This window comes from Bradyrhizobium sp. MI1.3 (assembly GCF_055811695.1).
The window spans coordinates 1-57671 of sequence record NZ_JBVVPQ010000040.1; the positions used below are offsets into that span (position 1 = coordinate 1).

The 57671-nt window shown below is 64.1% G+C and carries 48 protein-coding genes (1 of these 48 running past the window's edge); 29 read left to right on the plus strand and 19 right to left on the minus strand.

Translation table 11 applies throughout. The features are described 5' to 3' along the window. Positions 1–335: 335 nt before the first annotated feature. Positions 336–719 (minus strand): hypothetical protein, encoded by a 384-nt coding sequence (locus AC0L3A_RS25775; RefSeq protein ID WP_219681618.1) that lies wholly within the window; start codon positions 717–719, stop codon positions 336–338. 303 nt (positions 720–1022) lie between these two features. Beyond that, positions 1023–1271, minus strand: a complete 249-nt coding sequence (locus AC0L3A_RS25780) for a hypothetical protein (RefSeq protein WP_219681617.1) — start codon at positions 1269–1271, stop codon at positions 1023–1025. 489 nt (positions 1272–1760) lie between these two features. Here AC0L3A_RS25780 and AC0L3A_RS25785 point away from each other — a divergent pair, with 489 nt between their 5' ends. The 6 genes from AC0L3A_RS25785 (at position 1761) to AC0L3A_RS25810 (ending at position 10099) form a co-directional block, all read left to right on the plus strand. Continuing rightward, complete coding sequence (locus tag AC0L3A_RS25785) at positions 1761–2441, plus strand: response regulator transcription factor (RefSeq protein WP_035993491.1); 681 nt, start codon at positions 1761–1763, stop codon at positions 2439–2441. 9 nt (positions 2442–2450) lie between these two features. Further along, a complete protein-coding gene (locus AC0L3A_RS25790) occupies positions 2451–3875 on the plus strand; it encodes a sensor histidine kinase (RefSeq protein ID WP_473255416.1) in 1425 nt (474 codons plus the stop codon). A 57-nt stretch (positions 3876–3932) separates the two neighbouring features. Next, positions 3933–4856 (plus strand): RNA polymerase sigma factor RpoH, encoded by a 924-nt coding sequence (gene rpoH / locus AC0L3A_RS25795; protein WP_473255417.1) that lies wholly within the window; start codon positions 3933–3935, stop codon positions 4854–4856. Between the two features lie 79 nt (positions 4857–4935). Then, positions 4936–8118 (plus strand): efflux RND transporter permease subunit, encoded by a 3183-nt coding sequence (locus tag AC0L3A_RS25800; protein ID WP_473255418.1) that lies wholly within the window; start codon positions 4936–4938, stop codon positions 8116–8118. Continuing rightward, positions 8115–9386: an efflux RND transporter periplasmic adaptor subunit gene (locus AC0L3A_RS25805; RefSeq protein WP_354127191.1), complete on the plus strand. Its 1272-nt coding sequence runs from the start codon at positions 8115–8117 to the stop codon at positions 9384–9386. The genes AC0L3A_RS25800 and AC0L3A_RS25805 overlap by 4 nt, the downstream gene beginning before the upstream one ends. An 11-nt stretch (positions 9387–9397) precedes the next feature. After that, positions 9398–10099, plus strand: a complete 702-nt coding sequence (locus AC0L3A_RS25810; protein WP_354127192.1) for a hypothetical protein — start codon at positions 9398–9400, stop codon at positions 10097–10099. Positions 10100–10148: 49 nt separating this feature from the next. Here AC0L3A_RS25810 and AC0L3A_RS25815 read toward each other — a convergent pair whose 3' ends face one another. From AC0L3A_RS25815 to AC0L3A_RS25830, 4 genes are all read right to left on the minus strand, one after another. Beyond that, the gene (locus tag AC0L3A_RS25815; RefSeq protein ID WP_354127193.1) at positions 10149–11357 is read right to left on the minus strand and encodes an ABC transporter substrate-binding protein; all 1209 of its coding nucleotides are present in this window, start codon (positions 11355–11357) and stop codon (positions 10149–10151) included. A 56-nt stretch (positions 11358–11413) separates the two neighbouring features. Beyond that, the gene (locus AC0L3A_RS25820; protein ID WP_354127194.1) at positions 11414–14245 is read right to left on the minus strand and encodes an ATP-binding protein; all 2832 of its coding nucleotides are present in this window, start codon (positions 14243–14245) and stop codon (positions 11414–11416) included. A 548-nt stretch (positions 14246–14793) separates the two neighbouring features. Further along, positions 14794–15021: a hypothetical protein gene (locus AC0L3A_RS25825; RefSeq protein WP_219681611.1), complete on the minus strand. Its 228-nt coding sequence runs from the start codon at positions 15019–15021 to the stop codon at positions 14794–14796. A 174-nt stretch (positions 15022–15195) separates the two neighbouring features. Then, the gene (locus AC0L3A_RS25830; protein WP_007596093.1) at positions 15196–16461 is read right to left on the minus strand and encodes an ABC transporter substrate-binding protein; all 1266 of its coding nucleotides are present in this window, start codon (positions 16459–16461) and stop codon (positions 15196–15198) included. An 811-nt stretch (positions 16462–17272) separates the two neighbouring features. Between AC0L3A_RS25830 and AC0L3A_RS25835 the strand changes: the two genes are divergently transcribed. Together AC0L3A_RS25835 and AC0L3A_RS25840 are read left to right on the plus strand one after the other, a co-directional pair. After that, a complete protein-coding gene (locus tag AC0L3A_RS25835) occupies positions 17273–17554 on the plus strand; it encodes a hypothetical protein (protein ID WP_007596089.1) in 282 nt (93 codons plus the stop codon). A gap of 115 nt (positions 17555–17669) precedes the next feature. Then, on the plus strand, positions 17670–20522 hold the full coding sequence (locus tag AC0L3A_RS25840) for an ATP-binding protein (protein WP_354127195.1): 2853 nt from the start codon (positions 17670–17672) through the stop codon (positions 20520–20522). A gap of 109 nt (positions 20523–20631) precedes the next feature. Here the strand turns inward: AC0L3A_RS25840 and AC0L3A_RS25845 are convergent, their stop codons facing one another. Both AC0L3A_RS25845 and AC0L3A_RS25850 read right to left on the minus strand, forming a co-directional pair. Next, positions 20632–23505, minus strand: coding sequence for an ATP-binding protein (locus AC0L3A_RS25845; protein ID WP_246648721.1), 2874 nt, complete (start codon positions 23503–23505; stop codon positions 20632–20634). A 197-nt stretch (positions 23506–23702) separates the two neighbouring features. Then, positions 23703–24587 carry an SDR family NAD(P)-dependent oxidoreductase gene (locus AC0L3A_RS25850; protein ID WP_007596085.1) on the minus strand — a complete coding sequence of 295 codons (885 nt, stop codon included), beginning with the start codon at positions 24585–24587 and terminating at the stop codon, positions 23703–23705. Positions 24588–24938: 351 nt separating this feature from the next. Here AC0L3A_RS25850 and AC0L3A_RS25855 point away from each other — a divergent pair, with 351 nt between their 5' ends. The 8 genes from AC0L3A_RS25855 to cydB all read left to right on the plus strand — a co-directional run bounded on the left by AC0L3A_RS25855 (position 24939) and on the right by cydB (position 32128). Beyond that, positions 24939–25994, plus strand: coding sequence for a catalase family peroxidase (locus AC0L3A_RS25855; RefSeq protein ID WP_354127287.1), 1056 nt, complete (start codon positions 24939–24941; stop codon positions 25992–25994). Next, the gene (locus AC0L3A_RS25860; RefSeq protein ID WP_473255419.1) at positions 25991–26554 is read left to right on the plus strand and encodes a cytochrome b; all 564 of its coding nucleotides are present in this window, start codon (positions 25991–25993) and stop codon (positions 26552–26554) included. The genes AC0L3A_RS25855 and AC0L3A_RS25860 overlap by 4 nt, the downstream gene beginning before the upstream one ends. A 63-nt stretch (positions 26555–26617) precedes the next feature. Further along, positions 26618–27118: a Dps family protein gene (locus AC0L3A_RS25865; protein WP_473255420.1), complete on the plus strand. Its 501-nt coding sequence runs from the start codon at positions 26618–26620 to the stop codon at positions 27116–27118. Between the two features lie 284 nt (positions 27119–27402). Further along, positions 27403–28002 (plus strand): HdeD family acid-resistance protein, encoded by a 600-nt coding sequence (locus AC0L3A_RS25870; protein WP_219681605.1) that lies wholly within the window; start codon positions 27403–27405, stop codon positions 28000–28002. A gap of 3 nt (positions 28003–28005) precedes the next feature. Continuing rightward, complete coding sequence (gene fdhD / locus AC0L3A_RS25875) at positions 28006–28842, plus strand: formate dehydrogenase accessory sulfurtransferase FdhD (protein ID WP_035993483.1); 837 nt, start codon at positions 28006–28008, stop codon at positions 28840–28842. A gap of 19 nt (positions 28843–28861) precedes the next feature. After that, positions 28862–29530, plus strand: a complete 669-nt coding sequence (locus AC0L3A_RS25880; protein WP_354127200.1) for a YoaK family protein — start codon at positions 28862–28864, stop codon at positions 29528–29530. 199 nt (positions 29531–29729) lie between these two features. Next, the gene (locus AC0L3A_RS25885) at positions 29730–31139 is read left to right on the plus strand and encodes a cytochrome ubiquinol oxidase subunit I (RefSeq protein ID WP_007596071.1); all 1410 of its coding nucleotides are present in this window, start codon (positions 29730–29732) and stop codon (positions 31137–31139) included. Between the two features lie 2 nt (positions 31140–31141). After that, positions 31142–32128, plus strand: a complete 987-nt coding sequence (cydB, locus tag AC0L3A_RS25890; RefSeq protein ID WP_219681600.1) for a cytochrome d ubiquinol oxidase subunit II — start codon at positions 31142–31144, stop codon at positions 32126–32128. A gap of 83 nt (positions 32129–32211) precedes the next feature. Here the strand turns inward: cydB and AC0L3A_RS25895 are convergent, their stop codons facing one another. Then, the gene (locus AC0L3A_RS25895; RefSeq protein ID WP_219681598.1) at positions 32212–33459 is read right to left on the minus strand and encodes an oxalate decarboxylase family bicupin; all 1248 of its coding nucleotides are present in this window, start codon (positions 33457–33459) and stop codon (positions 32212–32214) included. Between the two features lie 249 nt (positions 33460–33708). On the opposite strand from AC0L3A_RS25895, the gene AC0L3A_RS25900 reads away from it, so the two are divergent. After that, positions 33709–36000: an FdhF/YdeP family oxidoreductase gene (locus AC0L3A_RS25900; protein ID WP_007596060.1), complete on the plus strand. Its 2292-nt coding sequence runs from the start codon at positions 33709–33711 to the stop codon at positions 35998–36000. A 14-nt stretch (positions 36001–36014) separates the two neighbouring features. On the opposite strand, the gene AC0L3A_RS25905 is transcribed toward AC0L3A_RS25900, so the two are convergent. Beyond that, the gene (locus AC0L3A_RS25905) at positions 36015–36728 is read right to left on the minus strand and encodes a sensor histidine kinase (protein ID WP_245285929.1); all 714 of its coding nucleotides are present in this window, start codon (positions 36726–36728) and stop codon (positions 36015–36017) included. 15 nt (positions 36729–36743) lie between these two features. Here AC0L3A_RS25905 and AC0L3A_RS25910 point away from each other — a divergent pair, with 15 nt between their 5' ends. Next, the gene (locus AC0L3A_RS25910; protein WP_245285928.1) at positions 36744–37574 is read left to right on the plus strand and encodes a hypothetical protein; all 831 of its coding nucleotides are present in this window, start codon (positions 36744–36746) and stop codon (positions 37572–37574) included. Between the two features lie 31 nt (positions 37575–37605). On the opposite strand, the gene AC0L3A_RS25915 is transcribed toward AC0L3A_RS25910, so the two are convergent. After that, positions 37606–40749 carry an efflux RND transporter permease subunit gene (locus tag AC0L3A_RS25915; RefSeq protein ID WP_473255421.1) on the minus strand — a complete coding sequence of 1048 codons (3144 nt, stop codon included), beginning with the start codon at positions 40747–40749 and terminating at the stop codon, positions 37606–37608. Then, positions 40746–41918 carry an efflux RND transporter periplasmic adaptor subunit gene (locus AC0L3A_RS25920; RefSeq protein ID WP_473255422.1) on the minus strand — a complete coding sequence of 391 codons (1173 nt, stop codon included), beginning with the start codon at positions 41916–41918 and terminating at the stop codon, positions 40746–40748. Before AC0L3A_RS25920 ends, AC0L3A_RS25915 begins: the two co-directional genes overlap by 4 nt. A gap of 27 nt (positions 41919–41945) precedes the next feature. On the opposite strand from AC0L3A_RS25920, the gene AC0L3A_RS25925 reads away from it, so the two are divergent. Beyond that, entirely contained in the window at positions 41946–42368 is a 423-nt protein-coding gene (locus AC0L3A_RS25925) for a hypothetical protein (protein ID WP_473255423.1), read from the plus strand. Between the two features lie 266 nt (positions 42369–42634). Here AC0L3A_RS25925 and AC0L3A_RS25930 read toward each other — a convergent pair whose 3' ends face one another. Next, the gene (locus AC0L3A_RS25930; RefSeq protein WP_007596049.1) at positions 42635–42976 is read right to left on the minus strand and encodes a hypothetical protein; all 342 of its coding nucleotides are present in this window, start codon (positions 42974–42976) and stop codon (positions 42635–42637) included. Between the two features lie 315 nt (positions 42977–43291). On the opposite strand from AC0L3A_RS25930, the gene AC0L3A_RS25935 reads away from it, so the two are divergent. The 10 genes from AC0L3A_RS25935 to AC0L3A_RS25980 all read left to right on the plus strand — a co-directional run bounded on the left by AC0L3A_RS25935 (position 43292) and on the right by AC0L3A_RS25980 (position 52094). After that, positions 43292–44077 (plus strand): alpha/beta hydrolase, encoded by a 786-nt coding sequence (locus AC0L3A_RS25935; RefSeq protein ID WP_007596047.1) that lies wholly within the window; start codon positions 43292–43294, stop codon positions 44075–44077. 98 nt (positions 44078–44175) lie between these two features. Then, positions 44176–45042, plus strand: a complete 867-nt coding sequence (locus AC0L3A_RS25940) for an MBL fold metallo-hydrolase (protein WP_219681589.1) — start codon at positions 44176–44178, stop codon at positions 45040–45042. After that, complete coding sequence (gene mdcA / locus AC0L3A_RS25945; RefSeq protein ID WP_007596043.1) at positions 45039–46685, plus strand: malonate decarboxylase subunit alpha; 1647 nt, start codon at positions 45039–45041, stop codon at positions 46683–46685. Before AC0L3A_RS25940 ends, mdcA begins: the two co-directional genes overlap by 4 nt. Before the next feature lie 10 nt (positions 46686–46695). Next, a complete protein-coding gene (mdcC, locus tag AC0L3A_RS25950; RefSeq protein ID WP_007596039.1) occupies positions 46696–47013 on the plus strand; it encodes a malonate decarboxylase acyl carrier protein in 318 nt (105 codons plus the stop codon). Next, positions 47010–47948, plus strand: coding sequence for a biotin-independent malonate decarboxylase subunit beta (locus AC0L3A_RS25955; RefSeq protein ID WP_473255424.1), 939 nt, complete (start codon positions 47010–47012; stop codon positions 47946–47948). Before mdcC ends, AC0L3A_RS25955 begins: the two co-directional genes overlap by 4 nt. Next, positions 47935–48657 carry a biotin-independent malonate decarboxylase subunit gamma gene (mdcE, locus tag AC0L3A_RS25960; RefSeq protein WP_007596036.1) on the plus strand — a complete coding sequence of 241 codons (723 nt, stop codon included), beginning with the start codon at positions 47935–47937 and terminating at the stop codon, positions 48655–48657. Before AC0L3A_RS25955 ends, mdcE begins: the two co-directional genes overlap by 14 nt. Continuing rightward, a complete protein-coding gene (gene mdcG, locus AC0L3A_RS25965; RefSeq protein ID WP_354127209.1) occupies positions 48632–49312 on the plus strand; it encodes a malonate decarboxylase holo-[acyl-carrier-protein] synthase in 681 nt (226 codons plus the stop codon). The genes mdcE and mdcG overlap by 26 nt, the downstream gene beginning before the upstream one ends. Next, entirely contained in the window at positions 49309–50190 is an 882-nt protein-coding gene (gene mdcB, locus AC0L3A_RS25970; RefSeq protein ID WP_473255425.1) for a triphosphoribosyl-dephospho-CoA synthase MdcB, read from the plus strand. Before mdcG ends, mdcB begins: the two co-directional genes overlap by 4 nt. After that, entirely contained in the window at positions 50187–51137 is a 951-nt protein-coding gene (locus tag AC0L3A_RS25975) for an AEC family transporter (RefSeq protein ID WP_473255426.1), read from the plus strand. Before mdcB ends, AC0L3A_RS25975 begins: the two co-directional genes overlap by 4 nt. 9 nt (positions 51138–51146) lie before the next feature. Further along, positions 51147–52094, plus strand: coding sequence for an ACP S-malonyltransferase (locus AC0L3A_RS25980; protein WP_473255427.1), 948 nt, complete (start codon positions 51147–51149; stop codon positions 52092–52094). Between the two features lie 203 nt (positions 52095–52297). Here the strand turns inward: AC0L3A_RS25980 and AC0L3A_RS25985 are convergent, their stop codons facing one another. The 6 genes from AC0L3A_RS25985 to AC0L3A_RS26010 form a co-directional block, all read right to left on the minus strand. Next, positions 52298–53308: a helix-turn-helix domain-containing protein gene (locus tag AC0L3A_RS25985; RefSeq protein ID WP_007596031.1), complete on the minus strand. Its 1011-nt coding sequence runs from the start codon at positions 53306–53308 to the stop codon at positions 52298–52300. Positions 53309–53573: 265 nt separating this feature from the next. Further along, the gene (locus AC0L3A_RS25990; RefSeq protein WP_473255428.1) at positions 53574–54866 is read right to left on the minus strand and encodes an HlyD family secretion protein; all 1293 of its coding nucleotides are present in this window, start codon (positions 54864–54866) and stop codon (positions 53574–53576) included. 11 nt (positions 54867–54877) lie between these two features. Then, on the minus strand, positions 54878–55081 hold the full coding sequence (locus AC0L3A_RS25995) for a DUF1656 domain-containing protein (protein WP_007596028.1): 204 nt from the start codon (positions 55079–55081) through the stop codon (positions 54878–54880). Then, entirely contained in the window at positions 55078–56982 is a 1905-nt protein-coding gene (locus AC0L3A_RS26000) for an FUSC family protein (RefSeq protein ID WP_473255429.1), read from the minus strand. Before AC0L3A_RS26000 ends, AC0L3A_RS25995 begins: the two co-directional genes overlap by 4 nt. A gap of 174 nt (positions 56983–57156) precedes the next feature. Next, complete coding sequence (locus AC0L3A_RS26005) at positions 57157–57537, minus strand: response regulator transcription factor (protein WP_007596023.1); 381 nt, start codon at positions 57535–57537, stop codon at positions 57157–57159. Between the two features lie 103 nt (positions 57538–57640). Next, a protein-coding gene (locus AC0L3A_RS26010; RefSeq protein WP_007596020.1) for a response regulator transcription factor crosses the window boundary here: on the minus strand, positions 57641–57671 show its 3' end. The gene runs 641 nt beyond the window's last position; 31 of the gene's 672 nt are visible here — the last part of the coding sequence; its start codon lies beyond the right edge, outside the window; it ends in the stop codon at positions 57641–57643.

Here is a 57671-nt window from a genome sequence, read left to right on the forward strand (position 1 = left end):
GAGCACGGCATAAGCCGTCCAACCATCGCGCAGGGAAGGCCGAGTGATTGGCTACACCTGTATGCTGCTGTGCGGTTCTTTTGCGCACCATCTTCGCGCAGCGGACCGCGGGTGCCAGCCGGCACCCGGCCTTCCCTGCACCCTCTTGGACAAGAGGGTGGAATGACGAAGCAAAGCTCGGGCGAAATGCGCCGCGAGGATGCGAAGCTGTGCCTGTTAGGTCGTAGGATGGGTAGAGCACTTGCGAAACCCATCATGCTTCCGCGCGGATGAAACAGGATGGGTTTCGCTTCGCTCTACCCATCCTACCAGCGCTGCTAAAAGTGCGCGACTGGCTAGCTGCAGCTCAGCGGCACCGGCTGGCCGGGATGCAGCTCGTACCAATCATAGCAATCCGGACCGGCGCCGTAGAATCCATATCCGGCGCGGAAGCGGCCGTCGCGGTGAAACGCGTGCTGGCCGAAGCCGCGGGTTGCGGCATGATCGCCGAAGCCTAGGTGCTCGCCGCCGAACCGGGCGCCGCCGCCGAAGCCGCCCTCGTGCCCCATGCCGCCGAAATGCGCGCCGCCGCCAAAGCCCGCATGTCCGCCGCCGAATCCGCCACCGCCAAATCCGCCGTGGCCGCCGCCACCACCACCGCCGCCGTGCGCGTCGGCCGTGCCGATGGCGAGCGTCGAGGCGAGCGCCGCTGTTGCCAGAATCATGATCACTCGTTTCATGGAAAACTCCTCTCGTGTTGAGCCCGGCCATCCCTGAAGCCCGCTTCCGCGCCGCGCGGTACGCGCGAGGCTGCTTGATGGCCGGGTGTGTGACGCTGGAGAGGTAGGAGCGCTGCGCGGCAATCCAACTGAATTCGACGTCAGACATTGGGGTCAGACATCGGGCTCGCCGCGCACGAAGGTGATCGCGCCGCGCCTGGTCGCGACGCAACGCAAGGGAGCGGGCTGACGAGATCAGTCCGCTCCCTGTCATTCGATATGCGTCCGGGCGGCGAAGTCACTCGGCCGGATGCGTTGGCGCGATCAGAAGAAGCTGCCGGTGCCGGGCTCGCAAGGCACGTTGTTGCCGGTCCACGGCGCAGTGGCGAAGGCGCCGACGCGCGGCGCCGGCACGCAGCCACGTTCGCCCTGATAGACCGGCGCGCTCGTCGCGATCGTGTCGGCCGCCGTCGCGGGTTGCCGCACGAGGCGGTGATGCTCGCGCGCCATGGCGGGGCCGCCGAGCATGGCGGCCGCAATCAGTCCCATCGACAACAGTCTGGACGTGGTCATTCGCTCTCTCCTTTGATGACATCAGGCCGACCAAGCCGGCTGGTCGTCGAGGTGTGCGCGACCGGGCACGATTCAAATGCACGAATTGCTCACCGCAATTCAACGGCCCGTGAGCCGATGTGACGTCGCACCACGATCGTGCGAATCCATAACATCCGTTGTCCCCCGGACGACTGCGAGCGCGTCGAGCTCATATGTTCGGTGCAGCGCAGTTCGGAGCGGAGCCCACAAGATGATCACGACATTGGCAACACGCGTCGCTCTTGCACTGGTGCTGCTCCTCAGGCGCGCAGCCGACATCATGAACTGCAATTCAATGGCGCCCCATGCGCCGCAAGCCTATCTCCTACCTCAGCGAGTGGCCGGCAACAGGCGACATCAGGGCCGCGCGTTCGACGAGCACGGGCATCGCACATGACCCAACGCGTCGCCGAGCCCACGCGCCCCTACCGCGCGCCGAGACGCCGCGTGGAACGTGGAGCGAGGGTCATGAACCGGATTCTCCTGATCGAGGACGACGCCGAGACCGCCGAGGCGATTGTCGCCGAGCTTGCCGACCGCGGGTTCGAGGTGCATTGGTCCGCCGACGGCGTCGACGGCCTCGACCGCGCGCGCGTGTCGAGCCCCGATGCCATGATCGTCGATCGCATGCTGCCGGGAATGGATGGGCTGACCGTCATCGAGGCACTTCGCAACGACCAGGTCAGGACGCCCGTTCTCGTCCTGAGTGCGCTCGGCGCGGTGGACGACCGCGTGCGCGGATTGCGAATGGGCGGAGATGATTACCTCACAAAACCGTTCGCGATCATCGAGCTGGTCGCGCGGATAGAGGCGTTGCTGCGCCGTCCGATCGACAGCCGCGAAACCATCCTGCATGTCGGACCGCTCGAGCTCGATCTGATCGAGCGGACCGCGCGGCGCGGCGAACGCCGGCTCGAGTTGCTGCCGCGCGAATTCCGCCTGCTCGAATACATGATGCGCCGGAACGACCAGGTGCTGACGCGTGCGATGCTGCTGGAGGAGGTCTGGAACTACAAGTTCGTTCCGGCAACCACGAACCTGATCGACGTGCATATGGGCCGGCTCCGTCACAAGGTCGACGGCCCCGGAGAGGTGCCGCTCATCCACAACGTCCGAGGCTCCGGCTTCGTCCTGCGTTCGCGGCAATAGGGGCCGGCGATGCGTCAGATCCAGCTGATCCGCTCCAGCACGTTCCTTTCGGCCCTGGCCATGGCGGCCGGCTTCGCGCTGTTCGTGGTCGGCCTGTTCGCATTCATCTACTGGAAGCTCGACAACTATCTGGTCGCGCGATCCGATCGCATGATTACCACCCAGATTCACTTCATCTCAGACCTGTCGCCGGCCCATCGCATCAGCGCGATCGCGGATCATCTCGATCAGGATTCCAGGGGCGTGCAATACGCGGGACTGTTCGATGCCGGGGGCACCCGCCTTGCCGGCAACATCGACCACGTGCCGCGCGAGCTCGGGCTCGATGGAGCGGTGCAGGGCGTGCGCCTCGATCTCATCAAGTCGCCGACGGTGCACAATCCTGTCGTCAGGGTGGTTGGCAAGCGCCTCGACGGCGGCGATGTCCTGGTGGTCGGACGGAATGTCGATGAGACACGCGAGATCTCGAGCGTGGTGGGGCAGGCGCTGGCCCTGGGCCTGCTGCCGGCCTTCAGCCTCTGCCTGCTGGCCGGTGCCTGGCTCAGCCTGCGCGCCCAGAGGCGCGTCGAGGAGGTGAACCAGCGGGTCCAGCGCATCGTGGCCGGCGAGCTGCGCGAGCGGCTTCCGCAGGACGGGACGGACGATCCGTTCGCGCGGCTGGCCGGGATCGTCAACGGCATGCTCGACGAGATGGAGGCGATGATCAATGCGCTCGCCGGCGTCGGCAACGACATCGCCCATGATCTCAGGACGCCGCTCACGCGCGTCCGCCTGGCGCTGGAGCGCGGGCGCTCCCATGCGGCCACTCTGGAGGAGCTGCAGGAGACCATCGACAAAGCCATTGCCGGCATCGACCAGTCGCTCGCGATCGTCACCGCCCTGCTGCGCCTGACCGAGATCGAGAACAACCGCCGCATGGCGGGCTTTGGCGAGGTCGCGCTGGACGAGATTCTGCGGGAGGTGTGCGACGTCTACGAACCCATCGCCGAAGACAAGCGTGTGGGGCTCGGTGTCGTCATCGAGCGCGATGTGCTTGTGTGGGGCGACCGGGACCTGCTGTTCGAGGCGGTCGCCAATCTCGTCGACAATGCCGTCAAGTTCACGCCGTCAGGCGGTCGGGTCGAGCTGGCCCTGGAAGCGGACGACGACACGGCGCTGGTGCGCGTCAGCGACACCGGGCCCGGCATCAGCGAGCAGGAACGCGAGGCGGTGCTGCGGCGGTTCTATCGCTCCGACAAGATGCGCCATACGCCGGGAGTCGGCCTCGGACTGAGCCTGGTCGCCGCCATCGTCAAGCTGCACGGCTTTCGGCTGATCGTCGGTCCCGCCCCTGGTGGACGGATCGAGATCCTTGCCTGGACCGGACGGATGGGCAAGGCCGCCACGCGCCGGTCGCGGACATTGCTGCGCGCAGACGCAGACCAGATGGGATGAGCCACATGGTCCACGATTTCGAGATTGATCAGCCGGCCTGGAGTGCGGGAGCGACAGATGCAGACTAGCCACGAAGTGTTGAGGATCAATCCCCCTGCGACGCCGGTCGCACCGGTGTCGGCGCCGTTCCTCAGCGCATATTCCGCGGCCATCGGGCGCTACGACTTCCTTGAGCCCGGTCAGGAGCAGCAGCTTGCACGCCGCTGGCAGCAGACGAGGGACCGAAGCGCAGCAGACGCGCTCGTCACCAGCCATCTCCGGCTCGCGGCCAGGCTGGCGCGAGGCTACAAGGGATACGGCCTTCCGATGGTCGATCTGATTGCCGAGGCTAATCTGGGCCTCGTAATCGCAGCGTCACGCTTCGAACCCGGCCGCGGCGCGCGCTTCTCCACCTTTGCGGTCTGGTGGATCAAGGCCGCCATTCACGAATACATCCTGCGGTCCTGGTCCCTCGTCAAGATCGGCACGACGGCCGCGCAGAAGAAGCTGTTTTTCAAGCTCCGCGGCGAGATCAGGAAAGCCACCGGCAGCGCGATGTCGGGGCTCACGCCTGACGTTGCCGAACTGATCGCCGGGAGGCTCGAGGTCACCGCGCGTGAGGTGATCGAGATGGACGCGCGGCTGCATGGCGACATGTCGCTGAACGTGCGCATCGGTGGCGAGGACAGCGGAACCGAGCTGGAAGCCTTGCTGGTCGACGGGGCGGTCGACGCCGAGACGGTGCTGGTCGATCACGAGCAGACCGAGCGGCGTGCCAGCGCCTTGCGTGTTGCGCTCAGCGGGCTCGCGGCGCGGGAACGTCGCGTCTTCGAGGCGCGGCGGCTGACGGAATGCCCCGTCACGCTCGATCGGCTGGCCCACGAACTCTCCATATCCAGCGAACGTGTTAGGCAGATCGAGATGCGCGCCTTTGCCAAGGTCAAGCGCGCCGTGATGCTTGCCGTGCAGGATGCGCCACGGGGCACCGCATGCAGCGTCTGAATTCGTTTTCATTTGAACGCAGGTCCGGCCGCTCTCATCTGTCCGACGATCCCGCGTAACTCCCTCCAGGCAGACCCCCATGGGAATTGTTCGCTTCGCGCTACGGCTTCCGCACACATTCTATGTGCTTGCTGCGCTGATCCTGTTCCTCGGCGGGATCGCAATCCGGTCGATGCCGACGGATATTTTCCCGGAGATCCGGATCCCCGTGGTCACCGTGATCTGGAGCTACACCGGCCTGTCCACGCCGGAGATGGAGCAGCGCGTCAGCACCTACAGCCAGTATTCGATCAGCGCCAATGTCAGTGGCATCAAGAATATCGAAGCGCAGACCCTCAACGGCCTCTCGATTCAGAAAATCTACTTCCAGCCGGACGTCAATCTCGATCTCGCGATCTCGCAGATCGTCTCGGGGACCAATGCCATCCGCGCCCTGATGCCGCCGGGGATCCAGCCGCCGATCATCGTGCAGTTCAATGCCTCGAGCGTCCCGGTGCTCCAGCTCAGTCTCCAGTCGAACAGCCTGAACGAGCAGCAGCTCTACGATTTCGGCATTTACCGCGTCCGCCAGCAGCTGGCTCCCGTTCCGGGCGTGACCCTGCCCACGCCTGCCGGCGGCAAATACCGCCAGATCATGGTCGACATCGATCCGAACAAGCTCCTGTCGCGCGGATTGACGCCGCTCGACATCGTCAATGCGGTGAACACCCAGAACCTGACGCTGCCGACCGGCACGACCAAGATCGGCGACACCCAGTACACCGTTCGAACCAATGCGACGCCGGCCACGATCCAGGATCTCAACATGATCCCCGTCAAGTTCGTGAACGGGGCCACGATCTTCCTGAAGGACGTCGCCCAGGTCCGCGACGGGGCCCAGGTCCAGCAGAACATCGTGCGCGAGGACGGCCACCGCGCCGTCCTGCTCAGCATCATCAAGAACGGAAATGCCTCCACGCTCGCTGTCGTCAACGGCGTCAAGGCGGCGTTGACGTCTATCCGCGCGGCGGCTCCGGCGGGGCTGAAGATCAACGAGCTGTTCGACCAGTCGATATTCGTGACCCATTCGGTCAATGGCGTGCTGCGCGAAGGTGCGATCGCCGCCGGCCTGACCGCGCTGATGATCTTGGTGTTTCTGGGATCGTGGCGGTCGACGCTGGTCGTCCTGATCTCGATCCCGCTGGCGATGCTGTCTTCGCTGATCGTGCTGTATTTCCTCGGCGAGACCCTCAACACAATGACGCTCGGCGGGCTCGCCCTCGCGGTCGGTATCCTCGTCGACGATTCGACGGTGACGATCGAGAACACGCACCGGCTCTGGACCGAGGAAGGCATGCCGTTGCCCGAGGCGACCCTGCACGGAGCCGCTGAAATCGCCATCCCGACGCTGGTCTCGACGCTCGCGATCAGTTGCGTGTTCACCTCGGTCGTGTTCCTGGAGGGCCCGGCCAAATACCTCTTCACGCCGCTCGGCCTGGCGGTGGTGTTCGCGATGTTGGCGTCCTACGGGCTGTCGCGAACGCTCACGCCGATCACCATCGGCCTGCTGCTGAAGGGCGAACGGCGTCATGGCGAGAGCGCGCGCCCGTCAGGCATCTTTGCGCGCGCCTCCGCTGCGTTCGAGCGCGGGTTCGAGCACCTGCGCGAGGGCTATTCCGATCTCCTGCAAAAGTTGTTGCGGCGTCGTGCCGTCGTGCCCGTCGTCGCCGTGCTTGTGCTGGCGCTCGGAGCCACCATGTTCGCCTATGTCGGCAGGGATTTTTATCCCGTCATCGACGGCGGCCAGATCCAGCTCCATGTTCGCGCGCCAGCGGGTACGCGGATCGAGCGTACGGAAGCGATCTTCCAGGCGGTCGAGGACAAGGTCCGCGAGGTCATTCCGGAAGGCGACCGGGCGTTGATCGTCGACAATATCGGTCTTCCGGCGCGGGCCTACAATCTCGCATTCACCGACGGCTCGACGATCGGAGTGAATGACGGCACCATTCTGGTATCGCTGAAGGATGGGCACAAGCCGACGGCGGATTACGTCAGGAAGTTGCGGCAGGTGCTGCCAGCGGCGTTCCCGGAGGACACCTTTTATTTCCAGGCGGCCGATATCGTCACGCAGATCCTGAACTTCGGGCTTCCCGCGCAGATCGATGTCCGCACGGTCGGTTACGGCAGCAACAATCTGGCCGTGGCCAAGGAGCTGCAGAAGAGCCTCGCGGCGATCCCCGGCGTGGTCGATGCGCATCTGCAGCAGGAGGTCGATGCTCCCGCGTTCTACGCCGACATCGACCGCACCCGCGCCGCACAGCTCGGCCTCAATGCGAGCACGGTGGCGACCAATATCAATGTCAGCCTCAGCTCGTCCGCGCAGGTCTCGCCGAATTTCTGGACGGACCCGACGTCAGGCATCCCCTATTACCTTGCGGTGCAGACACCCGAATACAGGGCTGATTCGCTGAACGCCTTGGGCAACACGCCAGTGTCGGCCTCGGCTGCCGCAAGCGGTCAGACGGTGCCGGGCTTGCTCAGCAATGTCGCGACGTTCAAGCGGGGGACCGTTCCCACCAATTCGAACCAGGCCAATGTCCAGCCGGTGTTCGACGTCTATGCGAGTGTCCAGGGCCGCGATCTCGGCAGCGTAGCGGCCGATATCGAGAAGGTGACGTCAGCCCTGCAGAAGCAGCTCCAGCCAGGCAATTCGATCCAGGTTCTGGGACAGATCCAGAGCATGCATCAGTCGTTCCGCGATCTCGGGATGGGACTGCTGTTCGCCGCTATCCTGGTCTACCTGCTGATGGTCGTGAACTATCAGAATTTTGGCGATCCCTTCGTCGTCATCCTGGCGCTGCCGGCGACATTTTGCGGCATCGTGACGATGCTGTTCATTACCGGGACGACGCTGAACGTGCCATCGCTGATGGGAGCCATCATGGCGATCGGCGTTGCCTCGGCAAATTCCATCCTGCTCGTGACCTTCGCGCGTGACGAGCAGTTGAAGGGGCATTCCGCGTTCCAGGCGGCGCTGAGCGTGGGCCGTACGAGGATCCGGCCCGTCCTGATGACCGCGGCCGCGATGATCGTAGGCATGATCCCGATGGCGATCGGCGGTCCGGGCGAGGAGCAGAACGCGGCGCTCGCGCGGGCGGTCATCGGCGGGCTGCTGTTCGCAACCCCGACCACCCTGCTGATCGTGCCGTATCTCTTCGCCATGCTGCGCAAGAGCAACGATGGCAAGCCTCGGCACGGCGTATTTGAGGAGCAACCGGAATGAGCGACGTTCGCGCAAGAACCGATGACGACGGTGCGAGAGATCGCCCCGGGGCGGAAAACCTCCGGGTTGTGGAGCTGCCGAGCAAGGGCGCACGATCCGGACGCCCTTATGGTGGGGCGCTGCTGGGCGGAGGCCTGCTCCTGCTGCTTGCGGGCGGTCTCGGCATCGGCGGCTGGCGGCACTACGAGGTTGCGCGTCAGGTGGCCGCCGTGGCCGAACAGGTTCGGACCAACATTCCGGAAATTCGGGTGGCGACGGTCAAGCCCAGCGGCGACATCATGAAGGTCAGCCTGCCAGCGACGACGACTGCATTCGAGGCGGCCAACATCTTCGCGCGGACCAGCGGCTACATCGAGAAGCGCCACGTCGATATCGGCGATCGCGTGAGGAAGGGCGATCTCCTCGCGGAAATCACCGCTCCCGAGCTGGATCAGCAGATCGCGCAGGCGCAGGCGACGCTCGCCCAGGACCAGGCTGCGCTTCAGCAGGCGCAAGCCAGCCGGGAGCTGGCCGACGTCACCAACTCGCGCGACAGCAATCTTGTCAAGCAAGGCTGGTTAACGGCACAGCAGGGCGACAACGACCGTCTCACCCTGCGCGCGCAGCAGGGGGCTGTGGGCGTCGCCCAGTCGAACATCACGGCGCAGGAGGCGCAGATTCGCGTTCTCCAGCAAGAGAAGTCCTACCAGCGTGTGGTGGCGCCGTTCGATGGCGTGGTCACGCAGCGGAACGTGGACAATGGCAGCCTGGTGCAAGCCGGCTCCACCTTCATGTTCACGATGATGCATTCCGATGTGGTCCGAACTCAGGTCTTCGTACCGCAGGACGAGGCTTTCGGAGTTGCCCCGGGCGTCGATGCGGACATCCGCGTTCCCGAGATTCCGGGGCGGACGTTTGCGGGCAAGGTCACGCGGATCGCAACCGCGCTGCAGCCGGGGAGCCGAACGCTGCTGACCGAGATCGACGTGCCCAATCCAGATGGTCTGCTCAGTCCCGGCATCTATTGCACCGTCGAACTATCGATACCGCGCAGGACGCCATCAATGACGATCCCGTCCGACGCGCTCGTCTTCGATCAGAATGGCCTCCACGTCGCGGTCGTGCGGAACGGCACGGTCCACTTACAGCAGGTCTCGATCTCCAGGGATTTCGGCACCACGGTGGAAGTGCGCGACGGCGTGCAGCCCGGCGATCAGGTCGTGCTCAATCCTGCGGTCACGCTGGCAGAAGGCAGCAAGGTCACCGTTCGCAAGCTTGAGACGAGCTAGGGACACGAGAGATGATACGGTTCGCGTTTGCAATGATGGTCGCTTTCCTGCTCGGCTTCTCTCCGGGCCAGGCACAAATCGCAACGACCGGCAGCACCGCAATGGATCTGCCGACGGTGCCGGGCGCGATCGTGATCTCGCCGCTCAACAGCCCGGGGCCGTTTTCCGCAACGACTGTGCCGGGTGCTCCGGATACGACGCTGGCGCCCGTTCCGCTGGCGTCGGATCCGGTGACGCCGGGGACAGTGGTCATCTGCGCGCCGCCATCGTCATCGCTGTCGCCGGTGCCGGCGACTCCAGCTGTATCGCCCACGGGTCTTTCGCCTCCGGGCATCGCGGCTCCGATCCTGCCGCTCACGGGACAGAGCGGTAGCTCCATCGGGACGATTCCCGCGGCCGCTCCGGCGGGAACAGGTGCGACAGTGGCCTGCAGTTCAACGCCGGGAGGACAGGTGACCAGCGCTGCGTCTTTGCCGCTTTCGATTTCGCAAGTGCCTGCAAGCCCCGCGCCCGGCACGATCCCGGCGGACGCCAGCAACGCCGGCGGCACGGGCATCGACCCGAACGCCACCGTCGTGCCGAGCCCTAACAGCGCGGCTTGCGCGGAAGGGGTCTCTATGAACCTGGCGGAGCCCGCGACAGTGGTGCCGGCGAACGCCTCAGGCGCAGCGCCGACGCCGGGCGTGTCGCCGATCCTGCCGCCGGGATGCTGAGATGGACTTGCAGGGCTTCCGTGTTATCGCATCACACGGCATTCGCCAGTCATATTGCCGGGCGCAACTTGCGGACTTCGGCATCCGGGGGAAGCACGCTTCCACCATCCCTATATTTCCAGTCTACCATGACGGCTTTGTTGCCCCTGACCGCGGTGCGACCGACGAATGTTCCCATCGTGCTTTGATGATCGATCGAACGCCAAATTGCCGGTCCAAACGGTGTATCGAAGCTGACATTGCCAAACCCATCCGCCATCGTTTCGGTATCGAGGCTCCCGAGCCGCTCGATCGGAGCCACGATGGAGCTGATCATGGCGTGACCGACCACGGAGCCCATGGTGGGAGCCTCGCCATATCGCGAGGAATACGCCGATGCGAATGAACTGTTGGCGCGGTCCAGGATCTCGGTCACGGGATAGCCGGTCACGATCCAACCTGTCGGCGCGTCCTCTCCGAGCGGATGGAGATATTCGGGTTCGCCTGTCGTGAACGACACGACATCTCGTCCTTCGAACAGGCCGCGATCCTTTCCCTGCCGGACGAATTTGGTGAGATCGGGCCCGAAGGTGATATTGAGGATCGCCTCGGGATTCTGCTGTGCGAGCGCGTTCACGACCACGCCGGCATCGATGGCAGCCAGCGGCGGCCATTGACTGCCAACGAACGCGACATCGGGGCGACGTTGGCGGAGAAGCTGCATGAACCACCTTACGGCCGACTGCCCGTACTCGTAGTTCGGAGCGATTGTCGCCCATCGTGTCGCCTTGAGTTGAGCGGCCTCCTCAACCAGCATCGCTGCCAGCATGTAGGTCGAGGGGCGGAGCCTGTAGCAATATCGATGTCCCCGCTCCCAGACGAGGGCATCCGTGAGCGGCTCGCTCGCCACGAACAAGACCCGGTTCTGCCGGGCGAAGTCGCTGATCGCGAGGCCGACATTCGACAGATATGCGCCAGCCAGCAGATCGACGTCGTTCCTGCGCACGAGCTCCTCTGCCGCGCGGATCGCGACGCTGGGTTTGCCTTCGTCGTCCCGGCTGACGACCTGCAGCTCGCGACCGAGAAGGCCGCCTTTGGCGTTGACCTGCTCGACCGCCAACTGCCAGCCGCGACGATAGGGCAGGGTGAACGCGGGGGCGCTGCTATAGGAGTTGATCTCGCCGATCCTGATCGGTCCCGTGCCCTGCGCACGGATGATGCCGGGCGAAAACACCGAAGCGCCGATGCCGCCCAAAATCTGTCGTCGAGAGATGTTCATCACGCAAGGTCCGGAAGATGGAGTGAAGGGCAGTGTCGGCCGAAAGGCATCGCAACCTAATGGCAGGTGCAGGATGGGAGCCGGTCGCCGTCGGATGTCGAAAGCGAGATGCCCGGTATTTCAGCCAGAGTGCGGGCAAAGGCGAGTGCGGGAAGGTCAATCTCCTGATCGAACAGCGCGCTCACCGGGCCCACAAGATCAAGGGCCGTCTGCTGACGGTTCGATTTCGCCATGATCCCTGCCCACGCAGCCGCAACTTTCAACTCGTAGAAGCGGCATTGCTGGTCCCTGGCGATGGACAGTCCCTCGGCGAACAGCACCTCGGCTCGCGAAAGATCGGATGGTCCGTTGGCCAGGAGAATCTCGGCCTTGATCCGCAATAGGTCCGCAAGGCACCACAATTGCCGGCCTTGCCGCGACATCGACAAGGCCTCTTCCACCGCGGCCAGGGCCTGCGCAGCCTCACCGATCGCGAGCAGGCCTTCGGCGAGCGATCCGAGAAACTCGGGATTGCGCATCAGCCAGCCGTTCTCGGTCCGCGCCTTCAGGCCGCTGCGCAGCAGCGCTATTCCGTCGTGATGCTTGCCTTGCAGAACCAGCAATTGTCCCTTCAGGCAGGACGTCCAGCTGGTCCAGAAAGCTATTCCCTCGCGCGTGACGAGTTCGAGAAGGGAGGATATCGCCTGATCGGCGGCGGCAAGATCATGCGTCATCAGCGCGATCGGGCAGACGGCATTGCGGAGTGCATAGGCGATCGCAAGCTTGTCCTTCTCGCGCCGGGCCTCCTCGAGGCACTCGGCGGCCAGAGATCTGCTCTGGGTGATCCTGCCCTGCAGCAGCAGGACGCGCGCCAACATCGCCTTGGCGAGGACACTCTGGTTCAGCAAAAACCACATCTGGTTCGCACCGCCGTTCAATCCGTGAGCCGAATGGTCCAGGGACAGCGTCAGCTCGCGTCGTGCATCCTCCTGCATTCCAAAGAAATGCGTGGCAGCGCCGATCAGGCGACGGCCTACCGCCTCGTTGGCGGGATTTCCGGTGCGTAGCGCGATCTCGAGGTAGCGTTCGCCAACCTCCTTGGCCGCGGCATATTGGCCCGAGTTGAGATTATAGCTCCACAAGGTCCAGACCGCCTTGAGCTGAAGCTCGAGATCGGACAATTCCTCGGCGAGCACGAGACCGATGCTCAGCGCCGCCTTCATGCGGTCCGCTGTTCCCGCCGTGTTGAGAAGTGCGAAACCCAACGCGACATAGAGCTGCGCCTTGAGCTTCGGAACGCAGGTGAACCCGGGACCGAAATGCGCAAGCGCGTGCTCGATCCGCGTCGAGCATTCCACGAAAGACAGCAACTGCATCCATACCGGAACGAATCCGGCCGTCAGTTCGATTCCAAGCGCGGTCTCTCCACCGGGCGAGAACGCCCAGTCGAGCGCGGCGTGCACGTTGCCGATCTCCTGAGCGAAACGGGAGATGTCGTCGGGAGCGGGAGAGGCATCGCCGAGCGGTGCGATGATCTGCCTGAGAAAGCCGGCCTGCCGCCTTGCCGCCCGCTCGACGAGGCCTGCCTCTGCGAGCTTCTCCAGCGCATAAGCGCGGGTGCTCTCCAGGAGCCGCCATCGTCCCTCGAATGAGGGGTCCAGCGACACCAGCGATTTCCCGACCAGATTGAACAGGGTTTCAATGACGTCCGACCGCGACAGAGTGTCGTCCATCATTGCACTGGCCGCATCGAGCGTGAAGCCGGCCGGAAACACCGCGAGCTGGCAAAGCAGGTGCTGCTCTGCCGGGGTCAAAAGGTCGTAGCTCCAGTCCAGTGTCGCTCGCAGGGTCTGGTGGCGCGGCAACTGGTCGCGGCGGCCGCCATTCAGGAGCTCGAAGCGCTTGTCGAGACGGAGCAGTACGGTATCGACCCCGAGATTGGCGGCCCGGGCCGCGGCAAACTCCAACGCGAGCGGAATGCCGTCGAGGCGGCGACAGATGGCGGCGATCTTCCGGAGTTCCTCCGCGCCCGCAACGAAGGTCGCACGTAGGGCCCGCGTTCGCGCGACGAACAGCTGCACTGCGCTTGCCCGCAGCAGCAAGTCGGGATCGTGCATCTCGGGATCGGGAACCGACAGCGCCGGAATGGCCGCAACATATTCGCCGTCGATGCGGAGACCTTCGCGGCTGGTCGCGAGCACGGTGACGTTCGGACAATAGCGAAGCACGGCACTGGCGATCTGCGCGGCGACTTCGATCACATGCTCGCAATTGTCCAGGACAAGAAGCAGACGGCGGGTTCCGATGGCCTGCGCAATGCTTGCGGCCGAGGCTTCCTTGTCGTTCGAGGCGAGCTTGAGTGCACGGGCGCATGCGGATGCCGCAAGTGCCGCATCCTGCAGGGTCGCAAGTTCGACCAGCGCCACGGAATCGTTGAACGCGGGCGCGACGCTGCGCGCCAGCTCGATTGCCAGCTTCGTCTTTCCGATGCCGCCGGGTCCGACGAGGGTCACTGCCCGATAGGCCGAAAGCACATCGACCAATTGGCTCATGCAATCCTCGCGACCGATAAGAGGCGCACGGATACTCGGCAGGTTGCTTGAAAAGGGCACGTCGGCCGGAATCGTTACCGGTGCGGCGGCAGGGTGATCCAGATGCCCGCTTTGCCAAGTCCCGGAGAGGGTATAGCCGCGGCCCGAAACCGTCTTGAGGAGATTGCGATCCTCCCCGAGTGCCTTGCGGACGGCCGAGATATGGACCTGAAGCGTGTTGTCTTCGACGGTCAGGCCCGACCAGACGCTTCCGATCAAATCATCCTTGGTGACCAGGAGACCCGCGGAGCCGACCAGCCTCTCGAGAACCTCGAACGCGCGGCTTCCGATCGGCACCGTGACGTCGTTGTGCCTCAACTCTCTTCGTTGGCAATCGATATGCCATTGTCCGAAAGAGTAGGTGCGATCAACCGACATAAGGGGGCCCGTGATTCAATTCCGCCGCCGTGATCCGGGGGAAATCACGAGCCCGCCCCTTGAGGTCACCGATCCCTGGCATGGATTTGAAAGCGTCAATGCGGTTGGGTCTCCTACAGGGGAGATCGTCAGCGTGTCAAGAAGGTCCGCTCAGTCGCCGGGGCTTCGTTCATTATCAATGCTGACACCCGACACGTTGGTGATCGATACACGAATTCGTGACGACGTTCGGGCGCGTGTCAGAATGGAAAGGGTCCCTCGGAGGGAACCTGATGCCATCAAAGGAAGCATCATTTACTCGGCATCGCCGAGAATCGTCAGCGCAAGAACTCCGGAGCCCAAATGCTTCCAGGAGACGTGCACCAGTCGCAAGAACGGCGGCCTGGTCGTGAGCCGCCGTCCTTCCTTCCGCCGAGAGGTCAAAATCCGGAACGTTGAGGCGATCAACTTCCGGTCGGCGTCAACCGGACTTGCTCCGGTTCGCGAACTCAATAGCCCGAGGTGGGCTCGCAGGGCGGCCGGCGCCAGGGGGCGGTCGCGTACGCACCGACGTCGGGAGCACGGGCGCAGCCGCGCTTGGCGGAGGCCGGCACGCGCTGAGCCGACGCATAAGCCTCGACATTGGTACGCTTCGCGTTGCCTTCGCGGGCCATCGCGGGGGAGGCAATCATGGCCGCGACAACGAATCCGGCCGACAAGAACTTCAGTGTCGTCATCGAACATCTCCTTGAGAAAGCGACGCCAAGAACGCCTCGGCCCGCACCTGAGACATGTGCATGCGTGCGCCGGATCCGCAGTGTCGATCGAACGAACATTTTCCTCTTTGCACGAAGCCGTCGCGGTGCGTTGAATTCATACATCGACGGCTCATCCGACAGGAGGTTCGCGCGCTAGTTTGGTGAGGACGTCGCCTGGTCAGTGCGTCCATCCAGCAGTGGGCCAAACCATTCCCATCTTTCGCCGGTGAAGCGCATCATCCGGAGCTGCTCGATCGGACGAAAGTCCCTCGGTGATGTCTTTATGCGAACACCGGGAATGTAGGCTTCGAGGTCGAGATCGAGATCGGTGGCCACGCGCATGATCCTTTCGTGCGTGAGATCGTCGCCGCAACGCCTGATCACCTCCACGAGTGCACTCGACATGTTGAAGGCCACCAGCGGCCCGCTCTCCGATCGATCTGCCTCCGGATAGTATTTCGCCATGAACGCGCGAAAATGCTGCATGCCCGGATGGCTGTCCCACTGCGGATCAGTCACGTCCATCTGATACCCCGCGCTGAGAATTCCTTTCGCATTGTCCAGTCCGGCGGGCTTCAGCACCGCGCCGACCGAGACCGAGACGTTCGTCACGATGTGGATGGGATGCCAGTCCAGCTCGGCGAGCGTCCTGATCGCCTGCGCGGCGAATTTGGGTGTTGCGATGTCGATGAATATGTCGGGCGCAGCGGCCTTGATCGCGGCGACCTCGGAGTCGATCGTCGGGGTGCTGACCTCATATGATTGGCTGGCAATCACCATTTGCGCGTACTGGTCCTGCAGCACGTCCTTCAGGCCGAGCAGATAGTCGCGTCCAAAGTCGTCGTTCTGGTACAGGATACCGATCCTTGCCCCCGGATGGTGCCGCAGAATGTAGTCCGCATAGATGCGTGCTTCGGTTCGGTAGCTCGGTTGCCAGCCGATGGTCCACGGAAAGTGCTCGGGATCCGCCCAGCGCGATGCTCCGGTGATAACGAACAATTGCGGCACATGCCGGCTATTCATGTATTTCTGGATCGCTGCGTTGCTGACCGTGCCGAACGGAGCGAAGATCGCAAGCACCTCGTCGTCCTCGACGAGCCGTCGCGCTTGCTCGACCGCTTTGGATGGACTGTAGGCGTCGTCGTATGAAATGAAATTGATCTTCCGGCCGTTGATCCCGCCATTGTCGTTGACCATGCGGAAATACGCGCTCATCGTCCTGCCGATGATGCCGTAAGCAGATGCCGGGCCACTGTAGGGCATGATGTTGCCGATCCGGATCTCGGTGTCGCTTGCGCCGGGATCATATCGTGGCTCCGCGGAAGCGCTGCCGACTGCAAGCGCAGCGCAGGAGATGAAGAGCTTTCCCAGGCGCCACGCGTTGCCCGAAATCGAATAACCAGTCCTGCCTGCGATCAAGCGATGCCTCCATGGCGCTGCCGGTCTTTGCACATGCCAACCCTGACGAGGCGTGGCTCGGCCGCGCCCGCTCGAGGCGGCGGACGAGCGCGTGCAGCAGTCGGCGTAGCGACTATAGCGCGGACGGCGCTGCGCGCCCGGTTGCGGATGCTGAAGAACTGTTAAGTTTCGCAGTTTTTGGGTCGGCTATCCGAATCGATGCAATCGGCCCTGCCGCGAAGCCGGCAGGGTGCGCCGCATGGCGCGGTCGCACTCCCGGATTACGGGCACCATCATCCGCACCTGCAGAAAGCAGAATACTGGATTGTGGTATCTCGTCATCGATGCCAGTTGTGGTCGCGAAATTGGCCTATGCCGAAGACGGGCGCGGCACCGCCCGGCCGTTCGAGACCCATTCGCCCGGCGGGCGTCAGTGCGCCGCCATTCAGCACGTCGCGATCGGGGTACATCGATGCAAAGGCTGCCGGCTCCTGATCAGCGAAAGACCAGGCTGCGGACGCCGACGATATCGTTGCCGTTGAGAGTAGCGCCGCTGCGATTAGAATCTTGAATACACTCATAGCGATTCTCCATTGTTTGCTCCGTGCGGAGAGTCGCTTGGCGATGATCGCTGCTCGGCTGGTGGCGTTTCCGAAGTTTTTTTGATGAAAATGATCTAGGTCGTCGGAGCGGAAAGTCCCGGTGGATCTGCATCACTCCTGCGGGAAGAGTCTGTCACGCTTGTCAGGATTCTCGCGCGTTTGTGCGTAGTCAAACGCGTCCGGTGTCCGTTTCTGGGAGGCGGATAGTTTGAATACCTGGAGTGTGAGCAATGAAATCATTTGCTGTTGTTTGCGTCCTCGCCTGCGTTGCGCTTTCGGGCACTGCGTCCGCCCGCGGCGGCATGGGATCGCATATGTCGATGGAGAGCGGCGGTGCGCTCGGGACGAGCGCCGCCGCGCCGGGCACGAACTCGCTGGGCACTGCGCTTTCGTCGTCCGACGGCGGTGGTCACGCGATGAAGGGGCCGTTGCTTGGCACAGACCAGACCATCGACAAGGAAGATGCCCGGCTTGAGAAGATGCTGGAAGGATCGATCTGCCGCGGCTGCTGAACGGCGCGCATTGCGAGACAGGGGCCGGCGGCCGCGCCGCCCGGCTACCTGTGTCTTTCGACGGGGTTGGTGGTAAGCTGGACTGAAAATGACGAAACCGCTTGGGGCTGTCCCAATGATGGCTGAGCCGGGCCAGCGTCCCGTCTACATTTGCGCGGAATGGGAAATCGATCTTGCCAGACGCGAATTGCGCTCGAACGGCGAACTCGTTCCGTTGGGGGGGCGTGCCTTTGAGATTCTTGCGGAATTGGTTCAGGCGCAGGGCCAGCTCGTCACCAGGGACGACCTGAAGGAGCGGGTCTGGCGGGGCGTCTTTGTCGAGGAGAGTGCACTTCGCGTGCATATCGCTGCGATCCGAAAGGCGCTCGGTTCCGACCGCGACATGTTGTCAACCAGCGTTGGCCGCGGTTATCGTTTGCTGGGAGCATGGCGGGTTCAGCATACGGACACCCCGCTACAATCTGCCGCAACCGGCCTGCTGCCGTCGATCAACATTCCCAGCGCATCATTCGATCTCATCGGCCGAACGGCTGCGATCGCACATTTGTGGCGGCTCCTGTCGGCCTATCGCATCGTGAGCCTGGTCGGGCCTGGCGGCATCGGAAAGACGTCGCTCGCGCTAGAGGTCGCCAGAACGCCGCCGCCCGGCTTTGTGGCTGACCGGTTGCTGGTCGAGCTGGCCCCACTGTCCGATCCAAAGCTCGTCTGCTCGGTCATCGCCAGTGTCCTCGGCACCAAGCTCGAGGGCGAGGAGATCTCGCCTGATGCCATCGCGCGCGCGATCGGCTCTCGGCCATTGCTGCTCATTCTCGACAATTGCGAACATGTCATCGACGCCGTGGCGCAGGTGGCCGAGTTGGTTGTCAGCCACTGTGCGGGGACGGTCGTTGTTGCGACAAGCCGGGAGGCGCTGCGTATCGAGGGGGAACATGTCTACCGCGTGCCTCCTCTGGGCGTACCGCCTGAAACCTGGCACGAGCCCACTGACGCTTCCGCGTATAGCGCAGTGGAATTGTTCACGAGCAGAGCGAAGGCGCTGGGTTCGAGTTTTGTACCCGACGAGGAGAACATCGGCGCTATCGCATCCATCTGCCGCCGGCTCGACGGCATTCCGCTGGCGATCGAGTTTGCGGCGGCGCGCGCAGTCATGCTTAGCCCGCCGAAGATCGCGTCACTTCTCGATGACAGGTTCAAATTCCTGACGACCGGCCGGCGCACGGCGTTGCCGCGGCAGCAAACGCTACGCGCAACGCTCGACTGGAGCTACGACCTCTTGCCGGACGACGAGGCGTGGCTGCTCCGGCAGCTCGGCATATTCGCTGGCGAGTTCCAGCTCGATGCAGTGATTGCTGTTGCTGGCGAGAACATCGGCGATGTGACCGGCCAGCTTGCCAGGCTGGTGGCAAAGTCGCTCGTTCTCGCGGATATTTGCGGCGACAGCCCGCATTATCGTCTGCTGGATACGACGCGTGCCTATGCATTGGAGAAGCTGCGTGCCGGCGGAGAACATCCCGGCGCAGCCTACCGCCAGGCGAAATACTACTGCGGATTCTTTGCCAGCGCCGAAGCCGACAGCGAAGTGAGGCCGCAGGCGGAGTGGCTCACCCTCTATGGCCGACACATCGACAACGTGCGAACTAGTCTCGATTGGGCCTTCTCCCCCGGCGGGGACTCGCAAGTCGGGGCCGCCCTGACGGCGGCCGCGGTCCCGCTCTGGGTGCAATTGTCGCTGCTCGCCGAATGCCGCGAGCGGACCGAACTCGCTTTGGCGCGCCTCGATCCGTCGGCTGCAAACGCGCCGCGACTTCGGATGCAGCTGTCGGCCGCGCGCGGCTGGTCACTGATGTACGGTGTTGGCAGGGCCCGGGAGGCCGGTCCCGCCTGGGCTGCGACCCTACAGCTCGCCGAGCAGCTCGGTGACAGGGATTACCTGCTGCGCGCGCTGTGGGGGCTCTGCATCGATCAGTTCAATAACGGCGAATTCCACAAGGCGCTTGAATTTGCTAATCGCTTCGCGGAGGTCGTGGCCGATTCCGGCAATCCCGTCGATCGCATGATGGCCGACCGCCTTCTCGCAACCACGCTGCATTATCGCGGCGACCAGCGGCTCGCCTATCATCATATCGGCCGAACCCTGTCGCGGCTCTCGGAACTTGCGGCAAAGCCGCAGGTCATTCGTTTCCGGTTCGACCTGCGGGTCTCGACGCGCTATTTCCAGGCGCGGATCCTGTGGTTGCTCGGCCTCGCGGATCAGGCCTTGAGCGTCGTCGAGCACAACGTCGAGGAAGGCCGGACCAGTGGTCACGCACTCACGTTTTGCAGCGTCCTCGGCCAGGGTGCCTGCCCGATTGCGTTCCTGGCCGGCGATCTCGACGCCGCCGAGCGCTATTGTACGATGCTGCTCGAACACACCGAGCGACATCCGATCCGCCTGTGGAATCTGTGGGCGCGCGCCTTCAGAGGAATGCTGATCTCGCGCCGGGGTGACCTCGCGACCGGATTGCCCCTGCTGCGCAAGACGTTTGAGCTCGCGGGCGAGGCGCGCCACCTGCCGCGCTTTCTGCTTCCCCTCGGTGAACTCGCGGTATGTCTCGGCGACGCCGGCGAGGTATCGCAAGGCCTTGCGACCGCCGACGAGGCGCTCGCGCGATGCGAGGCGAGGGACGAGGGGTGGTACGTCGCCGAACTCTGGCGCATCAAGGGCGAATTGCTGCTGCTTCCCGGCGAGCACCGCTCGGCGATCGCCGCCGCGCAGGCCTTCGACAGGGCATTCGAGGTGGCGCGGAGCCAGGGCGCCTTGGCTTGGGAGCTGAGAACGGCGATCAGTGTGGCACGATTGAAAGTGAGCGAGGGGCATCCGGCCGATGCACGCCGTGTTCTCGCGTCCGCATACGGCAAGTTCACTGAAGGTTTCGAGACGGCGGACCTCCGCGACGCGCGTGCAATGCTGGCGAAGCTCGGATCGTAGGTCCTAGATGCCCCGGGAGCGGCATCCGATTCAACCAATCGGATGCCGGTGCAGCCTCGGCGAGCACCGCATCGGTCGGGGCAAAGGGCGCTTATGGATCAGGAGAGGGTCATTTGGCCGCAGACGCGTACGGGCGCGCCGGATTCAGCTCGGCAAGCAACGCTCTCGCCATCTTGAGGCTGCGCGTATCGAAGCCCTCGGTAAATCGCAGATAGACGGACGCAAGCATATCGTGCGCCTCCTGGCAGCGACCGCCTCGCTGCCATAGTCTCGCAAACCCGATCGCCGCGCGAAGCTCATAGCCCAGCGCTCCTTGATGACGAGCGAGGTCGAGCGCCTGCACGAAGCTCATCTCCGCCTGCGAAAGATCCGGATTGCTCTTGTGCATCAGCGCTTCAGCCCTTGCGCGCAGCATGTCGGGCATCTCCATCATGAAGTTGCAGTGCCGGGCCTGGACAATCGCCTGATCAATGGTGTCGAGGGCTTCGTCACCGTGACCTGTAGCCGACAAGGCATCGGCGAGGGACATGCGCAACCCTGCGACCGCACCGAAGCTCTGGCTCTGCAGCTTGTCGATCGAGCCTTTCAGCATAGCGAGCCCGATGCCGGTCTCGCTTCGGGCCAGCAGCGTAATCCCCTTCATCGCCTCGCCGACCATCTGGAGAATGGCGAGGTTGTGCCTTCGAGCCTCCACGACGAGCCTGTCGATGTGTTCTTCGCAATCCGCCAGATCGCCATTCCAGAAGAAGACGTCGAATGCCCATGCTAACGCTCGGCAGAACATGACCGGATGGTTCGTCGCGATCACGTCGGAGATCGCCCGGCGCACCATTTGCGCTGCTTGATCCGGATATCCCTGAAGCCAGAGGACGCGCGCAAGGGTGATTTGAGCGCGTTTAGGGTATTCGAGGGTGAGGCCGCTAAGGATGTCCCCATCCATGCCCGGATGACGCAACGCCGCTTCGATGTATGAGCGGGACTCAACGAACCTGCCGAGATATTGGTAGGAGATGCTGAGCAACACGCGCATGCGCGCGACGGCAATGGGATCGTTGCTGGTCAGCGCAACGGCTTCGCCGCGTTTGGCGGTGGCCAGTACCTCATCATATCTGCCGACGAACAATTGCAGCAGGTGCAACTGGTCGATCAAACGGATCTGCCCTTGCACGTCGCCGATCTTCTCGGTCAGTTCAAGCGCCCGGTTGAGATGATTAACGCCCACTCCGTCGAGCCGTCCCGTGAGCATGCGGGCGGCGCCCAGCGCAGTGTGAAGGACGAGACCCTGCCTGATGCTTCCATTGGTTTCATCCAGTGCTTCGATGGCGCGAGTGACCCAGAGTTCGCATTCCGCCAGGAGCGACAGCTTGAAAAACAGCGGAATCGATGCCGCAGCGAGCGCCACGCCGATTTTGCGGTCTCCCTGATCGGAGAAGCACCACGTCAGCGCGGCGCGGACGTTACCGAGCTCCTCGGCAACCGCCGAAAGGTCTCGGTTCGCTTCGCTCCCGATCCTTTCAAGGAGACCGCGAAAGTAGCAGGCGTGACGTCGCGAGATCGCGCCAGCGTCCCCGCTGGCGACAAGTTTCTCTTGCGCGTACGCCCGGGTCGAGTCGGCAAGGCGGTAGCGGGTTGGTTGCGAGCCGGTGTTCAGTGTAAGCATCGACTTGGCAACGAGGCCGTCGATGATCGCCAGGATCGTGTCGTCGTCCTCCGTGGCCGCGGCAATCGATCGGGCGGCGTCCAGGGTCATGCCGCCGACGAACACCGACAGCCGGCCGAGAATCACGCGCTCCGGTTCGGATAGAAGATTGTAGCTCCATTCGATGGTTGCGCGCAGCGTCCGGTGTCGGGGCAGTGCCGTGCGTCGCCCCTCCCACAGCAAATTGAGGTGCTGATCGAGGAGCTGGACCATCGCCCTCGCGCCGTATGCGCCCACATGGCCGGCGGTGAGTTCGATGGCAAGCGGGATGCCGTCGAGCCGACGGCAGAGGTTGCCGACGTCCGGGGCGTTCGCATCCGTCAGCGTGAACTCGCCGCCTCCTGCAGTCGCACGCTCCACGAAGAGTTTCACGGATGGGTAAGCGAGGGCGTTCGCGGCCGTCAGAACGGCCTTCTCCGGCGGGCTCGGGAGCGGCGGGAGACGGTATGTGAACTCGCCTTCGACGCGCAGCAACTCCCGGCTCGTGGTCAGGATGTGCAGCTCCGGGGCCGCCTGGTAGAGCCGCTCGGCCAGCGCCGCCGTTGCTTCGATGACATGCTCGCAGCAGTCCAGAATGAGCAGCATGCGCCTGTCGCGCAGGAATGCCGCCAGGCTGCTCGCCGGATCATTCGATCGCGCCGGCAGTCCAAGTGACGATGCGACGATCGCCGGCACCGGAGCGGCGTTGCCGGTTTCGCCGAGACCGATGAAGTGGACATGTCCGGCGAATTCCGCGAGCAGGGCGTGGCCCGCGGAAATGACGACCGTGGTCTTGCCGATGCCGCCGGGGCCGACAACCGTGACGAAGCGGTGGGCTCTCAGACTTTCCGAGATGTCCTGAATGGTATGCTCACGCCCCACCATCTGCCGGGGATGCGCCGGCAAATTGTGGACATAAGTCGGATTGGTCGACGCAGCTTGCCTCTGTTTGGGGCGTGAGACCGCGGCGACGAAGCAGTAGCCCTGGCCGGAGACCGTGCTCAGATATCTGGCGCCGGCATCGCCGTCTCCGAGTGCTTTGCGGAGTGCGGCGATATGGACACGCAGGCTGTTTTCCTCGACGTTGGCGCCCGGCCATGTCGTGGCTATCAGATCCGTCTTGCTGACGACGTTGCCGGCCTGCCGGACCAGCGCGAGCAGGATGTTGAACGCACGATCCGATAATCGGAGCGGGCTCCCGTTTCGTTCAATCCGCCGCTGCGAGAGGTCGAGGCGAAACGGCCCGAAGAGAAAGATCTCATGGGCGGACTCGTCTTGAGCGGAGCGGCCGGCTTGGGCCATCATGTCGTTGCTTTGCCAGCGGGGGACCATTTTCGGATATCAACCCGGCGCACGACTCGTCACGTTCTATGACTTGGAAGCACACCAAGACGTGTGAACGCAGTGGCCCTTAAACGGTAACATCCGGTAGTTTCGGGGTAAAGCATCGGGCTCTATCACTTTCGTCTGAGGCTTGGATGTGCGGCGCCACGATGCGCGCCTTATCCGATCAATGTCGGCTTGAGAATGTCTTCCAGTCCGATCCGGCGGAGCAGTTCCGCGCGGACGCTGTCGGCGACGGTGTCGACGGCTGCAGCCCCGTCGTCGTCCGGACCGAAATGAACGCGTAGCGGACGCTGTCCGAATGGCATATCGACGATATCGGCTATGGCGGTCGCGACGTCTTGCGGAGTTCGATCCTTCGCCGGAAGCTGCCCAAGTGCCGACAGCGCGATCTCGCTCAAATCGGCCGTCGGACCATCCGCGTATTCCTCTGCCCGAACGGTGTCCAGCGGCCGGCCGGAGCGAATGTAGTGGCCGGGCCCGAGCGCGCTGGGAACGACGATGGTTGTCTCGACACCCCAACGCGCGAGCTCGCCGGCATAGCCGAGCGCTAGCGCATCCAGGGCAGCCTTTGAGGAAGCATAGGCGCCCAGGAAAGGAACCGAGCCGCCTCGCGCGCTGCTCGACGAGACCCATATCAGCAGGCCATGGCCCTGCTTGCGCAACTGTGGCAACGCGGCCCGATTGAGCCGTTGCGCACTCAGCACGTTGGTGTCGTAGAGTTCGGCAAGCTGGGCCGGTGTAAAGGCCTCCGCCGGCCCGTAGAGGACCTGGCGGGCATTGTGCACGATCACGTCGAGGCGGTTGTTCTCAGCGACGATGGCGTCGATAGCCGAGTTGACGGAGGCTTCCGAGGAGACGTCGAACGCGATGGTTCGGAGGTCCGCGCCACGCTTGCCGTCCTCGGCTCCGCCATCCGCGCCGCCGTGCTCATCCACTTCCGGCATTGAAACGTAGACCGTGTGGCCGGCCTGTGCCAATTTCCTGCAGGTGCTTCGTCCGATGCCGTTCGCAGCTCCTGTGACGATGATCACTTTGCCCATTCGAATCCCAATCGCATTCCACCTTCCGCAAAGACGCCAGCGCCATCGCGACACGTTCGTCGTTTGGCGATTGATCCCTGGCCTTGTGCGAAGAGTTCCTGAAATACAGCCGGGCGCAAGACGGGTCTTTCGAGCCCGGCGGCTGATTTCCAGATCGCACGAAATATTTCGAGAAAGCCCGAAAGCGGATGAGGACGGGTCTCCCGCGGACCGGGCAGGCTCGAACGTGCCTTCGCGAAATTGGCGTTGGCTTTCAGAAGATCGCGGCTGTGGCCGCCGGCTACAAGAGCCGCTCGGCAGAACGGGCCGTGTGACGCGTCTGTGTCAGCTCGCTCGTTACGAGGAGAAGCGATGAATCAATCAGGCAAACTGCCGCGTTCGGGACTCGGACCGCTCGTGTTGATAGCGGCCATCCTCGGAGGCGGGGCTGCGGCGTTCGCGTACACTGCGGGCTGGCTCTCGCCCGGGCGCCTGACGCCGGAGCAGATGATTGCGGCGCTGACGCCTCCGAGCGGCGCACCGCTCGGGCACCGGCGAAATCATGCGAAGGGGATCTGCTTCACCGGCATCTTCGAGGCCAACGGAAACGGCGTAGAACTTTCGCGGGCCAAGGTCTTCGAACGCGGCACGTATCCGGCGCTGGGTCGCTTCAATCTCGGCACTGCGGATCCGAACGCCGTGGATGCAACTGTCCGTGTGCGCGGTTTGGGATTGCAGATCGCCGCAGCGGATGGCGAAGAGTGGCGGATGGCCCTGATCAACCCGCCGTTCTTTGCAGTGTCCACGCCGCAGGCGTTTCACGACCTGCTGATCGCATCCGCCGAGAAGGAGCCGGAGGCGATGAAGATTTTCATCCACGCAAATCCGGAATTTGCCGCCTTCGCGACCTGGGCGAAGACGGCGCCCTGGACCACCAGCTATGCGGAGGAGCCTTACCACGGGCTCAACAGTTTCATCTTCACGAACGCGAAGGGCGGGGAGCACGCGGTGCGATGGTCGCTGCTGCCCACTGTGCAGCCCGTTCCGGTTTCGCAAGCCGAGCTGGAAAAGCGCGGTCCGGATTTTCTCGAGCAAGAGATAGTGGAGCGAATCAGGACCGTCGGCCCGCAGCGCTGGACCATGGTTACGACGGTCGCAGATCCCGGCGATCCGATCGCGGACCCGAGCAGGCCCTGGCCCGAGGGGCGCCGTACGGTGCAGCTCGGAACGCTTGCCGTGCAGCGGATCGAACCCGAGCGGGATGGACCCTGCCGCGACATCAACTTCGATCCGACCGTGCTGCCGCGGGGAATCCGGCTGTCGGACGATCCTTTCCCGGCCGCGCGCTCGTCGGTCTACCGCAAGTCCTACGATTTGCGTGCGGCCGAAGCCGGCGACTATCCGCGAACCGAGTCGGCGAGGCCATGAGCAACGCTCCGCATCGTTTCGCCCTGATCCAGCGGCTGCTGCACTGGCTGATGGCAGCCTGTATCGTTGCCATGTTCTTCATCGGCGTCGGCATGGTGTCCACCGTGGCGCCGAAGTACTTGCCGCTCATCCTGATCCACAAGACGCTCGGCGTCACGCTTCTGGTCCTCGTTGTGATCAGGCTGGCGCTGCGGCTCCATTACGGCGCGCCGCCGTTGCCGGCAGATCTTCCGCCGGCGATCAAGCTGGGAGCAAGATTGTCGCATCGGCTCCTCTATGGCTTCATGATCGTCATGCCGTTGCTGGGTCTCGGCATGCTTTGGGCTGCGGCTTATCCAGTTGTCGTGTATGGCGGGATTCGAATTCCGGCGTTGCTGCCGCAGAGCGACCGCGTGCACACATTGCTATGGAATGCTCATTTTTACCTGGGCTTCGCGTTCTTTGCCCTCGTGCTACTGCATCTGGCGGCGGCGCTGTTCCACGCAATGGTTCGCCGCGACGGCGTGTTCGGGACGATCGCACTCTTTCCACTCGGGAATGGGACGACGCCGGCAGAATGAGCGCTTGGCGCGTCGGCGACATGCGCGGCTCAAATTTTTCAGCCTCCAGCAAGGATGACGACAATGACCAAAGCAGATCTCCAAAGCCCGACGGATCTCGGGGCCAATGCGAACCGGGACGTTCCAGCCGCGCTGAGAGCGCTGCTGGCTGATGTCTTCGCGCTGTACCTGAAGACCAAGAACTTCCACTGGCACGTGTCGGGTAGGCACTTTCGCGACTACCACCTCATGCTCGACGAGCAGGCCGAGCAGATCTTTGCCATGACCGACGACATTGCCGAGCGGGCTCGCAAGATCGGCGGAACGACGTTGCGCTCGATCGGCCAGATCGCGCGCGAGCAGCGCATTCTCGACAACGACGCGGATTACGTCGACCCGCAGGACATGCTGGCCGAGCTGCGCAGCGACAATCAGCAACTGACGCGAGAAATGCGCCGGGTCCACGAGCTCTGCGACGAATACGGCGATGTCGCTACCGCAAGCCTGCTGGAAAACTGGATCGACGAGACGGAACGGCGGATCTGGTTCTTGTACGAGACCGGCCGCGACGGCCCGAACTCGTAAGCACCTGGCATGGGATGCGGCCGCAAAGCGAAGCGGGCCGCCGCGCAGCGACGACGCGGAAGCGAGGGAGATCCTCGCGTCCGCGTATTGCTGTCTGATCGTCTTCGCATTGATCGACCAGGGCGCACGCCACCTACCCGTCGGTCGTGAATCCCGCAGCAGCGTTTCACATCGTGCGGATGAAACAATGGCGCTGCATCCTCGAAAGATGACTGGACGCGGATCTCTATAGGCTTGACCGCATCCATGACCGGCAGGCCGGTCATACGTACAAGGGTCAAGCCATGACGGATATGTCGAACTCGAAGGCGTCGCTCGGAAGGGCCGTTCACGCGATCAGCGGAAAATGGGGCTGGTTCGTTGCGCTGGGGGTCGGTGAACTGATCCTCGGCGGCATTGCGTCGGCCAATCTGATGGCAGCAAGCCTCGCTTCCGTGCTCGTCATCGGCGTCACCATGGCAGTCGCCGGGATCTTCCAGATCGTGCATGCCTGTTCGGTGCACGGCCTGCGCGGCTTCCTGTTCTGGCTGCTCGCCGGAATCGTCTATGCCGCTGCCGGAGCCGTCATTCTCTATGATCCGCTGCTCGCGTCGTTCACGCTGTCGCTCGTGGTGTGCGCCTTCCTCGTCGTTGCCGGTGCGACACGGATCTGGGCAGGTTTCCATATCCGGCCGGCGGCGGGCTGGCGCTGGGTCGTGGCAGCCGGCGTTGTGACGTTCTGCGTCGGCGCCATGCTGATTGCGGTCTTGCCCGCCGTCGGCCTGTGGCTGCTCGGTGCGATGCTGGTCGTCGATCTGGTCTTCCAGGGTTGGGGCTTTATTGCATTCGGGCTCGCGCTCAGAAGTCGGGCCTCGCGGCATTCGGCCGAACCGGCGGCGGTGTGAGCCATGATGACAGGGTCGACATTCACGCGGCACCGGGAGATCGCCTGGCGCAGCGGTCGCACGAAATCGACATCGCGGCTGGTTGCCGAGGAGAGCGCCATCGCGCTCACCTACAACGGATCGACCCATGCCGTGATGATGGGAACGCCGGCCGATCTGGAGGATTTCGGTGTCGGCTTTAGCCTCACCGAGGCGATCATCGATCGCGCAAGCGAGATCAGGAGCATCGAGCTGATCTCGAACGAACTCGGCATGGAAGTGCGGATGTGGCTTGGGGGGGACCGCGTGACGACCCTGGCCGCGCGGCGCCGCGCCATCAGTGGTCCGGTCGGGTGCGGTCTATGTGGCATCGAAAGCCTTGAACAGGCGCGTCGCACGCCATCGCGGGTCGGAGGCGATGCCATTGCCTTTCACGCGCGGGACCTGCTGAACGCCATGCATGCGCTGTCTCCGTTGCAGGTTTTGAATCAGCACACACGATCCGTTCACGCGGCAGCCTTGTGGCGCCCTCGCACGGGCATTGCCGTGATCAGGGAGGATGTCGGCCGGCACAACGCGCTCGACAAGCTTGCCGGCGCAATCGCCCGCGACGGCAAGTCAGCCTGCGACAGCGCCGTGCTGCTGACGAGCCGCGTTTCGGTGGAGATGGTGCAGAAGGCTGCGATGATCGGCGCGCCGGTCGTTGTGGCCGTTTCCGCGCCGACCGCGCTCGCGATCCAGACCGCGAACGAGGCGGGAATCACGCTACTCGCCGTCGCCCGCGATGACGGATACGGCGTGTTCACGCATCCGCGCCGTGTTCTGCTGCCTGACGAGGCCGCGCCGCGCGCCGGCTGCTGACTTCAGCGGACCGGCGAATATGGCCATGCAAACTGCAGCACTGGAGCCCCTGGCCGGGACAAGCGTCGAAGCCTGTGCGCCGGAACGATCGCTGCTGGTTGCCTCTGTGCTGAGCATGTCGGGCGGTTTCCTCGACGCGTTTACCTGGCTGTCACTCGGCGTCTTCGCGAGTTCGCAGACCGGTAATGTCGTCTTCCTCGGAATCTATGCGCTATCAGGGCAATGGCAGCGCGCGCTTCATCATCTTCTTCCGCTCGTGGCCTTTGTCCTGGGAGCGTTGGTGGCGGTTCGCACCCGGGCGGCGTTATGTTGCCTCATCGGAGAGATCGTCTGTCTCGCCGCGACGATGCTGTTGCTTCATCGCGTTTCGGATGAGATCACGATCCTCGTCATCTCTTTTGGCGTCGCGCTGCAGTCGGCAAGCTTCAGACAGGTCGGTCACTGGAAATACCTCTCGGTCACGGTCACCGGCAACATGCTCCGCGCCATGGATCAGTTCGTTGCGGCGCCTGATCGCGATGCGGCGCGCGGCGCCGGAACCATGCTCACGCTCTGTTTGGCGTTCCTGCTAGGGGCGGCCGTCGGCGGTTGCGTGACGAAATGGTTGGGAACCTGGAGTCTCGCTCTGCCGATTGCATCGTCGGTGTACGTGCTCTGGCTCTGCCGCCAGCGAAGCCATTCGCGCTGACGTCGCGCTCGCTCGCTGCGGGTCGAGGCGTTCACCATGCCATTCGGCAAAAGGACGTTCCTTCGCGGAAGCGCATGCGCCGTCCCCGCGGATAAGCTCCCGGGTGCGGCCGCGGCCCTTAAGGTCGACAACATTCCGCAGCCGGCCGCACGCGCGCCGGCGGCCGCGAACCGGGCGTGAGCGAACGGGAGTCTATCCGATGGATCCGACGGCACTCCTCCTGTCGCGGCTGCAATTCGCCTTCACCATCTCGTTTCACATCATCTTCCCGGCATTCACGATCGGGCTTGCCGCCTGGCTCACCGTGCTGGAAGCGATGCACCAGTACAGCGGCAAGCCGGTCTACCGGACCCTGTTCGCGTTCTGGCTGAAGATCTTCGGCGTGGCATTCGGCATGGGCGTCGTATCGGGCGTGGTGATGGCGTTTCAGTTCGGAACGAACTGGAGCGTGCTCTCGAAGATGTCGGGTCCGATCCAGGGCCCGCTTCTGTCCTACGAAACATTCACCGCCTTCATGCTGGAGGCGGGCTTCTTCGGCATCCTCATCTTCGGCCGGCCCCGGGTGTCGCCGTGGTTCTACCTGTTCTCGACCGCGATGGTTGCGCTCGGAACCACGCTGTCGGCGTTCTGGATCATGGTCAACAACAGCTGGATGCAGGTGCCGACCGGCTACGTCCTGCAGAACGGCCAGTTTGTGCCTGATGACTGGGCGCAAATCATCTTCAATCGCGTGGTCTGGGTCCGGTTTCCGCACATGCTGCTGGCGTCCTACCTGACCGGCGCGTTCTGCGTGGCGGCGACCGGCGCGTGGTATCTGCTGCGGCGGACCTATCGCGCCGAGGCACATGTGATGCTGCGGATGGGCCTCGCGCTCGCGGCAGTGCTGCTGCCGGTCCAGCTCTTCATCGGGCATCTCGTCGGTGACTACGTCCACGACTACCAGCCGGCCAAGTTCGCCGCGATCGAGGCACGCTGGCATGACGAGCAGCCGGCCTCGGAGGTGCTGATCGCAATTCCCGATTCGAGCACCGAATCGAACAAATACGCGATATCGATTCCCGTGCTCGGCAGCATCATCGGCAGCATGAGCCTGACATCGAAAGAGGTCGGCCTGACCAGCTTTGCGCCGCAGGACCGGCCGCCGGTGACGATACCCTTCTTCGCCTTCCGCATCATGGTCGGCTGCGGTTTCGTGATGCTGGGGCTGGCTTGGCTTGGGACTTGGCTCGGCCTCAAGCATCGGCTCGATCGGAGCCGCCCCCTGCTGTGGGGCATCTTCCTCAGCTTCCCGCTGCCGTGGATCGCAATTCTCACCGGCTGGTACACCGCGGAAGTGGGGCGCCAACCATGGACCATCTACGGCGTGCTCCGCACTGCGGACGCCGTGACGCCGTTCCTGACCGCGTCGGCTGCGTTGGCTTCCCTGATCCTGTTCGTCGCGGTCTACGCCTTCATCTTTTCGTTCGGGACGTATTACATCTATCGGCTGCTGCGTGCCGGCCCGGCGGGACTCGGCGGCAAGCCGCTCCTCGCTCCCGTGCCCAATCGGCCGATGTCGCTCGCCGATCAGGTGCCGACCGCCCGCAGCTATCTCGAGGCAGGAGAGTAACCATGGTGATGTACTGGGTTGCCCTTCTTGCCATCAGCATTCTGATCTATCTCCTCCTCGACGGGTTCGATCTCGGCGTCGGCATGCTGTTCGGTGTGGCCGGCAGCGAGGCGAAGCGGCATGCCATGCTGAGCACGGTCGCTCCGGTCTGGGACGGCAATGAGACCTGGCTGATCGTCACGGGCGTGATCATGTGGGGCTCGTTCCCCGTTGTCTACGCCATGGTGATGTCGGCCCTCTATATCCCTGTCGTCGTGATGCTGCTTGGATTGATCCTGCGCGGCGTGGCCTTCGAGTTTCGCGGCAAAGCCCTCCGTTCGCGCTGGGTCTGGGACGTCGGTTTCGTCGCGGGTTCGTTCGCCGCCAGCTTCATGCAGGGCGCGATGGTCGGCGCTCTCGTCGAAGGACTTCAGTTCTCCAACGGCGATTATACCGGTGGAACGCTCGGCTGGCTGACCGCCTTTTCCGCCCTGTGCGGCATCGGACTCTGCTTCGGCTATTCGCTGCTCGGGGCCTGCTGGCTGGTGAGGAAGAGTGATGGTCCCGTTCGGGATGCCGCGCGGAGCCAGATCCCGCCGCTGGCGACCGGCGTCCTGGTGTTCCTGGTCGTCGTCTTTGCATATGCGCTTGCCGAGCATCTTCCGATTCTGCAGCGCTGGACCGACCGGCCCTATCTGCTCGTGTTTCCCGCGATCGGCGCCGGTGCGGCCGCGATGCTGGCCAAGAGCATCCTGGTCCATGACGATTATTGGCCGTTCCATATGGTCGCGCTGATCTTCGTGGCGGCTTTCGCCACGCTCGCTCTGTCGTTCTGGCCCTACATGATCCCGTTCGTCATCACGATCGACGAGGCCGCGGCGCCTCATGCAAGTCTCGCCTTCATGTTCTGGGGCGCCGGCCTGGTCGTATTCCCGCTGATGCTGCTCTATGTCGCCGTCGGTTATCGCGTTTTCCGCGGCAAGGCGGCCCCAGCGGCCGATCACTACTGACCGCTGCACGGCTCGAAAGGCGAACAAAAAGAAAGGCGCCGGTTTCGGCGCCTTCCTCGTTCTGGTCCCTATGTGGCTTTGCTTCAGGATTTGGGCATGACACCGGGGCTACTGTCCGGCCATTGGGCGATCAGCTTCTCGTCGATGTTGAAATGCTGGGCTACCAGCGTGGCCGGCGTGTGTGTCAGCCAGTTGGAGAGCGACACCTCCTCGTAGCGGGGCGCACGGAACACGCCGACGAACTGCAATTCGGTGTCGCCGACATTCTCGACATAATGGCCGAGATTGCGCCGGACATAGCCGATGTCGCCGGCCGAGAAATCCGTCGTCAGCGCGTTGGGGCCGGTGTCGAACACCGTCATCCGCGCCTTGCCTTTGATGTAGTACTGCCACTCGTCGGCGTTCGGATGCCAGTGCATCTCCCGGACCGCTCCCGGCGGCATCGTCACCAGCGCCGCGGCGACGGTGGTGGCCACCTTGAAGTTGCTGCTGTCGGCGACGCGGATGCTGCCGGCGGAGCTCTCCTTTACCGGCGCCGAACTGCCGAGCGAATGGATGAACGGATAGGGCGGTGCTTCGGCATGCTTGGCGACTGCGGCACGATCGGCGGCGAGATCGCTGGGCAGCGTGCCCTGGAAGATCCAGCGATTGTGCAGCGGGATCTTCGCGAAAGCGTCGGCGGGGACGCCGAAATTCTTCCCGAGTATCTCGGGCGGCGTATGGGCGAGCCAGTCCGTCACCAGCAGCGTGTTGAACTCATTGGCGTGGCCGTCGTCGAAACAGATCACGAATTCGCAACCATCAGGCCCCAGGCCTTGCAGCGAGTGCGGTGCGCCCGGTGGGAAATACCAGAGGTCGCCGGCCTTGAGGTCGCCGACATAGGGGCGCCCCTGCGTGTCGAGCACGGTGATGCGGCAGCTGCCGTAGGTCATGATCGCCCATTCGGCCGCCTGATGCCAATGCAGCTCGCGGATGCCGCCGGCGGACAGCCGCATATTGACGCCGGAGATTTCCTTCGAGATGGCGAAGTCCTCGACGGTGACTTGCCGTGCCCAGCCGCCATTCTGGATGCGCCTCGGCGCATTGTTGAACGAGGCCCAATCCATCGGCAAGCCACCGACGTCGGTCGCCGGCGGGCTTTGTGCGGAGGGGAATTGCTTGCCCAGTTCGGGATTCTGCGGACCGGGATCAGTCAGGCTTCCGGGGCTCTTGGCGTTGACGGCGCCTTGCGGCGGCTCGTCCGGATTGCCGAAGGTTGCGGCCTGCGCACTGGAACCGACCATGGCGGCGCCTGCCGCGGACATGGCCAGCAAATCACGTCGTGAAAACATCTTGGGTCGCTCCTGAAAACTGTCGAAAGCCCTCCCGTAGCGACGGGGCTCCGGCCGACAAACCTAGTTTCCGCTTGCCGCTTCTGCTTCCGCGAACGGCGCTGTTTTTGCCGGAATGCATGGCTGCTTCGGCCCGCCGCCCGGGATCGAACGTGTGCAATTGCGAAATTCGGCTTCGTTCTGAAAAGACGGCTCTGCCTGCGCGATCCTTAACTGAACCGGAGAATTGCCATATCGAGAGATATCGAGATGACCACGAAATCGGTTCGTCCCTATCGCGAGCCCGCCGGCGGCTGGGGCGCACTCAAGGCGCTCAGCGAGGCGCTTCTGGTGCAGCGGGCGCCGCTGAAAGGTGCAGCGACGCTCAGCCGGATGAATCAACCGGAGGGTTTCGATTGCCCCGGCTGTGCCTGGCCCGATCCGAAGCATACCTCGTCATTCGAATTTTGCGAGAACGGCGGCAAGGCGATCGCCTGGGAGACAACATCGAAGCGCTGCACGCCGGAATTCTTCGCCGAGCATACCGTCACGGAGCTCGCGGGCTGGAACGATTACGATCTCGAAATGGTCGGGCGGCTCACTCATCCGGTGGCCTACGACGCCGCATCCGACCGCTATCTCCCGATGGCGTGGAGCGATGCATTCGACATGATCGGTCGCGAGCTCAAGGCCTTGCCGGATCCGAACATGGCGGAGTTCTACACGTCCGGGCGGACTTCGAACGAAGCCGCCTTCCTCTATCAGCTCTTCGTGCGCGAATACGGCACCAACAACTTTCCCGACTGCTCGAACATGTGCCACGAGGCGACCAGCGTCGGCCTGCCGTACTCGCTGGGCGTCGGCAAGGGCACCGTGCTGCTGGAGGATTTCGACAAGACGGATTGCATCTTCATCTTCGGCCAGAATCCGGGCACCAACAGCCCGCGGATGATGACCAGCCTGCGCAATGCGGCACGCCGCGGCGCGTCCATCATCTCGTTCAACCCGTTCCGTGAGCGGGCGCTGGAGCGCTTCCAGGCGCCGCAGAGCCCGGTCGAGATGATCACGCTGTCGTCGACGGCGATCAGCTCAAGACTGTTCCAGGTGCGGGTCGGCGGCGACGTCGCCGTCCTCAAGGGGATCATGAAGATTCTGGTGGAAGCCGACGAGGCCGCTCGTGCCGCCGAGCAGCCGGAGATCCTGGACTGGGATTTCATTCGCGGCCACACCATCGGCATCGAAGCGCTGATCGATGATCTCAAGCGCACGCAATGGCCGGACATCGAACGTCAGTCCGGCCTGACGCGCGAGGACATGGAATATGCGGCCGGCGCCTATATGAAGGCCGAGCGCGCCATCCTCGTGTACGGAATGGGCATCACCCAGCACTGGCGCGGTGCGAACAACGTCCAGCAGATCGCCAACCTCGCGCTGTTGCGCGGCAATGTCGGGCGCGATGGCGCCGGCGTATGCCCGGTTCGCGGTCATTCCAACGTGCAGGGCGATCGGACCGTGGGAATCACGGAAGTTCCCAAGGCGGACTTCCTCGAGCGCCTGGAGCAACGCTTCGGCTTTAAGCCTCCGGCCGCGCCGGGACACAACGTGGTGACCGCGTTGGAGGCCATGATCCGCGGCGAGGTGAAGGCCTTTTTCGCGATGGGCGGCAATTTCGCCGCGGCCATTCCGGACTGGCAGGCGACGCGGGCTGCGCTTGGCAAGCTCGATCTGACCGTCCACGTCTCAACCAAGCTCAACCGCAGTCACCTGATCCACGGCCACGCCGCCCTGATCCTGCCGTGCCTCGGGCGCACCGAGATCGATGTGCAGCAATCGGGGCCACAGTCGGTCACGGTGGAGGATTCGATGTCGATGGTGCATGCGTCCGCCGGCCGCAACAAACCGGCATCGGAGCATCTCCTCAGCGAGATCGCGATCGTCGCCGGCGTCGCCAAGGCGACGCTGGGCGAGCGCACGGTGGTCGACTGGGACGGCTTCGTCGCTGATTACGACCGGATTCGCGATGCGATCGAGGCGGTGTTCCCGATCTTCCAGGGCTACAACGCCCGCATCCGCGTCCCCGGCGGCTTCCATCTTACCTCGACGGCACGCGAGCGCATCTGGGCGACGCCGTCGGGCAAGGCGAACTTTTTGGTCTTCCCGGGTTGCGGCGAGGACCCGCCGCAGAGCGATCCCGATTTCCTGTGGCTCACCACCATACGCAGCCACGATCAGTACAACACGACGCTCTACTCGATGTCCGACCGCTATCGCGGCGTGTTCGGCCAGCGCGACGTGGTCTTCCTCAACGAATACGAGATGAGCAAGCGCGGGCTTGCCGACGGCGACCGCGTCGACCTGATAACCGCCTCGACCGATGGCGCCGAGCGGATCGTGCGTAACTTCCGCGTGGTAGCCTATGCCTTTCCGACCGGCTGTTGCGCGGCGTACTATCCGGAGACCAATCCGCTGGTGCCGCTCTATGCCCGTGATCCCCTGAGCTTCACGCCATCATACAAGGGCGTCCCGATCCGCCTGGTGCGTGCGGCCGCGGCAGGGGAATAGCGGCACCGCCGGAGTCACATATCCGCGTGAAGGTCGCAGCGCGGCGGATCGACGGGGATGGCGATGGGCAGCGTAAACCAGAACCGGGCGCCACTCGTACCATTGCTTTCAGCGCCGATCCGGCCGCCATGCGCTTCGACGATTGACCGGCAGATCGGCAATCCCATGCCCATGCCGCTGTCCTTGGTCGTGAAGAAGCTGTCAAACAGACGATTTGCATGCTGGGCGGCGATGCCGGGACCGTTGTCCTCCACCGAGCAGCACAATGTTGCGGCGTCCTGTGTGACCGTGCTGATGACGATCTTGCGATCGTCATATCCGGCCTGCGTTATTGCCTGCGCCGCGTTGATAGCGAGATTGACGATCACCTGCTGGAGTTGGGTGCGATCTCCGAGAACCAGCGGCGCGCCCGGATCGGGCCGGTGCAGGATCGTCACGCTGCGGGATTCCATCTCGTGTTGAAGGAAAAGAAGTGCTTCGCGGATGATCTCGTCAAAGGACAGCAATGCCTGCTCGGGGGCTTTCCGGGAGGCCATCCCGTGAACGCGCGCCACGATGTTCGCGGCGCGCTGGGTATCCACGACGATGTTCTCGATGGTCTTGCGGATCTCGAGGATATCGGGCGTGGGCCTGTTCAGCCACCGTAGGCCGGCGGCGCCGTTGGTGGCGATGGCGGCCAGCGGCTGATTGACCTCGTGCGCGATCGACGCGGTGAGCTCGCCGAGCATCGAGACGCGCGCGGCATGCGCGAACTCGGCCTGTACCTGCTGGAGCTTCTGCTGGGCGCGAATGCGTTCGGAAATGTCGATGGTAACGACCAGGCTTGCTTCGAGATTGTCAATGGGGCCGACGCGAGCCGTCGTAAAGAGAACGTCGACGATGCGGCCGTCCCACGTGACCATCTGGGTCTCTTCCTCGAAATTCGTTTCTCCGCGGAAGCGGGACTCGATAGCCCGGCGGAACGTATCTGGACGTTGCTTCCAGGTCTCGGCCATGGAACGTCCGACATAGCCTTCCCCGAAACTCTGGATGGCCCGTTCGTTGGCCTCCTGAATCGAGAGTGCGTCCATGCAGGTCCGGAGGAAATCGGGATGGCTATCGAGATAGAGGCCCAGATCGGTAACGCCCTCGGCGCGCAACTTTCGGAACAGCGCCATCAGCCTGCTGGTGTCGAGCTGCCGAAGCGCGATCGGCATCCGGCTGAACAAATGGCGGTAACGCTGCTCGCTCCGCTCCAGCTCGGCATGGGCCTTCTTCTGCGCGGTGATGTCCATGACCGCGCCGACGAGCGTCAGCGAAGCGGCCAGAAAAGCGGCGAAGGCAATCGCCGCGAAATTGTCTCCGAGCAGCGAGCAGGCGAAGGACAGCAAGGTCAAAACAAGGCTACCCCAAGCCCACAGCAGAATCCGATCCTGTATTGTGTGGATCGGCAGCAAACGGCGCCACCATCGACGAGGCTGTACGGGGTCGGAGCCATCCAGGCATTCGAGCGTCATGCAAAAGGTTTACCGCCCCGCCGGAGGCCGGTCTTTTGCCTTTTCGTCGGCGCTTTGTCAAAACGCACGAAGCTGTGATCGAGCTGGCATCATGCCGCCAGTTAACTACTCAAGCGGATTCATGGCGCAATCCAGTATCCGCTTCGCGCGTGGCTGGAGTGGATGTCTCGGCCGACCGCGGCTTGCGTCCGGTGAGCCAATTGCTGAGCCGGTCCAGATAGAGATAGACGACGGGCGTCGTGTAGAGCGTCAGGATCTGCGATAACATCAGACCGCCGACGATAGTGTAGCCGAGCGGCTGACGCAGCTCGGCGCCGGTGCCGGAGCCGATCATCAGCGGTACGCCGCCCAGCAGCGCCGCCATCGTCGTCATCAGGATGGGGCGGAAGCGCAGCGTGCAGGCCTGGTAGATCGCCTCTTCCGGGCTGAGCCCGTGCTGGCGCTCCACCTCGAGGGCGAAATCGACCAGCATGATGCCGTTCTTCTTGACGATGCCGATCAGCAGGATGATGCCGATGATGGCGATGACGCTGAGATCCACGTGGACCGCCAGCAGCAAGAGCAGCGCGCCGATGCCCGCCGACGGCAGCGTCGACAGGATCGTAATGGGGTGGATCAGGCTCTCATAGAGCACACCGAGGATAATGTAGATCACGATCAGCGCCGCGCCGATCAATAGCGGCGTGCCCGACAGGGAGGACTGGAATGCCTGCGCATTGCCCTGGAACGAAGCTGTTAGCGAGGCGGGCTTGCCGGTGCTCTTCTCGATGTTCTGGATCGCCGCCACCGCGTCGCCCAGTGCGACGCCGGGCTTCAGGTTGAAGGAGATTGTCACCGAGGGGAACAGGCTCTGGTGGTTGATCAGGATCGGCGCGGGCTTGATTTCGCTGTGAACCAGCGTGCTCAGGGGGACCTGCTGGCCGGTGGCCGAGTTCAGGTAGATGTCCTTGAGCGCTTCGGGGCCGTACTGAAAACGTGGGTCGACCTCCATCACGACATGGTACTGGTTCAGCGAGGTGAACATCGTGGAGACGATGCGCTGGCCGAATGCGTCATCGAGCGTGTTGTCGATCGTCGTGGGCAGGATGCCGAAGCTCGATGCGACCTCGCGATTGACGGTGACCTCCAGCCTCGGGCCGGCATTGGCCTGGTCGCTCGCGACGTCGGTGATGAGGTCGAGCGCGCGGAGCTTCTCCAGAAAGATCGCCGACCAGTTGGTGAGCTCGTTGGAATCGGCGTCCGTCAGCGTGTACTGATACTGAGTCTTCGACAGCCGTGCGCCGATGGTGATGTCCTGCGCGGCCTGCATGTAAAGCCTGATGCCCTGAATATGGGCAAGCCGAGGCCCTAGCCGCTCGATGATCTGATCGGCGCTGGCCTTGCGCTCGGGCTTCGGCTTCAGGACGATGAAGATGCGTCCCTGGTTGAGCGTCGCGGTCGGGCCGCCCGGGCCGATATAACTCGCCACCGACTGGACCGCTGGATCCTTCGAGAGGATATCGACGACCGCCTGCTGGCGCTCGGACATCGCGGGGAAGGAGATGTCCTGTGCGGCTTCGGTGATGCCGACGATCTGCCCGGTGTCCTGCTGCGGGAAGAAACCCTTCGGTATGATGACGTAGAGGTAGCCGGTCAGCGCGATGGTCGAGAGCATCACCAGCAGCGTCACGAAGCGATGGCGCAACACGATTCGCAGGCCTCTCGCATACAGTGCGAGCAGGGCATCGAAGCCGCGTTCGAAGGCGAGGTAAAGCCGGCCGTGCTTCGCCCGCGAGTCGTCCTTCAGCAGGCGCGCGCACATCATTGGCGTCAGCGTCAGCGAGATGAGGAGCGACAGCAGCAGCGCGGCGGTAATCGTGATCGCGAATTCCTGGAACAGCTTGCCGACATAGCCGCCCATCAGGAACAGCGGGATGAACACCGCGATCAGCGACAGGGTGATGGAGACGATCGTGAAGCCGATTTCGCTGGAACCTTTGAGCGCGGCCTCCATCGGCGTCATACCCTGCTCGAGATGGCGCACGATGTTCTCGATGACGACGACGGCATCGTCGACCACGAAGCCCACCGCGATCGACAGTGCCATCAGCGAGAGGTTGTCCAGGCTGTAGCCGAGCACGTAAAGCACCGCGAACGTGCCGACCAGCGACAGGGGAACCGTGATCGCCGGGATGATCGTGGCCCAGAAATTCCGCAGAAACAGGAATATGACCATCACCACGAGTGCGACCGTCAGCATCAGCGTGAATTGAACGTCGGAGACGGCGGCGCGAATGGTGGCGGTCCGGTCGGCGGCAATCGTCACCTTGATCGCGGGCGGAACGGAGGCCTGCAGTTGCGGCAGCAGCTTCTTGATGCGGTCGACGGTTTGGATCACGTTGGCGCCGGGAACGCGCTGCACCGCCAGGATGATGGCGCGATCGTTGCCGTACCAGCCGGCCAGGAGGTCGTTCTCGGGCCCGTCGACCGCCGTACCGATGTCGCGTATCCGCACCGGTGAGCCGTTGCGATAGGCGATGATGAGGTCTTCATAGGCGGCGGGCTTGAGCAACTGATCGTTGGTGTTCAGTGTATAGGTAACGCGCGGGCTGTTGAGCGTGCCCTTGGGCAGGTCGACATTGGCGCCGGCGATCACGTTGCGAACGTCTTCGAGGCCGATGCCGCGCGCGGCAAGCGCCTGCGGATTGACGCGAACGCGGATTGCGGGTTTCTGCTGGCCGCCGATGCCGACGAGGCCCACGCCCGGCACCTGCGAGATCTTCGGCAGCAGGATGTTCTCCGCATAGGCATCGACCGTGGTCAGCGGCAGCGAGTCCGACGTCAGCGCGATCAGCATGATCGGCGTCTCCGCCGGGTTCACCTTCCGGATCGTCGGCGGGTAGGGGATATTCGGCGGCAAGAACGGGCTCGCGGCATTGATCGCGGCCAGCACGTCCACCGCTGCGCTGTCCACCGTGCGCGACAGCTCGAATTGCACCGTGAGCTGGGCCACGCCGAGCGCACTGGACGAGGTGAGCTGAGTGATACCGGGAATCTGGCTGAGCTGCTGCTCGAGCGGAGTGGCCAGCGACGAGGCGATCGTGCCCGGGTCGGCGCCGGGCAGTTGCGCCGAGATCTGGATGGTCGGGTAGTTGACGTTCGGCAGCGCGCCGACCGGCAACAGGGGATAAGCCGCAAGGCCGCACAGCAGCAGGCCCGCCATCAGCAGCGCGGTTGCGATCGGCCGCAGGATGAAGGGCGCGGAAATGTTCATGGGATCGCATCCTGCACGGCGCTCTGCAGGTCGGCTTCGCGCGCGGCCTTGCCGTGCAGCTCGAGAACGCGGCTGCCTTCCGTCAGTCGATACTGGCCGTCGACGACGACAACGTCACCGGATTTCAGGCCCTGGTCGATCAGGGCCTGGCCATCGGTGATCTGGGCGACGTGAACGGGACGCAAGGTAACCGTTTGGTCAGCGGATACGACATAGACATAGCTGCCGTTCGGCCCCTGCTGCACGGCCGAGCCGGCGACAGTGAGCGCATCCTTCTGAATCTCGAGCAGCAGGCGCGCATTCACCAACTGGCCCGGCCATATCCGGTGCTCATGGTTCGGAAACACCGCCTTGAGCTGGACGGTGCCGGTCGTTCCCGCGATCTCGTTGTTGACTAGCAGCAGCGTGCCTTCGTCGAGCTTTGTCTTGTTGTCCTGGCTGTAGGCGATGACCTTCAGGGCGCCCTTTGCGGCGTGCTCCTGGATCATCGGCAGGTCTGCCTGCGGCAAGGTGAACAGCAGCGAGATCGGCTCGATCTGGGTGACGACGACGAGGCCATTGGCGTCGGTCGGATGAATGACATTGCCGACATCGATCTGGCGAACGCCGGTGATGCCGGGAACGGCCGACGAGAGGCGCGTATAGCTCAGCTGGACGTTGGCCTCGTCGATCTGGGCCTGGTCCGCCTTCACGGCGGCCTTGAGCTGCGCCACCTGCGCCGTCTGCGTCTCGATCAGTTGGGGGGTCGCATAGCCCTTGTCGCCGAGTTGATTGTAGCGGGAGAGATTGGCTTCGGCATTCGCGAGCTGTGCTTGGTCCCTGTCGCGATTGGCCGTCAACTGCTCGATCTGGGCCTCGTAAGGACGTGGATCGATCTGGGCGAGCAAGTCGCCGGCCTTGACGGCCTGTCCCTCGGTGAAGGCGATCTTGACGATCTGTCCTTGAATCTGGCTGCGCACGATGTCGGTGTTGTAAGCGATCACCGTGCCGATGCCGTGCAGATAGATCGGAACGTCCTTGCCCGTGACCGTGGCGGCGACCACCGGCACCGCAGCGGGCACGGGTGCGGCTGCCACGGCCGGCGATCGGTCGGTGCCGAAGAACCAGAAGCCCGCGCCGAGCATGATCGCAGCGAGAGTGAGGAGCGCAATGGTGAGGTTCCGTTTCACGGTGATGGTCCTTCTTGATCTCAGGGATTGCCGGAGCCGTCGATCGATGTCGTGCCGTTCAAGGACGTTGTGCCGTTCAAGGGCGTCGGGCCAGCCACCGGCACGGACGGACTGATTCCGGCGCCTCCGATTTCAGTGGCGCCCAGCGGAATTCCGACGCGGCCGACCGTCGATGTCGAGGGCAGGGACGGGACCGCTGCGGTGCTGCCGGCACAAGTGGTCGATGAGGTGCCGGACAACCCGCCGCCGTCGAACAATGCTCCGGTCGATGCGGCGTTGGCGGACCCGGCGCAGGCGCTCGTGCTTTGCGCAGGGTTGATCGGCGAGATGCCGGGCGTTACGATTTCGGTCGATCCCAACGGAATGCCCACTGGCCGCGTGGATTGCGGGTTGAGCGGCGACGTCGCAAGCATGCCGGCGGGAGGCTGCATTCCCGGCGCCGTTGTTTGAGCGATGGCCGCAGCCGGGACCAGCCACAGCATGGCGGTCGCAAGCATCACACCGTTGTATGTTGAATATTGTTGTCGCATGGATGAAAGCTCCGGCCGACTGCGATCGAACAATAGGAAGCTGCGCCGGCGCGGGTATTTCCAGAACGCACGCCCTGCTGCCCGGCTGCACGACGACGAGGCGAATCCGGTGCGTCGTGCATCGCATTCTGTCTTGCGCGACCACGTTCGACGCATCGCCTCGCCGTTGGCCTGAGATAGCCTTCGCTATCTCAGGATGGCCCGGGCGTGTGCGATCTCCCGACTGCACGCGGCGAGGTCGCCGCCGCGATTGGCGGTGCGCGCGCGATCGAGCGAGTCGAGCGCCTCGGTGAAATCGATGCCATTGCCACCAGCTGCTTCCGCGAGCGAGCGGGGCGTGGGTTGATGGCCGCGCAGCGCGCTGAGGCTCTCCGGCTTCCAGCCGTGGGAGCCAGCGTCTCTTTCTATGGCCAGATCGAGCTGGGCCTGGGTTTGCGCGATGTCATCCGTGCAGGTTCCGGCACGAGCCGGCATTGTTGCGTACAGCAGGGCGAAGAGGGCCAAGCTGCACTTTGCGATGGATGTCATTGTTCGATCCTATGCTTGGATTTCGAGTGACGTCAGGAACGTTGCCTTGAATGACAGGGCGCGCATCGATCGTCTTTCGTGTACGAACGCCGGCCGTTCACGCTTGCGAGAGGTCATGTCATGAATGTCAGCGTACATAACGTGAGCCCCCAAAAATGCCTCGCTCAACGGGGCTACGTCCGGAGGATGTTCGAGCAGCGATCGTCGCAGCTCGCGTGTCCAGGCGTGCGAAGTGGCAAGGATAGTTGTTTGCGGAAATACGCAAGCAAGCCTTGAAATTAGTATCGCGTCATTCCAACCCGGAGTGATCCCGACATGAAACACATCAGCGCCAGCCTCGCCTTTGCCGCCGCTCTCTCCTTGTTCTCGGCCGTCGCCCCTGCGCGCGCGGAGCCCCTGAAGAACATCGTCCTGGTGCACGGCGCCTGGGTGGATGGGTCCGGCTGGAAGCCGGTCTACGAGATCCTGACCAAGGAAGGCTTCCGCGTCACCATGGTGCAGGAGCCCGAGACCTCGTTCGCCGACGACGTCACTGCGGCCAAACGTATTCTCGATCTGCAGGATGGCCCGACGCTTCTCGTCGGTCACAGCTACGGTGGCTCGATCATCACCGAGGCCGGCGTACATCCCAACGTCGTCGGTCTTGTCTACGTCGCCGCACATGCGCCCGACGTCGGCGAGGACGAATCGGCACTGGGCAAGAAGACGCCGAGCGTGCTCGGGAAGACCGAAGGCGTCATCAAGATGACCCCCGACAAATTCACCTATCTCGATCCCGTGCAATTCCCGAAACTGTTCGCGCCGGATCTGCCGCGCGAGCGGGCTGAGTTCGTCGCGCGCTCGCAGGTCCCGGCCGCGACACAGGTCTTCAGCACGCCGCTGACGGCAGCGGCGTGGAAGACCAAGCCGAGCTGGGGCATCGTCGCCGGCAACGACCAGATCATCAGTCCGGATCTGGAGCGCTGGTACTACGAGCGCGCCAAGAGCCAGACCACTGTGATCCCCGGCGCGAGCCACTCGGTCTACGAGTCCCGTCCGAAGGAAGTGGCGGCGGTCATCGCCCGCGCCGCGCGCAGCATTCAGTCGCCGGTCACGCGCTGACCGTGCTTTTGCTGGTCCCGACGCACGACCGGCAGAAGGAAGGACGGCGGGAGTGACAGCACTCCCGCCGCCCCGAATATTCCATCCGGAGAATTCCCATGAAAATGATCGAGACGACCAGCTCCGCTCTGAACTGGAAGGTGACGACGGTGAAGCGGGCCGGACTCAGCCGCGACTTGCCGTCCGGCAATCCGGATTTGATGTGGGTCGCGAATTCGTCGACACTGATCTACGGTGAGCGGGATGCGGTTCTCGTCGACACGTTCCTCACCGCCGGGCAGTCGAAGACGTTGCTGGACTGGGTCGTTTCGTGCGAGCGAAATCTGACCACGATCTATGTCACGCACGGGCACGGAGATCACTTCTTCGGCCTGGCGCCGCTGCTCGATCGCTTTCCGCATGCGAAGGCCGTTGCAGTTCCCGAGGTCGTCGAGGAGATGAAGGCGCAGCTTGCACCTGAAGCGCTCGATGGCTTCTGGCGCAAGCGCTTTCCGGGCGAGATCGCAGAGCGTCTGGCCGCGGCTGCGCCCCTCGAAGGCGAGCTTACGCTCGAGGGACACAAGCTCGTCGTCGTCGACATGGGACGAACCGATACGGCCCGCTCAACTGCTCTTCATGTCCCCTCTCTCGACCTGATTGTCGCCGGCGACACCGTGTACAACGGCATTCATCCCTATCTGGTCGAAACCGATACGCAGAGCCGGCTGGAATGGATCGCCGCGCTCGGCCGGCTCGATGCCTTGAAGCCGCGCTTCGTGGTGGCCGGACACAAGAAGCCGGACAACGACGACGATCCGCGCAACATCGCTGAGACCCGTCAATACCTGCTCGATTTCAACCGCCTCGATAAGGCGACGACATCGCCGCGCGAGCTTTACGAGGCGATGCTCGAGCTCCATCCCGACCGTGCCAATCCGGGATCGCTCTGGAGCGGAGCCAACGCCGCAAAGGAGCTGAGGTCGTGACGAGCTGGCAGAACAATCGAGCCGCGCGCGATGCGCGCATTGCGGCAGGAGCCGGCCTTGCCCGCGGCAAGGTCGTTGAAGCACACGACGTCACGCGCCTGCTGGAGGCCGTGGTCCGATCGGGAGACCGGGTTTGCCTGGAGGGCGATAACCAGAAGCAGGCGGATCTCTTGAGCCGCGCGCTGCTGGCGGTCGATCTGTCCAAGGTCAACGATCTGCATATGGTGCAGTCGGGTGTGGTTCTGCCCGAGCATCTGGACCTGTTCGACCGCGGGGTCGCAAAGCGGCTCGACTATGCTTATTCAGGACCGCAATCGGCGCGCATCGCGCGCATGCTGTTCGGCGGCAAGATCGAGCTGGGCGCGGTTCATACCTATCTCGAACTGTTCGCCCGCTACTTCATCGACCTTACGCCGCACGTCGCGCTGATCGCCGCCGTCAGCGCCGACCGCGAGGGAAATCTCTACACCGGCCCGAATACCGAGGACACCCCGACCGTGGTCGAGGCAACGGCGTTCAAGGACGGCGTCGTGATCGCACAGGTCAACGAAATCGTCGACACCGTTCCGCGGGTCGATATCCCGGCGGACCGTGTCCATTTCATCGTCAAGGCCGACAAGCCGTTCTTCGTCGAGCCGCTGTTCACGCGCGATCCGGCGGCGATCACGGAAGGCCAGATTCTGACAGCGATGCTCGCGATCAAAGGTGTCTATGCGCCCTATGGCGTACAGCGGCTTAATCACGGCATCGGCTTCAGCACAGCCGCGATCGAGCTCCTGCTGCCGACGTTCGGCGAGAGGCTGGGGCTGAAGGGCACGATCGCGTCCCATTTCGCGCTGAATCCCCATCCCGCGCTCATTCCGGCGATCGAGTCCGGCTGGGTGCGGCAGATCCACTCGTTCGGGTCGGAGGTCGGCATGGACGACTACATCCGGGCCAGATCCGACGTCTACTTCACCGGTTCGGACGGCTCGTTGCGCTCCAACCGCGCCTTCTGCCAGACCGCCGGTCTCTATGCTTGCGACATGTTCATCGGCTCCACACTGCAAATCGATCTGCAAGGGAACTCGTCGACCGTGACCACCTCGCGCATTGCAGGCTTCGGCGGCGCCCCGAACATGGGGGCGGATGCCCGCGGGCGACGCCATCCGAGCGAGCCCTGGCTGAAGGCCGGAGCAGAGGCCGATCCCGACGGTTCGGCACTGATGCGCCGCGGCCGCAAGCTGGTCGTGCAGATCGGCGAGACGTTCGGCGACAAGAACGTGCCGCTGTTCGTCGAGAAGCTCGATGCGATCGAGCTCGCCGAAAAGCTGAAGCTCGATCTCGCGCCGGTCATGATCTACGGCGACGACGTCACGCACATCATCACCGAAGAGGGCGTGGCAAACCTCTTGCTGTGCCGCACCGCGCAGGAGCGAGAACAGGCCATTCGTGGCGTTGCCGGCTACACCGACGTTGGCCGACGGCGGGACTACGGCATGGTCTCGCGCCTGCGCGAGCGCGGCGTGATCCGCAGGCCGGAAGATCTCGGTATCAATCCGCTCGATGCGGATCGCAGCCTGCTGGCGGCGCGCTCGATCAAGGATCTCGTGCGCTGGTCGGGCGGACTCTACGCGCCGCCCTCAAAATTCAGGAATTGGTGAGGGACCGACCATGGAAGATCTCAACTTTCAACACCAGGTTCGCGCGCGAGCCGGCGGCACCAGGCAACGCGCGATTGTCGGCGTGGTCGCTTCCGGAAATCTGGAAGTGCTGGTCGAGCGGAGCTTGCCGGATGCGGAATGCGTCGTGGACATCAAGACCGCGGCCATAGGCTTCGGAGCTGTCTGGAGCGCCGTGATCGGCGATTTCGTCGAGCGCTATTCGCCGGGCGGGCTGAAGTTCTCGATCAATGACGGTGGTGCGCGTCCCGATACGGTGTCGCTTCGGCTAGCGCAGGCGGTGCGATTGATCGCGGAGGCCGGCCAATGACCGCTCCGCTCAAGGACATCAGCCCGGCCGAACGGGCCCGCAGCACAAGCTTCTACGAGGCGTCGGCCCGCACGCGGCTGGACCTGCTCCTCGACGCCGGCAGCTTCGTCGAGTTCATTGGACCGGAGCAGCGCGAAGTCAGCCCGCATCTGAAGATATTCGACCTTCCCGAGCAGTTCGACGACGGCATCATCGTCGGTCACGGACGGCTTGATGGCTCGCCGGTGTTCGTCGCTGCGCAGGAAGGCCGCTTCATGGGTGGCGCGTTTGGCGAGGTGCACGGCGCCAAGCTGACGGGGCTCCTCCGCGCCGCGCGTCAGATCGGCACGATCCCCGTCCTGATCCTGTTCGATACCGGCGGCGTCCGCTTGCAGGAGGCGAATGCTGGCGAGCTGGCCATCGCCGAGATCATGCGCGCCTTGATGGAAGCCCGCAGCGCAGGCGTGAAGGTCATCGGCCTGATCGGCGGCAGGTCCGGATGCTATGGCGGCGGCGGCCTGATCGCAGGCTGTTGCTCCGCTCTCGCCGTCTCGGAGCCGGGGCGTATCGCAGTGTCGGGCCCCGAAGTGATCGAGACCAATCGCGGCGTCGAGGAGTTCGATTCCCGCGATCGCGCCTTGGTCTGGCGGACCATGGGAGGCAAGCATCGCCGTCTGCTCGGTGCCGCCGATGTCTTCGCCGACGACAATGTGCAGGATTTTCGCGAGGCCGCGCTGGAGCTGCTCGGCCTGGTCGGACCTTTCGGTCTCGACAGACTGAGGGCCGAGCAGCGGCGGCTTGCCGACCGGCTGCGTAGCTTCGGTGACTGCGGCGATGCCGTGGACATCTGGACGGCGGAAGGCATCGCGCATGCCGAGGCCGTTCCAGAGCTGCCGGCCGATCAGTTCATTGCTCTTGCCAACCGGATCGGGAGGACCAGCCGTGACGCTCGATAATATCCTCGCTTCGCTCTTTCCCGACGGCCATGAGGTGAGGAACGACAAGGGCGTCATCCTCGGCTCGGCGACGCTGCGATCCGGCGGCCGGATGCTCGTGCTTGGTGTTGCAGACCGGACGGCGTTAGGCGTCGACGAAGCGATCAGGCTGTCGGGCCACGTCCTGGAGTCGATCGACCGGGACTCCGGGCCGATCCTGGTGCTCGTCGACAGCGACAGCCAGCGCATGAGCAAGCGTGACGAGCTGCTCGGGTTGAACGAGTTCCTCGCCCATCTGGCGAAGGTGCTGATCCATGCGGATATGAATGGCCACCCGACCGTCGGCCTTCTGTATGGTCACTCGGCTGCGGGCGCCCTGCTTGCGACGGGCCTAGCGACGCGCGTGCTGGTCGGACTGCCCGGGGCCGATCCCGCGGTGATGGACCTGCCGTCGATGGCGAAGGTCACCAAGCTGTCGATGAAGGCCCTGCAGGAAAAGGCGAAGTCGACGCCGGTGTTCGCCCCGGGCCTGTCCAATCTCGCACAGATGGGCGCCGTTCACATGACGTGGAGCAATGCCAGGTCGCTTGCCGACCAGTTGGAGGCGCTGCTGGCCGGCATGCCGGCCGTGCAGGATCGGCGGGATGCGCTCGGCAAGGAGCGTGGCGGCCGGCTGAAGGCCACGGAGATCGCGGAGCGCGTTCATGACCTCGCCCTGCAAGCACGGTGAGCGTCCACCGGGTCGTCACGACCTGGTCTTCATCAGCCCCGAAGGCTGGCGCGCGATGCTGGACGCGCGCGACGACCTCGCAGCCGATTCCCTTCTCGCGCGCTGGCCAAAAATGCGGTGGCCAACGATCAGGCGACGCGCCCTGCCATGCGAGGCAACAGGCCTCGCGCTGGGCCTGCCCTTGCCGCCCTCTGCCGGCAAGAAACGGGTCTCTCTCGTGGTCGATATCGACCACGTCGCCTCGGTCGCGAGGCCGCCGTCGCTGCGGCAGGCGCGGGCCTACGCGCCGCGCAACTGGTGGCCGACGCTCGACCGGCTCGACGGGCTGGCGCTTCGCCATGCGGTGGAGGTGCGCGTGTTCGGCAGCCTGGCCTGGCAGTCGCTGACCGGGCTCGACTACGTGACCGACCGTTCCGATCTCGATGTCCTGTTCGAGTTTCACCGCGAAACCGACATCGATCGCTTCGTCGCCGACGTCGCTGCGATCGAGACTGATGCGCCGATGCGGCTCGATGGCGAGTTGATGGGCGCCGACGACGCTGCGGTCAACTGGCGCGAATTCCACAGCGGCACCAGCGAGCTTCTGGTCAAGAGCCTCGCGCGCGTGGTCCTGCTCGGCAGGCATCAATTCATGTCGGGAGCTACGGGATCATGATCACCACGGTCGCAAGAGGCGTGGAACGGCCGGTTCTGCGCCGGGCGCAGATCGCGCCCGATGTCTCCGCGATCGGCGCCGTCGCCGCCGATTGCCTCGTCAAGGAGCTCGAAACCTGGCCTAAGCCGGGGCTGGTGAGCCATGTCGACAACGGCAGCCACGACGACATGGATGCGGGCACGTTTCGTCGCAGTGCTGCGGCCATCAGGCCCTACCTGCAACGCCTGGCCGATGCGGGCGCGCTTGGCTGCGGCATGGGGCGGCTGCGCATCATCGGCCTTGAAGCGGAGCGCGCCATGCTGGCGGCGACCGCGGGGGTCAACACGCACCGTGGCGCGATCTTCGGGCTCGGCCTGCTGTGCGCGGCGGCCGGCGCGAGAGCCGGCGGGTTGGTCGATCCCGGACTTCCGCTTGGCGCTGTCGTGGCGCGCCTGTGGGGCGACAGCATATTCGATGGTCCGGTGCTGCTGCACAGCCATGGCAGCGCAGCCCGCCGCCGCTTTCGTGCGGGTGGTGCACGGATGGAGGCCGCAAACGGATTTCCCAGCGTCTACCGGATCGGCTTGCCGGCCTTGCGCGGAGCGACGCCGATTGCGCTGGAAGATACGGAAGCCGCCCGGGTCGAGGCGTGCTTTGCGCTGATCGCATTCGTCGAAGACACCAACCTCCTGCATCGCGGTGGGCTTGACGGCCTTCGCTTTGCACATGACGCGGCGCGTCGCTTCATCGCTTCAGGCGGCGTCGGCGTGTCCGGCTGGCGTGCGCGGGCGCAGTCGATCCACGAAAGCTTCGTCGCCCGTCGCCTCAGCCCGGGTGGATCGGCCGACCTGCTTGCGATGACGCTCTTCGTCGACGCCCATGAAAGGCCGATTTCATGATGTCTAACGCGATCCTGATGGCGCTGGTGCCGGTCTTCTTCGTTCTGTTGCTGGGATACGCCGCCGGAAAATTCCATATCGTCGACAATCTTCACGTCGACGCCCTCAACGCACTCGTGATGGATTTTGCGCTGCCGGCCTCTCTGTTCGCGGCGACAGCCTCGGCGTCACGCCGTGAGATGATCGAGCAGGTTCCGCTCTTCCTGGTGCTCGGCGTGACGATGCTGCTGGTCTATCTCGCCTGGTATTTTACCGCGCGTGGGGTCTCCAAGGTTTCCCGGTCGGAAGCATCGTTACAGGCGTTGACGATTGGTTTTCCGAATCTCGCCGGCGTGGGCCTTCCGATCATGACCTCAGTCGTGGGGCCGGCCGGCACTGTGCCGGTTGCCGTCGCATTGGCGGCGGGCTCGATCCTCATCAGTCCGCTGACCCTGATCATGGCGGAAATGGGCGCCGCCAAGGCTCGCGGCGAGCAAATGGCGGCACGGCAGGTCCTGACGGCAATTCGGCGTGCGATCACCAAGCCGGTGGTACTCGCGCCCGCGCTTGGCATCCTGTCCTCGTTATCGGATGTGAGCCTCGACGCGTTGGCCCGTGCAAGCCTCGCGCTGATCGGAAGTTCGGCTGCCGGCGTCGCCCTGTTCCTCACCGGAGCCATTCTGTCGGCGCAGTCGTTTCGGCTGGACTGGAAGGTCGTCGCTGCAACGGTGGCTTCGGACATCGTGCGCCCGCTGCTGGCAGTTGCGGTCATTTGCCTCATTCCGATGACGCAGGATGCGGCGAAAACGGCTGTTCTGCTCGCCGCGACACCCTCGGGCTTCTTCGGAATTTTGTTCGCGGTCAACTACCGGCTGGATTCCGCAAGGGCAGGGTCGATGGTCATCGCCAGCACCGGATTCAGCGTCGTGACCCTGGCGATTGCGATCGCGCTGCTCTTTCCCCACTAGGCCGCGGCGATGACGTTTGCGATCCTCTGCTCGGGCCAAGGCGGCCAGCATCGGGACATGTTCGCCCTCACGGGCGACGCGCCGGACGCCGCGCAGCTGTTTGCGCATGGGGCTGCATTGCTGGGTGGCAGGGATCCGCGCGAATTCGTCCGGAGCGAACCTGATGAGGCCCTGCACCGCAACCGTGCCGGCCAGATTCTCTGTACCTTGCAGCCGCTCGCTGCGGCGCGTGCGCTCGCAGATGTCATGCCGCATGGCGTCATCATTGCCGGCTATAGTGTCGGCGAAGTCGCGGCCTGGGGTGTCGGCGGACTGTTCGATGCGACTGCCACGCTCGATCTCGTGGCGCGCCGCGCAGAAGCCATGGATGCGGCCACGCGCGCCGGCGACGGTCTGATCTTCGTCCGTGGTCTTTCGCGAGACGAGATCGGTCGCCTTTGCGAACGTCACGGCGCGGCGATCGCCCTCGTCAATCCCGGCGATGCCTTTGTCATCGGCGGCGGCCGGGAGGCGCTGAGCGGAATTGCCGCAGACGCGCGGGCGATACGCGGCGCAAGGATCGTCGCGTTGCCGGTTGAGGTGGCCTCCCACACTACACGGCTTGCCGCCGCGTCCGCCGTATTTCGTGAGACTCTGCGCTTGGCACCGGTGGTGTTCCCGCCGGGAAGCGGTGCGCGCATTCTAAGCGGAATAGATGCCACTCCGGTTGTGTCGGCCAACAACGGTCTCGACAAGCTTGCCGCGCAGATTTCGCAAACCGTGCAATGGGCAGATTGCCTGCAAGCCTGTGTCGAAGCGGGCGCGACGGGGTTTCTCGAGCTGGGGCCGGGACATGCGCTCAGCAGGATGGTTGCCGAGATCGAGCCCGAGCTTCCGACTCGTTCGCTGGGCGATTTCAGGAGCCTTCACGGTGTCCGCGCCTGGATTGCGCGTCACCTGAGCGCCCAAGCGCGATAAATTCCGAAGAGACAATCGCGCTGCGCGGTGGAAAAAAAGGGGCCATCCTTGGGGGAGGACGGCCCCAAAATGCTCGTATGCCCAGGGAGGAGAAAGAGGCTCGAGCCGTGACTTGGGGGTCTCAGTCACCTAACACACACAGCATCGCCGATCGCGCGGCCAAAGTATTTCACGAACCCCTGTTATTTCTTATTTCGCATGATTCACGTGATTTCCGCGGGCAGCGCGTGGGACACCGTCATGCGTGTCGCAGCGGGATCGCCGAGCCTGGACGAAGCCGACGCGTTCCGGCTGGCGCATCGCCAGCGCGCGGGGGTTTCACCTGTGATCCGCTTGAAGACGGTCGAGAAATGCGCCTGGGTGCAGAAGCCGACGGTCAGCGCCACCTCGGCGAGGACCGTGTCGGAATTCGATAGCAGTGATTTCGCACGCTCGATGCGCTGATGCAGCAGGTATTCCCGCGGTCGGTATCCCGTCGCGGCACGAAACTGGGCCGCGAAGTGCATCCGCGACAGTCCCGCCACCCTGGCAAGGTCGGACAGGGTGATGCCGTGGTCGAAGTTCGTCCCGACATACTCCTCGACGCGCCGCAGCCGCCATTTCGGCAACGCATTGACTTTCGCGTGAGGGAGCTCGCGCCGGGCAATGTGCATTGCCAGCGTCCGGCCAATGCAGCGTGCGAATTCCCGGTCGGCAGAATGGCCGCGTTCGGTCAGTGCTTTCGCAAGCTGCTCGGCAAACGGGTCGCGGAGCAGGACGAGGTCGTTGAGGCCTTCCGGCGCGGCGGGGCCTGCTCCAGGCCGTAGAGGCGGAAAATAACTGCCGGCAGAGACGTGGAAGTGCAGGAAATCGCACGGCGCGTAGAACTGCGCACTGAGCCGCTGCGACGGTGCGCCGATATACAGCGTGCCTGCCGGCATGACGCCGTCGAAGACGGTGTGGCGGCCTCTGGTCAGTTTGACCCGTGTTGTTTTCAAGGCGATGGCCAGGAAGTATCGGTCGCAAGGCGTCGCGGCTTCTTCGTGCCTTATGCCTGTTTGGGTCGAGGTCCAGCGCGAGATCGTGATGTCGTCGGACGCGGTGCCGCCATGTTGGCCGGGCTGGCGCCACCTTCGTTCGAGGGGAAATGCGCGAGACTCTTGCGGGGAAGCCGATTCGCGGCGGCTGGGTTGATACGTCACCCGGGCGCCGGCCGCTTGCATATCAGTAAGCATCGTTCGTCCCCATTTCCTGGATTCGGCTGCCGTCGGGACGGCAGCAGAATGCAATTGGTCCATGTTCGAACGATAGGTGCGACCGCGTCGGAAGGCTCGTTAAGGAAGCTGAAGCGGTATTAGATTTTGCAAGTGCGAGCGGGTGCGACCGCGTGTCGCGAAAAATTCAATTGGAATCAAAGGGATCAAGTGCATGTGTGGAGAGAACACACCGAACGAGGGTGCATGCGGTACTGTCATGTCCGGCCGGCCGTCTTCGTCTGATTCAGGGCAGGCGTGGCGAGGCGTCGAGGCCGGGTGTGAGGCCCGGTGCGATGGCAGCCGCTGGCGGAATGGCGGGTTCGCGCGAATACGGAACCGCTTCCACCTCGGGGGGCTGCTGGGATGTGGCCTGAAGGCAGTTCGCGCGAGGCGGACGTCCCGCGCCGAACAGATCGGCGACGGGATTCACGAAGTTCGTGCGGAATCGCTCAAACCGGCTTTGGGTTTCGCTTGAGGGCTGCCGGATCGTCACCGTCGCCGTCATGCCGGAGACCAGCGGCACCCCCGGAGGCACCGTGTCGATGGCGACGCGAACCGGCACGCGCTGCGCCAGCCGAACCCAGGTGTAGATGGGATCGACGTTGGGCAAGCCTTGGGTGCCGGATGCGGCGTTCGACACGCTGACGCCGCGGGTCACGGTTTTCACATGTCCCTGAAGCGGCTTGGAGTAGCCGACGAGCTGTGCCTCTGCGCGATCGCCCACGCACACGCCCGCCATCTTGGTCTCTTCGAAATAGCCGTCGATCCAGAAACTGTTGGCATCGATGATGGAGACGTTGCTGGCGCCGGTGGTAGCATAATCGCCGACGCGCAGCAGGAGGTTGGTGACGTAGCCGTCGACCGGACTCGTCACGTTGGTTCGTTTCAGGTTCAATTCGGCCTGAGCAAGCTGATGCGCCGCCGCCTCATACGCAGCCTTCGCTTGCAAGGCATTGCCGGCGAAGATCTGCTGTTCCTCCGGCGTCGTTGCGAGGTTGGACAAGCGCTGACGCCGGTTGAACTGGGCCTGCTTCACTTCGAGATCCGCCGCACGCTGGTCGAGGACGGCCTTGCCGACATGGGCGGCCACCTCGAAGTCGAAGGGGTCGATGACGTAGAGCACGTCGCCCTTATGGACGAACTGATTGTCGGTCACCCGCAGTTCCACGATCTCGCCCGAAACCTGCGGCGCGACGTTGGCGACCTGGACGCGCACGCTGCCGTTCCGGGTCCAGGGCGCGGTGACGTAATGCTGCCAGGTCGCGAGCGATATCAAGACGGCGACCAGTGCAATGCCGAGGGTCGCAAGATGTTTGGCCGCGCCGTGGATGAAGCGGCGGGCGCCCTCGCGCAGCGCCTTCGCGGAGGGAGCCACCTGTTCCGGAGGTTTGACGCCGGCCGCGGCGTGATCGCCGGTGTCGCGCGCTACGGTCTCCGGCATGTTCGAACCGTCCACGGTGTCTGCGGCATCCACCGGCGCCTCGGTCGTTGGCTCGCCATGAAGCGGGGCGGCGTTGCGGGGCAGGGTGGCTTCCATGGCTTTTCTCCCTAGAAGAACAGTGCGAGCATGCCGAACATCGCCACGTAGAGGCTGAGTTCGGCCAGCGAAGGGTTGCTGAAGAATCTCGTGAAGCCGACGAAGCGCAGCAGCGGGCGCAGCATCAGGAACGCGAGCATCGCTGTTGCCGCATAGGAGACGATGGGGGCAATCAGCACGCCACCGATGACGAGTTCCCGATAGGTGTTCATCATGGTGATGTCCCTCGGCTGGAGCCGGTCGGAGATTGTGGCGGCATGAACGCCGCACTTGCCGCAATCAGCGCGGCGATGGCTGCACTGGTGGGCAGGTTGCTTGGCGCTCCCGCCTGGTGCAGCGCCCCGGCCGAAGCGAGGATCGCACCGCCGTCCCGCCGGACGAGGGCCTCTCGCGCGGCCTGCGCCGCTCCGGCGAGCGGGCCCTGGCCGACCCGGTCCAGTTCGGCACGGCAACGTCGCAGGGCGTCGGCCTTGTCGAAAAAATGCATGGCCGTGCCGGCGATCTGATCATTGATTGCGGAGGGGCCGTTTGCGGTCACCATCTGTTCAATCCGCGCCGCGTCGCGAAAGGCGGCTTCCTCCGGCGCGAGATGCCGGGCTGGCCCTCTGTCGCGGCGGCTCAGCTCGCGCCGGACCTCTTCCAACAGCAGCCGAATGCGCCGGCCGCATGACAAGGGAGGCAGCAGCAACTGCGCGGCAAAGACGAGGACGGACGAAAGGCAGGCAAAGAAGCTCGTCAGCAGAAACACCTCGCGGTCGTAGCTCTGCGGATTTGTCGGTGCGAGCACCGCGAGCGTGAACACCAGGACGAGACGGCCGAGGGAAGACAGCATCGGGCTCGGCAGCGAGACCAGCAGCGCGAGGCCGATGACGACAGGCGCAAGACCGATCGCCAGCAGCTGAAACTCGGACACCCCATTGAAGACGAGATACTTCAAGATGCCGGCCAGCACGCAGGCGATCGGCATCGCCATCACCGCCACCAGCGTGAAGCTGCGTGGCGCGGGCGAGGTTGAGCCGAGGCCTATGATCACGGCGACGAGTGAAAGGCAGAGCTCTGTTGTCGGCCAGCCCGCCAGCACGAAGAAGATTGCGATCAGCGTGAACGCGATCGCAGCCCGTGCGCCGGCTTCGGCCGCAATGCGGCGCGAACGATAGAGCGGTGCGTGCCATGCACGATAGGGACGCGTCCCTGCACGCAGCGCATCGAGGCTGCTGCGCACTTGCGCGTTCTTGCGGCTGATTTCGATCCGCAGCCAGGATCGGGAAATCGCGATCAGCCCGGCCGCATCCTGGTCCGGATCGTCACCATTCTGCGCCGGAGCGGACGTGGCGGAGAGCGCTGCCAGCATGCGGCCGAGAGAGAACGCGCTGACGAGATCGACCAGCGCGGAACGCGCGGCCGCGGCTCTTGTCGGGCCCACGCTCGATTCCGCCGCTAGGCTCGCGATGTCCGGGCGCAGCGCTGCGATATCATGCAACAGGTCCGCCGCAACGGGTGCGGATGGCGCTTGGCCGCGCTCGGCATTTTGCGCGAGATCCGTGACCCGCCGGTGCAGCGCCTCGATGCGGCTTGCCAGGGCCGGATGATAGTTCGGCGCGGCCAGAACTTCATTTACGAGCGCCACCGCGAGGACCCCGACGCTGATGGCCGCGCCCCGCGCGACGCCGGTCGGGAATACTTGCAGCGGGCTGTCGATCTGCTGAATGGCAATCAGCGCGACCGTGGTGCAGCAGAGAGACGCTGCATAAGCGCGATTGCCGTCGAGCATCCCGACGGCGTAGACGCAAAGGCCGATCCAAATGCCGAGCACCGCGAGCAGGAGACCGTCGGTTTGGGAAAACATGCCGGCGATCGCGATCGATGCCGCCACGCCGATGGCGGTTGCAAGCAATCGGTAGCCGGCCTTTTCCATGCCTTGACCGCGCGTGGGCAGTGCCAGGATCGCCACCGTGAGGGCTGACGACGAGGGCGATTCAAGCTCGAGCCAGAAGCTCACATAGAGGGCGAGAAGCATCGCGAGCCACACCCGCAGCGCAAAGGCCCAGGAGCTCGCCGGAAACCCGGCGAAGACCAATGGGCGCGCCGCGGCGGCAGCATCGGCATTGATTTGCATCGCGCGAGATCCCCATTTCCCTCGGCAGAACAGCCAGCCCCGCCAATGTCGTGATACGCGCGCGAATATGAGGTGCGAGGGGCTCGCCGGTATTTCCGGTTCACCAACCTCGTTGCCGGATTGCACGTCGGGTTGAGGGAAAACGGCGCTCGTCCGCGCCAGCCGCGGGCCGGACTATTGCGGCCCGTTGCCTGCCAGCGCGTCTTCGAGGCAGCGGATGATCTCGTCACCGCTGGAAGGCTTGCCAAGATAGCAATGCGCGCCTGCGGCCATGACGCGCTGACGCACGGTTTCACTCGGAAACGCCGTCATGAAGATGATTGGAAAATGGCGGCCGGCGGCAACCAGCTGGGCCTGCAGCTCATCGCCTGTGATGACCGGCATCTGGACGTCGGCGATCATGCATGCCGGATCGTCTCCCTGCGCCTGCCGCAGGAAGTCCACGCCGGATTCGTAGGCCTGGGCCTCGTAGCCGACCGAACGCACGAGGCTCGCCAGCGATGCCCGAACGCCTTCGTCGTCGTCTACGATCGCAATCACCAAGCTTTTGGCCATGGGGGCGCCTAATCCTGGCCGCGGTGTTCCGCAAGGAAGAGCATCTCCCTCGGCGCGGCCGATGGCGCTTTATGCACCTGGGGCAGTCCCGCCGGAATTATACTCAGGTTTGGTCCGAAGTCCTGCGGGTCTGG

Excerpts from the sequence above, each read along its gene's own strand:
- AC0L3A_RS25845 (WP_246648721.1), bottom strand. The coding sequence starts at position 23,505 with ATGATGGCCCAAGCCGGCCGCTCCGCTCAAGACGAGTCCGCCCATGAG.
- mdcG (WP_354127209.1), top strand. The coding sequence starts at position 48,632 with ATGACCTCGCCCTGCAAGCACGGTGAGCGTCCACCGGGTCGTCACGAC.
- AC0L3A_RS25815 (WP_354127193.1), bottom strand. The coding sequence starts at position 11,357 with ATGAACATCTCTCGACGACAGATTTTGGGCGGCATCGGCGCTTCGGTG.
- mdcC (WP_007596039.1), top strand. The coding sequence starts at position 46,696 with ATGGAAGATCTCAACTTTCAACACCAGGTTCGCGCGCGAGCCGGCGGC.
- AC0L3A_RS25955 (WP_473255424.1), top strand. The coding sequence starts at position 47,010 with ATGACCGCTCCGCTCAAGGACATCAGCCCGGCCGAACGGGCCCGCAGC.
- AC0L3A_RS25805 (WP_354127191.1), top strand. The coding sequence starts at position 8,115 with ATGAGCGACGTTCGCGCAAGAACCGATGACGACGGTGCGAGAGATCGC.
- AC0L3A_RS25975 (WP_473255426.1), top strand. The coding sequence starts at position 50,187 with ATGATGTCTAACGCGATCCTGATGGCGCTGGTGCCGGTCTTCTTCGTT.
- AC0L3A_RS25850 (WP_007596085.1), bottom strand. The coding sequence starts at position 24,587 with ATGGGCAAAGTGATCATCGTCACAGGAGCTGCGAACGGCATCGGACGA.
- AC0L3A_RS25995 (WP_007596028.1), bottom strand. The coding sequence starts at position 55,081 with ATGATGAACACCTATCGGGAACTCGTCATCGGTGGCGTGCTGATTGCC.
- AC0L3A_RS25990 (WP_473255428.1), bottom strand. The coding sequence starts at position 54,866 with ATGGAAGCCACCCTGCCCCGCAACGCCGCCCCGCTTCATGGCGAGCCA.
- AC0L3A_RS25915 (WP_473255421.1), bottom strand. The coding sequence starts at position 40,749 with ATGAACATTTCCGCGCCCTTCATCCTGCGGCCGATCGCAACCGCGCTG.
- AC0L3A_RS25800 (WP_473255418.1), top strand. The coding sequence starts at position 4,936 with ATGGGAATTGTTCGCTTCGCGCTACGGCTTCCGCACACATTCTATGTG.
- AC0L3A_RS25910 (WP_245285928.1), top strand. The coding sequence starts at position 36,744 with ATGCGCGAACTCGGCCTGTACCTGCTGGAGCTTCTGCTGGGCGCGAAT.
- AC0L3A_RS25785 (WP_035993491.1), top strand. The coding sequence starts at position 1,761 with ATGAACCGGATTCTCCTGATCGAGGACGACGCCGAGACCGCCGAGGCG.
- cydB (WP_219681600.1), top strand. The coding sequence starts at position 31,142 with ATGGTGATGTACTGGGTTGCCCTTCTTGCCATCAGCATTCTGATCTAT.
- AC0L3A_RS25840 (WP_354127195.1), top strand. The coding sequence starts at position 17,670 with ATGATGGCTGAGCCGGGCCAGCGTCCCGTCTACATTTGCGCGGAATGG.
- AC0L3A_RS25810 (WP_354127192.1), top strand. The coding sequence starts at position 9,398 with ATGATACGGTTCGCGTTTGCAATGATGGTCGCTTTCCTGCTCGGCTTC.
- AC0L3A_RS25865 (WP_473255420.1), top strand. The coding sequence starts at position 26,618 with ATGACCAAAGCAGATCTCCAAAGCCCGACGGATCTCGGGGCCAATGCG.
- mdcB (WP_473255425.1), top strand. The coding sequence starts at position 49,309 with ATGATCACCACGGTCGCAAGAGGCGTGGAACGGCCGGTTCTGCGCCGG.
- fdhD (WP_035993483.1), top strand. The coding sequence starts at position 28,006 with ATGATGACAGGGTCGACATTCACGCGGCACCGGGAGATCGCCTGGCGC.
- AC0L3A_RS25905 (WP_245285929.1), bottom strand. The coding sequence starts at position 36,728 with ATGCTCGGCGAGCTCACCGCGTCGATCGCGCACGAGGTCAATCAGCCG.
- AC0L3A_RS25825 (WP_219681611.1), bottom strand. The coding sequence starts at position 15,021 with ATGACGACACTGAAGTTCTTGTCGGCCGGATTCGTTGTCGCGGCCATG.
- AC0L3A_RS25880 (WP_354127200.1), top strand. The coding sequence starts at position 28,862 with ATGGCCATGCAAACTGCAGCACTGGAGCCCCTGGCCGGGACAAGCGTC.
- AC0L3A_RS25930 (WP_007596049.1), bottom strand. The coding sequence starts at position 42,976 with ATGACATCCATCGCAAAGTGCAGCTTGGCCCTCTTCGCCCTGCTGTAC.
- AC0L3A_RS25935 (WP_007596047.1), top strand. The coding sequence starts at position 43,292 with ATGAAACACATCAGCGCCAGCCTCGCCTTTGCCGCCGCTCTCTCCTTG.
- AC0L3A_RS25860 (WP_473255419.1), top strand. The coding sequence starts at position 25,991 with ATGAGCAACGCTCCGCATCGTTTCGCCCTGATCCAGCGGCTGCTGCAC.
- AC0L3A_RS25985 (WP_007596031.1), bottom strand. The coding sequence starts at position 53,308 with ATGCTTACTGATATGCAAGCGGCCGGCGCCCGGGTGACGTATCAACCC.
- rpoH (WP_473255417.1), top strand. The coding sequence starts at position 3,933 with ATGCAGACTAGCCACGAAGTGTTGAGGATCAATCCCCCTGCGACGCCG.
- AC0L3A_RS25775 (WP_219681618.1), bottom strand. The coding sequence starts at position 719 with ATGAAACGAGTGATCATGATTCTGGCAACAGCGGCGCTCGCCTCGACG.
- AC0L3A_RS25940 (WP_219681589.1), top strand. The coding sequence starts at position 44,176 with ATGAAAATGATCGAGACGACCAGCTCCGCTCTGAACTGGAAGGTGACG.
- AC0L3A_RS25790 (WP_473255416.1), top strand. The coding sequence starts at position 2,451 with ATGCGTCAGATCCAGCTGATCCGCTCCAGCACGTTCCTTTCGGCCCTG.
- AC0L3A_RS25900 (WP_007596060.1), top strand. The coding sequence starts at position 33,709 with ATGACCACGAAATCGGTTCGTCCCTATCGCGAGCCCGCCGGCGGCTGG.
- AC0L3A_RS26005 (WP_007596023.1), bottom strand. The coding sequence starts at position 57,537 with ATGGCCAAAAGCTTGGTGATTGCGATCGTAGACGACGACGAAGGCGTT.
- AC0L3A_RS25895 (WP_219681598.1), bottom strand. The coding sequence starts at position 33,459 with ATGTTTTCACGACGTGATTTGCTGGCCATGTCCGCGGCAGGCGCCGCC.
- AC0L3A_RS25980 (WP_473255427.1), top strand. The coding sequence starts at position 51,147 with ATGACGTTTGCGATCCTCTGCTCGGGCCAAGGCGGCCAGCATCGGGAC.
- AC0L3A_RS25835 (WP_007596089.1), top strand. The coding sequence starts at position 17,273 with ATGAAATCATTTGCTGTTGTTTGCGTCCTCGCCTGCGTTGCGCTTTCG.
- AC0L3A_RS25855 (WP_354127287.1), top strand. The coding sequence starts at position 24,939 with ATGAATCAATCAGGCAAACTGCCGCGTTCGGGACTCGGACCGCTCGTG.
- AC0L3A_RS25885 (WP_007596071.1), top strand. The coding sequence starts at position 29,730 with ATGGATCCGACGGCACTCCTCCTGTCGCGGCTGCAATTCGCCTTCACC.
- AC0L3A_RS25780 (WP_219681617.1), bottom strand. The coding sequence starts at position 1,271 with ATGACCACGTCCAGACTGTTGTCGATGGGACTGATTGCGGCCGCCATG.
- AC0L3A_RS25870 (WP_219681605.1), top strand. The coding sequence starts at position 27,403 with ATGACGGATATGTCGAACTCGAAGGCGTCGCTCGGAAGGGCCGTTCAC.
- AC0L3A_RS26000 (WP_473255429.1), bottom strand. The coding sequence starts at position 56,982 with ATGCAAATCAATGCCGATGCTGCCGCCGCGGCGCGCCCATTGGTCTTC.